Genomic DNA, 55,378 nt, shown 5'->3' with positions numbered 1-55,378 from the left:
ATAGTAAGCATTCCAATAAAACTATTATTCACACCTAGTGTTTGAGTCTTTCCTGTCACAAACGGGTCATTATCTCTAGCCTCAAGATAACTTATATACAGTATTCCTACAGCAATAACATATAATATATAAATAATATGTCCATTAAAAAAAGTAGTAAAGTAATTATAATTTGAAATTAGATAACCAAAAACTATCATAGGTATTATACCTGATAAAATAATGACTAAATCCCTTTTTAATTCTTTTTTAATATCTCTTTTCATCTCTAACACCTCATAAATTCATTCTTTGAATAAAACACATGTTACAAAATATATATTGCTTGATAAATCAATATTGAAACCATGATTTAACTTAATATTAACACAACTTTTTTTTATTGTCAATATTTTAAATTATTATATTCCATATTTTCTATAATTACCAAATATTTTTTTTGATAAATATGCAAAAAATAAAAAAGAGCCGCCCGATCCAATCGATACAGACAACCCCTTTGATAGCTTTTGAATTATAAATCTTTACAAATTTATTCTGATATTATTTAAGTTCTACTGATGCACCAGCAGCTTCTAATTTTTCTTTAATCTGTTCTGCTTCTTCCTTAGATGCACCTTCCTTGATAGTCTTAGGAGCGTTATCTACCATCTCCTTAGCTTCTTTTAATCCTAAACCAGTTATAGCTCTAACTTCTTTGATTACTCCAACCTTTGAAGAACCGGCTGAAGTTAATACAACGTCAAACTCACTCTTTTCTTCTGCAGCAGCGCCACCTGCAGCAGCACCACCTGCAACCATTACTGGAGCAGATGCAGATACACCGAATTTTTCTTCTGCAGCCTTAACTAATTCATTTAATTCTAAAACTTTCATATTTTCTATAGCTTCTAAAATCTGTTCTATTGTCATTTTATTGCACCTCCGTGTTTATATTTCATAAATTTTAATTAAATTACCTTTTTGTATACACAAAACCTATAAGACTTTGTTAAACTAAGCTTCTGTAGCTTCTTCTTGCTTCTTCGCAATAGCATCCAATAAGTAAACAAAGTTTGACATTGGAGCCTTTAAGCTGCCAAGAAGTTTTGCAATAAGTTCTTCTCTTGATGGAATTTCAGCAAGAGCAACTATTTTCTGTTCATCATAGAATTCACCTTCTACAACACCCATCTTAAGTGTTATTTTGTTAGGATTCTTATCCATGAATGCTTTAAGTATTCTAGCTGGAGCAACTGGATCTTCATATCCGAAAGCAATAGCATTTGGTCCAACCAATAATTCATCATTGAAGTTAGCATAAACATCACCTTCAATAGCACTAGCTGCTCTTCTTACAAGTGTATTTTTATATACCTTGTACTCAACGCCAGCTTCTCTCATCTTACTTCTTAAATCTGTTACTTGTTCAACTGTTAAGCCCTTGTAATCAACAACTATAACAGAAGAAGCTTTTTCAAGCTTTTCAGCTATTTCTGAAACAACAGCTGATTTCATTTCTATAGCATTACTCATCCCTTAGTGCACCTCCTTCACATAATAAAGTTTAGCACTTACCGTAAAAATATATTAACCCTTGCAATCATCATAGGCTGCAAGGGTACAAGTATCACGTATATCGCAACCTCGGTGGGAAATTAAGCAAAAACGCACCCACTGTCTACGGCAAATCTATTCTTTTTTAACATTGACAATATTATCATATTTGCCAACCTGTGTCAACAGTTATTTTAAAAGGTTAACCCTTTAAATTATTCAGCTACTCTTACAGGATTTACTTTTACACCAGGTCCCATTGAAGCGGCAACTGTAACGCTCTTCAAATACTGTCCCTTTGCAGCTGATGGCTTAGCCTTTATTATTGCTTCCATTAGTACTTTAAAGTTATCAAATAACTTTTCCTTACCAAATGAAGCCTTACCAACTGGAACGTGAATAATATTAGTCTTATCTAATCTATATTCAACCTTACCTGCCTTGATTTCATCTATAGCCTTAGCTATATCAAAAGTAACTGTACCAGATTTAGGGTTTGGCATTAATCCTTTAGGACCTAATACTCTACCTAATCTACCAACTACACCCATCATATCTGGAGTAGCAACCACTATATCAAAATCAAACCAGTTTTCTCCTTGAATTTTCTGTACTAATTCTTCAGCTCCTACAAAATCTGCTCCTGCAGCTTCTGCTTCTTTAGCTTTTTCACCCTTGGCGAAAACTAAAACTCTCTTAGTTTTACCTGTACCATGAGGCAAAACTACTGCTCCTCTGACTTGCTGATCAGCATGTCTAGAGTCAACGCCCAACTTAATATGAGCTTCTATTGTTTCATCAAACTTAGCACTTGCAGTTTCAACTGTTAATGCAAGAGCTTCTGAAGCATCATAATAAACACTTCTATCTACCTTTGCACTAGCCTGTGCATATCTCTTACCTTTTTTTGCCATTTTAAATTCCTCCTTGTGGTAAATACGGTATAAACCTCCCACTAATCAAGACATCTTGTCCTTTATAGCGAATAAATCTAAATATTATTTCATCTTAAATATTATCTAGTATTAATCTAGTAATTAATCAACTACTTCAACACCCATACTTCTTGCTGTACCTGCTATCATTTTCATAGCAGCTTCAACTGATGCAGCATTTAAATCATTCATTTTTAATTCAGCTATTTCTCTAACCTGAGCAGAAGTTATCTTACCAACTTTCTTTTTATTAGGTTCACCTGAACCTGACTGTAAGTTGATTGCTTTTTTAATTAAAATCGCTGCTGGTGGAGTCTTAGTTATAAAACTGAAAGATCTATCCTGATAAACACTGATTACTACTGGTATTAACATTCCAGCCTGGTCTGCAGTCTTAGCATTAAATTCTTTTGTGAACGCCATAATATTAACACCATGTTGTCCCAATGCCGGTCCAACTGGTGGAGCTGGAGTTGCCTTTCCTGCAGGTATCTGTAATTTAATCTGTCCTATAATTTTCTTAGCCATTTTATTGCACCTCCTTATACTTTTTCTATATTTTCAAGCCCCAATGTTACTAGAGCCTTTCTACCAAATGCATTAACATAGACTTTTACTTCTTTTTTCTCGATATTAACGTCTTCAACTTCTCCAACGTTATCGACAAATGCACCACTTATTACTTTAACTGTATCCCCTGGATTTAAGTCAATCTCACCACTAACAATCTTTGATGTCGGCAGTTCAATCCCCATCGCCTTTACTTCATCAAGAGTAAGAGCTACAGGTTTTGATCCAGGTCCAACAAATCCGGTTACACCCTTAGTATTTCTAACAATATACCAAGATTCATCAGTCATTTCCATTTTTATTATTACATAACTTGGAAATACTTTTCTCTGACTTATTTTCTCCTTACCTGTTTTTGTTGTTGTTACCACATCTTCAGTAGGAACTATTACCTGTTCAATAATATCTTCCATACCTCTGTTTTTTACAGTATTTTCAATTGTAGTCTTCACCTTATTTTCATGACCCGAATAAGTGTGTACTACATACCATTTTAAATCTCTTTCTTCTGACATCAAAATCTTCCTTTCAATGTGGCAAAAGTTTTATCTCTTGATCAATAGGTGGCAAAAGTTTTATCTCTTGATCAATAGACCAAGCAACTGTGATAAACCAGTATCCACAAGCCAAACAAATAATGTAGCCACTATTACTACAGCTAATACAACAGCCGTTTTACTTGCCAGTTCGCCTTTAGTAGGCCATGTAACTCGTTTAAGTTCACGTCCTGTTCCCTTTACGAAACCAACTTTTTCTTCTGATACTCTAACATTTTCCTTAGCCAATAATATCACTTCCTTTTGCCCTAACTACTTAGTTTCCTTATGAGTAGTATGTTTTTTACAGAATTTACAATACTTCTTTAGTTCAATTCTATCAGGATTGTTCTTTTTGTTCTTTGTAGTATTGTAGTTTCTCTGCTTACACTCTGTACATGCTAAAGTTACTTTTACTCTCATCATTACACCTCCAAAAAATATTAATATATGATGATATAGCTTCCTGAAATAATCAAGTAACTATTACCTTCCGTTATGAAAATTTTGTATATAATTCTTATTTTTAATAAAAGAAATAAAACATAATTTGCTTTTTTTCAACTCAAAGTAACGACTATAAATAAAGCCGTCCTAAATAAATTACCATATTTCAAGGTTTAAGTCAATATTTTTATGTATATTAATTATTATTTTTTATCTCCACTATAGAGAATTCCAAATATAAAATTCAGATTAATTAATTTGAGCAAACTTTCAAGTAATCTATTATTTAAAATACTTCCAGATAAGTTTCCATTCTGAAATGCATACAATATCATTACAACTGCATATAAAGCCGTAATTACAAGTGACACGTTTCTTATAGATATATTTACTTTTATATCTATGTTAAGAAGTCGCATTAATGCTATTCCTAATAAAAATAAATCAACAACCTTTAATGCCAACAATATAAAATACTGTGTAAACATAAAGTTATGAGTTAAATTTTTTATTTCCTCGATTTTCGGAAATGCATAAAAATCAATTAAACAATATATAGCTACTAGTATTATTGTTATTATTAGTATATTTTTTTTACTGGTTCTAAACATCTTTTTCCCCTCTCATATAGCTATTTATAAGTCAAAATATAAAAAATTCTGCAACCTTTTTATAAAATTTTATATAATTTAAATACTCTATTTTATTTTAAGCGATTTTAAGTATTGTTTTCTCTCATCGCTTATCCTGCGACTTTCAACCGCTTTTTGTATGGTTTTATTATGTACAAATTTATCTAGGACTTTTGATTCAATTAAGTTTATCGTGATTTCATATTGTTTTATGAGAGCAAAACTAAAATACCATGCAATAGCCATATTCACATAATATTCTTCACTTTTTATACCGGCTATAATGTTCAGCATATCCGGATTAAATTCATCATCCAAATAGTTTTCCATAAGAAGAACAATACCATACCTGACTGTATACGTCCTATCACTTTTAATCCACTCCATTATCTTCTCTAACACAATATCTGGATATTTTTTAAATATTTTGGGCGAAAAAGTATCACAAGTTGCCCAATTATCTATATAAGGTAAAATAATATCCGCCTTTTCAATAAGGATACTAATATCCTTAAAATCACATAAAATAAAACAATGCAGGTTATTTTCTTCGTAATACCTATGTGGCAAATCTTCAAGAAAAAGTTCAATATCTTTGTGCTTTGAAAATTTTTTAGCTATTTTTCTAAGTACCGGTGTTCTTACACCAATTATATTTTCCTTATCTAAATTTGGTACTAACTTAGAATGAAAATCCCTATATTTTAAATCTCGATTTAAATACAGCTCTTCTCTTATTTCTTCAATAATGTTTTTAGCTGAGAGATTACCTAATTCAGCGATTGGCTTAGTCATTATTCAGCACCTCTTTCATATCATAAAGACCATTTTCTTTTTCTTTAAGATAATACAATGCTTTTAATGCGCCACTCGCAAAAGATTTATCTGACTCGGCATGGTGACTTATAGTTATGACTTCATTATTCCCCGCAAAAATAACATCATGATCACTTATTATAGTTCCTCCTCTTACCGAATGGAATCCCACTTCATCCGTCTTTCTTTTAGAATCTATACCCGTTCTTCCAAAATTAGCATAAAGGTTTTTATTAGCTTCTTTCATACTATTAAAAATCATTTTTGATGTACCGCTTGGAGCATCCTCTTTTCTATTGTGATGTTTTTCAATTATTTCAATGTCGAAACCATTAAGCAATTTACACGCCTCTTTTACTAGATCCAATAATACATTTATTCCAAAACCTGTATTGTGCGAAAGTAAAATTGGAATAACCCTTGATGCGTCTTCAATTAGTTCTTCATCATCTCTAGTTAATCCAGTAGTTCCAATTACTAAAGGAATATTTTTATCAAGAGCAAATTTGACACTGGATTCTATGTTGCTCCTATTTGAAAAATCTATTATTCCGTCACATTCCTCTTTTACATTATAAATACTTTTGTACACTTTTATCTCGCCAAAATCGTCCCCCTTTTCAGAAGCCGATCTGGAAACACCGAATGCTACACTCGCCTTTTCATCTTCCTTAATAACTTCCAAATTTGCCTTTCCCAGTTTTCCATAAAATCCTACTATACCTATCTTCATAGTTATCCTCCATTATTCCCAATTATAAGCTAAGATATTGATAAAAATCATATCCTTCTTTTTTAAATTCGTAATTCAAAATAGTGTAATTTTTAGGAACTATTTTTATCAAATATAAATTTATCACTAGATTATTCAAATTTTCCTTACTAATTCCTTTTGTAGACATTATTTTATAATATTCTTCTGAATACATATCTATAACACTTGCAATTCCATCACACTGTACTCCCAACACTTTATTCATTGTCGTAAATTCATCATTTATCGAAAAAGACACCTTATCATTTATGTATATATTTGCAAACTTTAAACCTCCCTCTGTGATTACATAGTAATTTCCATCTATATACATGTACTCAATAGGAGTTGTTCTTGTAATATCATTAGTGGATGATGATAATGACATTACTTTGTGATTTATAGATATGTCTTCTATGATTTCTTTTAATTTATCTCTATCAAATTGTTTATAAGTGGTAAATAAACTGTCCCTTAATTCCAAACCTGATAACACTGCATCATTGGCAACATCCCTATTTATGAAAACATAATCATCAGCTATCAAAACACTTTCCTTTAGCATTTTTACAACTTGCTCTATTTTTGATATTTGATTAGACTCAAAAAGTATTCCCAACTTAAATGTTTTATCAAAACAGTTGACCTTTAAATTTATTAATAACTCAGAAAAAATGTTTCTATCTCCATTTGCTCTTATAAAGTCATTTAATATATTTTCCATAGACACAATCAGTACTATATTGTCATATTTCTTTATATCAAAAGTATCTCCTATTTCTTTGATTTTAGTATGAGATATTATTGTAGCAATTATGTTTGCTGATTTTTCGTTCCTATCCTCTGTCAATATCAAAGTTTTTTTCACTATACTACACCTCCTATTATAATAAGTTTACCAAAGTTATAAGATACATACAAGAATATACATCCTATTTTAAATGCTTTAGTTGACAACGATTTATCTACTTACTATAATAAAATAAATATGGTTCGAGGAGGTAAAATATGGAATTTATTAATATCGGATTATTTGGTCTAGGAACAGTTGGCTCCGGAATAGTAGAAATACTTTCTAAAAATGGCGAAATAATCTCTAGAGAAATTGGCAAAAAAATAAAACTAAAAAAAATCTGCGTTAAGGATATCAACAAAAAAAGAAATTTAAAATTAGATAAATCTATACTAACGTCAAATCCAGACGATATTATAAATGACAAAGAAATAGATATTGTTGTAGAAGTAATAGGCGGAATAGATGATGCAAAAAAAATAATAGAGAAATCCATTAATAATGGTAAACATATAATTTCTGCTAATAAAGATTTATTCGCTTTATATGGAGATGAAATAACTTCACTTGCAAAAACTAATGGCGTACATCTATTATTTGAGGCAGCTGTTGCAGGTGGAATTCCAATTTTAAAAGCATTGCAGAACGACTTATATGGAAATAATATTATGAAGATAAGTGGGATAGTAAACGGATCCACGAACTATATACTTACAAGAATGGATATTGAGAACTTAAATCTTCAGGATGTAGTTGAAGAAGCTAAAAAATTAGGTTTTCTGGAAGCTGATCCAAGTGCTGACCTGGAAGGACTTGATGCTGCTAGAAAATGTGCTATATTAGCCACAATAGGATTTAATAACTTGGTAACAACTAATGATGTGTATACTTGTGGAATAACAGATATTAGCCTTGAAGATATAAAAATAGCAAGAAATATGGGATATAAAATAAAACTTCTCGCAACTGCTGAAAATAGAAAAAATGGAATTGTAGTAATGGTTCATCCAACGCTATTAAAAAATAACCATGCACTTGCCTCTGTTGATTATGAATTGAATTCTGTATATCTAGAGGGAGATATGGTTGGAGAAACTATGTTTTATGGTAAAGGTGCCGGTTCTCTTCCTACAGGCTCAGCAGTAATAGGTGATTTAGTTTTAATATCAAAAAAAATTACAGAAAAGATTAGTCCCGATTATTCTTATAAAATATACAATAATAAACCTATCCTAGATATTGACCAATTATCCTTTTCATACTTTTTCAGATTGAATATTAAAGAAAATATACCGGAAGAGAATAAAATTAGAGATATTCTCGGCGATTTGGGCATAAAAATAGACATGATAAATAAAATAAATCAAAATCAATATGGCATAATTACAAAAGAAACGCCGGAAATAGATTTTAAAAATTTCAAAAATAGCATAAATAATAAACTTTCTCTTAGCTCTAAGATAAAAGAAATAAGAGTATTAGTATAAAATAAAAGGAGTTATACACAGATTACTTATACTAAATTTATAAAAGCATCTTTGTGTATCAACTCCTTTTTTTATTCAAGTATATTAAATTCAGTTATAAAATTAGATAGTATTATATCTTCAACAGATAATTTTGAATTTCTCTCAATTTCTTTTTTTACTTTGTTTGGATAATCAGTTATTACTCCGTCTATATTCTTTTTAGTAAATTTTTCAATTGAATCATCTGAATTAACTGTCCAAACTATTACATACTTACCAAGTGAATGTATTTTATCTATGTTACTATCAGTTGCCTCTCTTTCTTCCATTATAAGATAATCCGCTCTCACATTCTTTATATTTCCCAACGCTAAAAAGTAAATTATACCAGTTTTGAAACTGCCATTCTTTTCCTCAATATAATTTATATTATTAATGTCCAACGATGTCAAAATTACCTGCTCTCTCATGCCTTTTTGATCTATTATATTCATAATATCATCTATCATTTTTTTATCAACATCTTCTTTAAGTTCAATATTCACTTTAATTTTTCCTTTTGCAGTATCCAATATTGATTCTATTGTAGGAACTTTTTCCCCTGAATATTCTTTTCCAATTTTAGAACCTATATCTAGTTTTTCTATTTGATCAAAAGTGAGTTCTGTAACCAGCTTATCTATATAATAAGGCTTATTGGCAGATACCCTCCTAAAAGTTTTATCATGATTTAACACATATATTCTATCCTTTGTTCTCTGTACATCTATTTCGACAAAATCCAACTTTTCATCTATAGATTTCTGAGCAGACGATATACTATTTTCAGGCGTACCTCTTCCAAAACCTCTATGCCCCATTACCAGTATTTGATTATTATACCCTAATAATTCCTTGGTAAATACTGCCATAGGTAAAGAAATTATGACCATAGTTATTATAGTAACAGCAGTTAATGTTCTTTTTTTAATAAAAATTCTATCCAAAAGAGAAGGTTTTAACTTTAATTTTATATCTGGATACCTTTTTTCCTCTCCTAAATATAAAGCATAAAAAACCTTTGTGATATGTTGACATTCAAATGGTATTATAAGCATGGAAACCAGCAATAACCCTATATTCTGTAATTGCAATAAAAATATCATCAAAAACCTTCCAAATATACTTTCAAAATTTATTTTATTTGAAAGAAAGGCTATTAAACTAAACCATATAAAAAGCAGTATAAAAGACAATATAACACTTATAATTAATACGGATATTATCTCAATAAATAGCTTTTTCTTATTAGTATTCACAAGTTCTGAGCTGGCCTTTATAGCCTTTGTCGCATCTAAATCATCCACAATCATATAGTGAAATGTAAAAATTAATCTAATACTAAATATTAATAAAACAGTTATTCCTGCTAAATATATTCCTTTATAAACCATATTATCGTTTATAACACTCATAATAAAATTCGGTATATCCATACTTTTTAAAAAACTCAGTCTTATTCCTATACCGGTAAGTGGAACAATCAAAATGACATAAGCAAGAACTATTAAACCTCCTACAGAAAACATTCTCGGTAATAATTTAAAACTTTGCTTTAAAATTCCCAAATAACTTGACTCTCCATATCCACCTTCAATCTTGCAACTTATAATAATATATCCGCCTATTTCTATTATTATTTCTGCCACTATAATAAATAACATCAAAGCAAGATAGCTAATTCCTGATTGAGAAAACAAAAATTTCAATACCTCTCCATTTGTCAAAGTTTTAGTATTTCTATTCACTAAATAATGGCTTAAAAAACTATATATCGGAAGTATAAACAATACTAATATTCCTTTTGTTATCAATTGATATTTTATGAATTGAGATAAATTTTTAAAAAATTTTAGCAGCAGAATAAAATATCCTCTTATTACATTAAACATTCTTAAAAACCACCTTTTCAACTTTACTTATTCACTAATATTTTTTCATTTTAAGACAATTAAACCTTCTATACTAACACAAACATCTCTACTACACTATATATTACATTCAAAACCTAAATTTTTGGTTTACCCTAAATATTTTAATCATATAAAAAAGCGTGTCAAGCTATTTTATGACACACTTTTTTATATTTCTATATTTTCTTTATATAATTACAATTGACTTCTATATGATTTAAAAACAACAATAGCCTTTCAAACAAAGGGTTTGCTTTATCTTCGTATTTATCATATAGTATCTCTCCAATATTTTCAATGGTGTTTACTCCATTTATTTGTAAAAATACATAGCTGGAGTATTCATCAAATTCAAGTTTCTTATATCTGGGTATTTTGAAACCGATTTTTCTAAAAAAAATCTGAATTTTATGATTTTGAGGTTCTAGTATAGTTACTATACCCGACTCACTTACTCTATACTCTATATCTTCATTTATTTTGTAAACTATATTAAAGACATCCTTATTATCAACAATTTTATCATTCAAATTATCGACAATAGTTTTCTTTGAAAATTTTCCCATTTTATTATTCATCTTCTATGTCAAACTATTTTTATTTTTTGGCTTTAGATTTGACTATAGGAATAGTAGTTAATACTACTAAAAATACAAGAAGTAATAAGGCCATTCCATTTCCGGCTGCAAACCCACTTGGACCTGCTCCCTTTATAACTCCTGTTATTTGAAGTACTATACCAACTAGTCCAATAATAGAACCACCTGCTACCAAACCTGAAGACAAACTTACGCCATTTGATACTTGTGCTGTTCTATCTTCTTTATTTTTAGCCATTTTTTCAACATATACTCTTATTAATGCACCTATTAATATAATTGTAGTAGTTGATATAGGTAAATAGAAACCAATCGCTATTGTCATTATTGGCAGATTTAGGAAGAATAAAACTAAAGCCATAGCAACCCCAACAATTATCATTACCCAAGGAAGTTGTCCTGATGTAATACCAGAAGTCAATGTCGACATTAAATTTGCCTGTGGTAATGCAAATGGAGGGTTATCTCCTGTAATCGCCAACTGGCTTGATAATAATACTATTGTTCCTACAACTATTACAACACCAACTATACCGGCTAACGCAAAGCACTTTTGCATCTCTGTCTTATTGCCACCTATTATATAAGTAACTTTCTGAGACTGAGTATATCCACCTGCCATAGCTATAGCAACGACTATAAATGTAGCAAATAATAATAAAGATCTATTATCCGCTTGCGTAGTCCATCCCATGATTACAAACACCAAAGTAGCTATAACTAAAGAAGCTATTGTCATACCTGATACAGGTAAATTTGAAGTACCTATAGTTCCTGTTAAACGACCTGCAACTATTACAAACAATGCAGCTAATATAATAGATATAATTATACCTACAGCAGCCATAGTAATGCTATTTGAAATCTTAAACGCAGCTATTAACGCTATTATTATACCACCCAATAGTATTAATCCCTGTATTTTAGAGCTATCCCCATTTGATGAAGATTTTCTGGCATTCATAGTTTCTTTTACAGATGATATTATTGTCGGTATAAGTCTGATAGCACCAATTATTCCGCCACAAAGCATCATACCAGCACCAATATATTTAACATAACTACCACCAATCGCATTTACATCCATATTAGCCACAGCCAATGAAGTATTGTTCCATACCACGGCACTTGGACCAGCTAACTCTGCAAAATAACCTATTAATGGCATTACAGCAAAGTTTGCAAGTAGTGCTCCTGCAAACATTGTAAGAGCAACCTCAAGACCTACTATAAAACCAATACCCAATAACAGAGGATTTACTTCTATTTCAAATTTGTATTTATAGAACTTGTCTCCTATAACACTGTAAACATTATTGGCAATATTTAAGAAAGATCCTGTAAGCACTGTCAATATACCACCTATACCAAATCCTATTCCCATAAATTTAATTGAATCTCCTCCTGCATCAGATGCAACAAGAGTTTCAGAAATTGCCATTGATTCAGGATACATAAGTTTTCCATGCTCTTCAACTATCAAATAATTGTGAACAAGAGATGCAATACCTATACCAAATAAAACTCCACCAAAACCAACTAATATACCTTCAAGAAATGAAATTTTGCTTCCTATTAATATTACTGCAGGTAGTACAAATATCATACCGCTGGCAACTGATTCACCACCACTTGCCATACCTTGAACTAAATTCTTTCCTAATATTCCTTTTTTACTAGCAACTGCTGCAACCAATGCAGAACCAATTATTGATCCAGGAATACCAGCAGCAACTGTAAGACCAGCTTTCATACCCGAATAAGCTGTAGAAGCAGCAAATATAACTGCTAATAAAATACCGATAACTAAAACAGCCCCATTTATGCCTGTTCTAGTTTTGTCTGTTATGTATGGAACATAATCTTTTCCTTGTACTCCACCATAAGCTTCTTTTGGTAATTTTTTACCACTCATTTAAATAATACCTCCTATTTAATTTAGCACTATATTGTCATTTAAACCATAAAAATAAAGTACTATACTATATTATATTATATTTTTATGATATGTATCAACAAAAATATCAATTTATTAACATATTAATAATAAAACTAACTGTAATATATACCTATTAGAAGATTTCTATCTATTCAAAAATCACCCTTTTCACTAACTTATTTTATATTCATGGTTCTTTCTGAAAATATTCTTGCATCCATTTCTTTTAGCTCATCTGAAATTCTTGGAGTAAATTCCATCTGTGAAAATATATGTTTATCAACATCTATCCCTGGTGCTATTTCTATAAGAACCAATCCATCTTTTTCGAGTTTGAATACACATCTTTCTGTAACAAAAATAATATTTTGTTCATTTTCAAAACTCTGCTGCGCACTAAAAGTTATTTCTTCAATGTTTTTCAAAAACTTCTTCTTTTTTCCCTCGTTAACTATTTCTAGCTTGCCATTTATAACTCTAACTTTTAATCCATCTGCTGTCATTGTACCACAAAAAACTATATTTTTAGTAGACTGAGTAATATCGATGAATCCTCCACATCCGCCTATTCTATTTCCAAATCTACTTACGTTTATATTTCCTTCTTCATCTATTTCGGCAAAACCAAGAAAAGTCCTGTCTAATCCCCCGTGATTATAAAAATCAAACTGATGAACCATTGATAAACTTGCCCAGGAATTTACAGCAGAACCAAAATTAGATCCACCAAGTGGAATACCGCCAATTAATCCACTTTCAACTGTCAGTATTATATTTTCTAATCCCTCTTCAGCCGCAACTGACGCAACTCCTTCAGGTATTCCTATTCCAAGATTCACAACTGAGTTATCATTCAACTCTAAAACTCCTCTTCTGGCAATTATTTTTCTCTCATTTAATTCTAATTTTGGAAAAGAGTAATCCTCTGATTTATATTTTCCGGATATAATCGGATCATAATATGTACCAGGTGTCTGTCTATGAAATTCTTCAGGATTTTGAGAAATTACTACTGCATCTACAAATACTCCCGGAATTACCACATCTTTTCTATTGATAGATGCTGATGAAACAATATTCTTAACTTGAACAATTACCTTTCCACCAGATGCTTTCACAGCCATTGCAATATCAAGAGAATCAATAACAGACGATTCTTCTTCCATAGTTATATTTCCATTCTCATCTGCTGTCGTTCCTCTAATAATTCCTATATCATAATTGGGAACTTTATACTTCAAAAATTCTTTTCCATCTATTTCTATCAACTCCACAAGATCTTCTTTAGCTGTGGAATTTATCTTTCCACCTTTTATTCTGGGATCACAGTATGTTTTTAGACCTATCCTAGTAATTTCAAAACTTTTTCCACCTGCTGCTTGTCTATATAAATGAGAAATAACCCCTTGAGGAAAATTATAGGCTTCTACTTCATTATTCAAAGTCATATCTATCATAGGTCTATTATTCGCAAAATGAGCAGTTACGTATCTTTTTATCAATCCGGGATAACTCATTTCACAAACCCCCTGGTCAAAATTATTTCCTATACCCGCCCCTTGATAAACGGTAAGTCCCTTAGGGGTACCGTTTTCTTTAAATCTAGTTCCTATTGCTACTATTACTTCCCTGGCAGCTGTAGCTAACATAAACCCCGAAAGAGCGACTGTATCTCCATCTTTAATTAAATCAACTGCTTTGTCTATACTTACTATTTTGCTCATCTTTTCCTCCTTATAATAAAAACCATCTATTATATTCTATCATAATTTTATGATAAATATATAGATGGTTTCATTATGTCTATCTATCCATTTTTATTTTTCAAATAATTTATCTTTTATTTTTCAAAGTTGTAATTTAACGGATATTTACCGGTAAGTTCAATAACTATGTTCTGAGCATTTTTTATATCTCTGTGTGTAACCACCAAATCTATAGCTTCTGCGATCTTAATCATATCCTCTTCAACCATTCCTCTAGTAGTAACTGCCGGTGTTCCAATTCTTATACCACTAGTCTCTACAAAACTCGCTTTATCAAACGGTATTGAGTTTTTATTTACTGTAATATATGCTTCATCAAGTAAAGTTTCAGCCTCTCTACCAGACATATTCTTTGATACTAAATTTACAAGAATTAAATGGTTATCAGTTCCACCAGATACCAGATCAAAACCTCTTTTTTTCAATTCATCAGCTAATACAGCAGCATTTTTTACAACCTGTTTTTGGTACTCCTTAAAATCCTCTTCCAAAGCTTCTTTAAAGCAAACTGCTTTAGAAGCTATTATATGTTCTAAAGGTCCTCCCTGAATTCCAGGGAATATAGCCTTATCTATTTTTTTAGCATACTCTTCTTTGCAAAGTATAATTCCGCCTCTTGGTCCTCTCAATGTTTTATGAGTTGTACTTGTAACAAAATCCGCACATTCACATGGATTATTATGAAGTCCCGCAGCTACCAGTCCTGCAATATGAGCCATATCCACCATGAAATATGCACCTATTTCCTTTGCAATTTCAGATATTCTTTTAAAATCAATTTCTCTTGGATATGCACTTGCACCTGCAACTATTAACTTAGGTTTTTCACTGATAGCTATTTCTCTTAACTTGTCATAATCTATTGTTTCAGTTTCCGGATTCACCCCATAAGCTATAAAATTATAATTAATACCTGAAATATTTACCGGTGAGCCATGAGTAAGATGTCCGCCTTGAGATAAATCCATTCCTAATACTTTATCTCCATAATTTAACATTGCCAGATATACGGCCTGGTTAGCCTGAGAACCCGAATGTGGTTGAACATTAGCATGATCTGCTCCAAATATCTTTTTCAATCTTTTAATAGCAATACTTTCCATTTCATCTACAAATTGGCACCCACCATAGTATCTTTTATCAGGATAACCTTCCGCATACTTATTTGTAAAATAACTCCCCATAGTCTCCATTACGGCTTCTGACACGATATTTTCTGAAGCTATAAGTTCTATATTTCTTTCTTGTCTTTCATATTCTTTTACTAAAGTTTCATATACTTCATTATCTACCCTTTTAAGATTTTCAAATTTCATAAGCTAACTCCTTCCTAAATTTATACTAGCATTTTTTTTACTTTATTAGAGTAAATTATATCATATTTATATGAAAATACTTACATAAATTTGTTGAACGAAATAACTTTTTATATTTGAAGGTATTTATAACACTTATTGAGATAAAAATAAAACCCTGGAAAACATTTTAATTTCCAAGGGTTTATTGATTCCAAATATAATATTGTACTATCTTTTACTAAACTGTGGAGCCCTTCTGGCAGCTTTAAGACCATATTTCTTTCTTTCTTTCATTCTTGAATCTCTAGTCAAGAAACCTTCTGCCTTTAAAGTTCCTCTTAACTCTTCGTCTGCCTTTAATAAAGCTCTTGATATACCATGTCTAATTGCACCTGCCTGACCAGTAAATCCTCCGCCCTCTACAGTTACAATCACATCGTATTTGTTTTCATTTCCTGTCAATACAAGAGGCTGCTTTACGTCTCTAATAAGAGTGTCATAGTTGAAATACTCATCTAAATCTCTTCCATTAACCTTTATGTTACCTTCTCCAGCTACTAATCTAACTCTAGCTACAGAATGTTTTCTTCTTCCTGTTCCATAATATTGTACATTAGCCATTAATCAAATCCTCCTCTCGATATCCTACTTAAAGTTTAAAACCTGTGGGTTCTGTGCTGCATGTGGATGTTCATTTCCTCTAAATACTCTTAATCTAGTCATCATTCTAGCTCTAAGTTTATTTTTTGGAAGCATACCGCTAACTGCATGTGCCACAACTTCTTCCGGTTTCTTTTCCATCATTTCCTTATAAGAAATTTCTTTCAATCCACCTACATAACCTGTATGATATCTATAGAATTTCTGAGTAAGTTTCTTTCCTGTAAGAACAACTTTATCTGCATTTAATACTATTACAAAATCTCCACCATCAACATGTGGTGTGAATGTTGGTTTATTCTTTCCTCTTAATACAACTGCTATTTCACTTGCCAAACGACCTAATGTCTTTCCTTCAGCATCAACTACATACCAGTCTCTTTTTACATCAGCTGGCTTAGCTATAAAACTCTTCATAAAGACCCTCCTTAACTTTTCCATTTATAATTTTTCTCGTCTATGTAAAGTCCGGGGCAAAAGTGGACTTATTCACGCATTACTTTATATATTTTACTATCGTGTATAAAAAAAGTCAATGAAATTTACAAAAATAATATTGAAATTTAATATATTATTAACATTCGCTTATGCATTATTTTATAAAATCTATCAGCTAAAAAAAATATTTAAAATTTTTTTTAAAAATGTGTTTGAAAACTTTTTGATATGGTATAATATTGATATAATAATATTAGTAATGATTACTATTATTAGGTTAAAAATAAGAATAATAATATTAAAAAATTAGGAGGATAAATTATGAAAAATATAGAATTAAGAAAAGAGTATTTGGCAAATTTAATGGTATTAAACGTAAAATTACATAACTTACATTGGAATATAGTAGGAAAAGACTTTGTTGCTATACATGAGTTCACCGAAAAATTATACAATGCTTTCTTTGAAAAATTCGATGAAGTCGCTGAAATGTTTAAAATAGAAGGCATTTACCCGCCAGCATCATTAAAAGAATATTTAGAAATTTCGTCTATTGAAGAACTACCTTCAAATATAGATTTTTCTGGAGATGAGGTTCTTAATATCATAAAAAATGATCTTGAAAAAATGAATAAACTTGCATACTCCATACGCGAAATTGCTGATGAAGAAGATAACTTCTCATTAGTAGGAAGTATGGAAGGCGATATAGAATCTTATTCTAAAGAGCTTTGGTTTCTTCAATCAATGATAAAATAAATACATTTAAAAATATAAATATATCCTTAAGCTACTATACATTTAGGCATGAATTAAAGTAAACAATATTTTGTTTTTACAAAATATAAAATCAGAGTTAAAATAAGTCACCAACTTATCCAAACTCTGATTTTATTTTGCAAATTTTTACAGACTTTTTTACAAATCATAGTACACTTTTTTTAAAAATAAACCTTGTGGTGGTGCTGTATGACCTGCCTTGGATCTATCTCTTGAAGCTATAATATTTTTCAAAGAATCATTGATTTTTCCTCTTCCTATATCAACCATTGTACCTGCAATTATTCTTACCATATTATATAAAAAGCCATTTCCTTCTATTTCAAAAATTATTAAATCCCCTTCAACATGAATATCCACATTATATATCGTTCTAATGGTATCTTTAACTGAAGATCCTGAACTCATAAATCCTGCAAAATCATGCTTTCCGATTAAATGATTTACTTCTTTTTTCATCTTTTCAATATCTAAATCATACTTTACTTGATATGATATATTTCTCAAAAATGGATTTCTAACTTTTGAATTATAAATTTGATATCTGTATATCTTCCTTTTTGCACTATGCCTTGAATGAAAACTTTCATCCACCTCAACTGAAGAGGTCACTGAAATATCTTTTGGTAAGTTATTATTTAAAATCTCAGCTATTTTATCAACAGGTATCGTTGTATCTACCTTAAAATTAGCCACCTGTTCGATTGCATGAACGCCAGCATCAGTTCTTCCGGAACCTATTACCTTTATTTCCTTTAAGTTAAATATTTTTTTACAGGCGAATTCTATCTCCCCTTCTATCCCCGGTGAATTTGGCTGTTTTTGCCATCCACTATATTTTTCTCCATTATACGATACTGTTATTTTAATATTTTTCAAACTCATGATTACCTCTTTTGATACATTTATTTATCTATTTTTATATTTAATATACTTCAAATATAAAATATATCTGTTTTTAATACCTCCTTATGTTATAATTAATATTAATTATAACATAAGGAGGTATTGCTATGAAATTTAAAAAAATATTGACAATAACTCTTGCAAGTATGATATTACTTTCAGGATGTTCTCAGACAGGAAATGGAAAATCAAAGGTGGAAGAACCTAAGCTGACTAATCAAGAAATAGTACAAAAAATTGAAGAAAAAAATAAAGAATTTAAAAGTTGTAAAATGGATCTAAAAATGGACCAAGATGTCAAGGATCTAACTAATAATAAAACAATGAAATCTACATCAGATATTAATCTTGAAATAATTATAGATCCTCTAAAAATGCACATGAATATGAAAATGACTACAAAAGATGAAAATTCCGGACAAACAAATGCCACACCTTTTAATTTAGAAACATACGTCATTGATAATCAAATGTATGTAAAAAATGAAGCTGTTGGAGATAAATTTAATAAAATTGATTTAAATACTATGGGAATTAATATGGATATGTATAAAGATATAGCAAAAAATGATCAACAAATAAAATATATAAATGCTCTTAAAGATAAATTAGAAGTAAAAGAAACAGATGATTCTTATATTATATCATATTCCGGAAATGGTGATGAAATAACTGAAATAATGAAAAATAGTAAAGAATATGCTGATAATCCGATGTTCAAAGAAATTCAAATGAATATAAAATCTTTCAAATTTACATCGGTATATGATAAAAATTCATTCTTCCTAAAATCATCTGATACTGATATGACAATGGAAATGAAAAATGATAAAATAAACGTAGAAATGAATCAAAAAATGAAAATGAATGCTTCTGATATTAATAAAATTGAAGATATAAAACTTCCTGAAAATGTTCAATAATTTATATTAAGTAAACTATAAAAAATAACTGACATATAACTAGGAGGATAGAATTGAAAATATACGGCTTACTTGGAGAAAAGTTATCTCACTCTATTTCACCAGAGATACATTCATTTGTATACAAACTTTTAAATTTAGAAGCTAAATACAATATCTATGAAATACACAGAAATGACCTTTCAAATTTTATGAAAAATATCAACGACAAAAATGGTATTAATGTAACTATCCCTTACAAGGAAGATATAATTAACTATTTAGATAATTTGGATGATATGTCCACTAACATAAACTCTGTAAACACTATTTTTATAAATGGTGAAGAAAAAAATGGATTTAATACGGATTACTATGGTATAGAAAAAACTCTGAATCGCTCTAAAGTTAATGCAAATTCTCATCTTGTTTTGGGATTTGGAGGTTCTTCCAAAACATTAATAGAATACCTTATAAATAATGGTGCAGATAAAATTTATGTGGCCTCTAGAAATCCCAAAAAACACAATAAATATTATGAAAATAGAGAATACTTTTTTTCAAAAATAACATTTATCGACTATGATGAAATAAAGAAAATCAGGGGATATTACATAATAAACACAACCCCGATCGGAATGCATCCCAATGTTGATAATATTGCTGTTGATACGGATGTATTTGATAACTTTCAAGTAGCATTTGATTTAATTTATAATCCCTATACAACTAAATTCCTTGAAACCGCAAAATCTAAAGGATTAGAGGTTCAAAACGGACTTAAGATGCTCGTATATCAAGCACTTAGATCTATTGAAATCTGGAATAGGAATACAGTATATGATAATATCTATGATATTGATGAGGATATTAAAAAATGCATCTATGTATATTTTAAAAATAAGTATTCCGCTATAAATGATCTCACTGATAAAAATATCTATCTCGTTGGAATTACGGGATGCGGAAAAACAAGTATTGCAAAAATACTGGCAGAAATATTAAATTATGAATATATTGACACTGATGAATACATAGAAAAATTGACATCTAAAAGTATCTCTGAAGTATTTCTCAAAGGTGAGAAATACTTCAGAGATATTGAAAGTAAAATATTACAATTAGTATCTGAAAGCGATAAAAAACCTAAAATCATATCGACCGGTGGTGGTATAGTAACACAAAAAAAAAATTTAGAAATATTAAGAGGAAAAAATGTAATCTATATAGACAGGGATTGTAACAATATAATCGATACACTAAATACCCTAAATAGACCGCTCTTGAAATCTAATCCAAACAAACTGTTTGAATTATTTGAAAAGAGAAAGCACTTATACGAAAAAATTTCCTCGTATACGGTAGATAATAATAAAGATATAAAAGATGCTGTAAATAGTATACTAGAATATTTAAAAAATAGGAGAGACGAATCTTGAAAATAGGAATAATAAATGGCCCGAATTTAAATATGTTGAGTATTAGAGAGCCTGATATATACGGAACTCTTACATATGATGAATTATGTAAATATATTCAAATTTATGTTGATGAAAATTACAACAAATCGGATTCCCTTGAAGAATCTATAATGAACTATTCTGAAAAATCGAATATTGAGCTTATTTTCTTTCAGAGCAACGGAGAAAAAGAAATAATTGATTTTATACAAAGTTCATACCGGGAAGTAGATGGATATATAATAAATCCGGCTGCTTTCACGCACTATAGTATCGCAATACTAGATGCCATAAAATCGGTTCCAAATCCATTTATAGAAATTCATATATCAAACATATACTCTAGAGAAACTATCAGGAACACCTCTATTACTGCCGGTGCTTGCATCGGAACTATTTCAGGTTTCGGTAAAAAAAGCTATACTCTTGGAATAGACGCTCTAATTGAATTTCTAAATTTAGAAAAGCATAAAAAGCTAACGTAAAATTGTATTTATTAATTTGCAGAATGAAAACACAAAAAAGACTCCATAAACAAAAGACCTTTCATGATAATAACACTTTATCATAGAAAGGTTTTTTATTTAAAATAATACATGATTTATGAATTGTCTTTTTCAAACAAAAAATATTATATCCATTCTTTTTAGAATACTTTAATTCTACGCTTTTATATATCTTTTTGAACTAATTTTGATTGCTCTATAACAACTTTATAAATATCTATAATATATTTTTCCAAATTTTTGTTCGTAATGGTATTATTTACTTTTCCCAATACCTCAACTTCTCTTTTTTCATCAAAAATAGCCAAGGAATTTTCTTTTTTCAATATACCTATATCAATTGCTATATTTATTCTTTTTTCCAGAAGAGATATTATTTCTCTATCAACAAAATCTATCTTTTCTCTTAATTTTTCCAATTCTCTATTCTCTTTTTCCATTTTTATAATTCCTTTTTAATTAAATCCATTTCCAAATTATTATATATTTCGACACAATATATTAATCATATTGTATAACTTCTTTTAAATATTTTTTATTTACCTGCCCATTAACATATCTAAAACTGCTATTGCAGAAACAGCCTCTATAACGGGTATTATTCTTGGAACAATTATCGGATCATGCCTTCCTGCAACCTCTATCTTTTGATTTTTGTATGTTGATATATTAATCGTATCTTGAACTCTTGATATCGATGAAGGAGGTTTCACAGCCACTCTAAAGACTATGGGCATGCCATTTGTTATTCCACCATTTATCCCGCCATTATTGTTCGTTTTTGTCCTTACACTTCCGTCATCTGCATAAAAAAATTCATCATTCGCCTGAGAACCCTTCATCTTTGATATTTCAAATCCGCTTCCGAATTCCACCCCCTTAATTGAGGGAATTGAAAATAAAATACTCGACAAAACAGACTCGACAGATTCAAAAAATGGATCTCCTACCCCAGCATTTATACCAATAATCGCACATTCTACTACGCCACCTACTGAGTCTCCTTCTTTTTTTACTTTATCTATCAGGTCAATAATCCTATGTTCTAATTCACTTTTTATAAGCGGCAGTCTTTTATCTCTTAAATCCTTTAATAACTGAATCGATGGCAATACTTCAAACCTATTATCAACAATAGATTCTACACTTTCTATATGAGAGCCTATATGTACCCCTTTTTGCTCAAGAATTTGCCTTGCTATAGATCCTGCAAATACAAGTGGAGCAGTTATCCTTCCTGAAAAATGACCACTTCCTCTATAGTCATTAAATCCATTATACTTTTTATTTGAAGTATAATCCGCATGACCGGGCCTCATTAAATCTTTTATTTTAGAATAGTCCTTTGATATGTGATCTCTGTTTTTTATTATTATTGTAAAAGGAGCTCCTGTTGCTCTTCCTTCAAATATTCCACTGATTATTTCTACTACATCATCTTCTTTTCTCAATGTGGATATTTTATTTTGTCCGGGAGCCCTTCTTTTCATTTCCCGATTTATATATTCGATATCTATTATAGTACCACTTGGAATTCCGTCTATTACAACTCCTATACAATCACCATGCGACTCTCCAAATATTGTTACTCTAAAGTTTTTTCCCCATGTTGCAGACATCTATTACACCTCCCAACCTTTCATATTCTTTCCAAAAATCCGGATAAGATTTCGATACACACTCGGCATTATTTATTATTATTGGACTTTTGCACATTGTTGCAGATATTGCCAACATCATCGCTATTCTATGATCTAAATGACTTGAAAGTTCTAGACCTCCATCCAAAATAGAATTTTTACCATTTATCTTTAGATTATATTTACTGTTTTCTTCCTCAACCTTAATATCCACACCTAATGAGTTTAGCTCTATGACAATAGCCTTTAGTCTATTAGACTCTTTTATCATCAATCTTCCAACATCTTTTATAATTGTAATACCATCATAAAAAGACATCATCAAAGATATAATTGGTACAATATCCGGAATTTGGCTTCCATCTATTATAATATCCTCTCTACTTGACTTATTTTTCCTAAAATCATTCATTTTTTTTTCAAAGATATCCACAATTTCAACAATTTTTCCATCTCCCTGATTTGTATACCTATTTAAACTTTGAACCTCCAAATCATTTCCTAAAGCTCTGGCTACTATGAAAAATGCTGCTTGTGAGTAATCCGTTTCCACTTTAAATTCTGTAGGTGTATACCTTTGTCCACCCTTTATTTTAAAACTCTTATAATCTTTATTATCAACATATACACCAAAGTTTTCCATAACATTTATAGTCAGATCTACATATGATTTTGATTGAAGTTCTCCATAAATTTCAATTTCTGAATCACTATTCAAAAGAGGCAACACAAATAACAGTCCTGTAATAAATTGTGAACTTATATCGCCTTTTATTTTATATTTCCCGGAAGATATTTTTTTTTCACTTTGAATGAAAATTGATTTTCCGTCTTTTACATAATTTATCCCTTCTCTATCAAATATTTCATAATATATATTTAAAGGTCGATTTATTAAATTACCTTCTGTTTTAATTTCAAAATTTCCTTTAAACAAAGTAATTATCGGCAATAGAAACCTTATTGTAGAACCTGATTCATTACAGTTTATCACAATATTATCGCTATTGTTATTATTGTTATCTATATCTATGCCTTTTACAATAATCTGATCTTTTTGCCTAATAATACTTGCTCCCAATGTCTCCATTGCTTTTATAGTAGCAACTATATCATCTGAAAATGAAACATTTTTTATTATGCTTATTCCTTTGGATAGCGACGCGCATATTATACATCTATGTAATATGCTTTTAGACGGAGGAGGAACTATTTTTCCTTTTAACTTTCGCGGATAAATTTTAATATTCAACATATCACCCCAAATCACATTTTCATTTCATTTTAATTTTTAATTTAGAAATATCTCGCATCGTACATCGGCTTAGAACATCAATTTTTATTTAATTCGTCTTTCAAATTTTTTCATCAATATTTATTTGGTTTATTTTTTTAAACAATCGTAATTATACTTTTCTTTAAAAAAATCTATATTTCCGTTTATTATCTCTCCCTTACCGATATCTTTTACAATAGCAATCTTCAAACTTTTGCCAATATTTTTTTTATCTTTTTCTATATATTCTAACAAACTCTCGTTTAATATATTCTCATCGAAGACCGGCAATTTAAATTTTTTCATCATATTTTTCAAACTTCCTAACAAATTTTTTTCAATTAGTCCATTTTTATATAAAATCTCACATACTCTATACATACCTATTGAAATAGCCTCACCATGAGTATATTTTTTATACGAGTAATAGGCTTCTATAGCATGCCCCAAAGTATGACCAAAATTTAATATCATTCTCTTTCCTGTATCAAATTCATCCTCTTCAACGATCATTTTTTTTATATTACAACAAATATAAATAATTCTATCCATAGAGCCATCTATATTGTTATATAATTCTTCAAAATCTGATTTGTACAAAATATCATATAGTTGTCTATCTTTAATAAATGCGTATTTAATTACTTCTGCCATTCCATCGGAAAAATACTTTTCATCCAATGTTTTTAATACATCCGTATCTATAATCACTTTTACAGGATTATAAAAATTTCCAACCAAATTTTTTCCTTGCCTTATATCTATTCCCGTCTTGCCTCCTATACTGCTATCTACTTGTGAAATCAGTGTTGTTGGTATTTGTAAATATCTTATGCCCCTTAGATATGTTGATGCCACAAATCCTGATATATCTCCTACCACTCCTCCTCCAAAAGAAATAATTATATCCGTTCTATTCATATTAAAATCAGCCAAATCGCCATATATATCGGCTATTGTATTAATATTTTTAGATAATTCGCCTGAAGATATAACTTTTTTATATACCTTATATTTACTTGATAATAATTCATATATATTTTTTCCATATATATTATTTACATTGCTATCAGTAATTACAAATATTTTTTCAAAATCAAATTCATCTAGATAATTTAATAAATCTCCTAATATTCCTTTCGAAATAATAATATCGTAATTACCTTTCGATGTTTTTATATCTAAAATCAAATTCATCCCCCATTTTCAAATAAATATATTAAGCTATATTAACTAAAAGTACAACTATTGAATTGAAAATATATAACCTTTTTCCTAAACTTCCAACAATCTCATAATTTTCAAAAATAATATAAAAAGAACGCTGACACATTAATATAATTCAATTTTTCTTTTGTTAATTATATTTTCCATATCAGCGTCTATATGATTCTAATTTTATTAATTTTTACTCTATATTAAATTTATAAATCTACTTAATATTATCAATAACAAAAATAGAATTGTCATTAAGTAAGCTAAATAATCTTGTTTAGTATAAATACTCTGTTTCATTTTTGTTCTGTTGTCTCCACCCCTATAACATCTTGCTTCCATCGCTATAGATAGCTCTTCAGCTCTTCTAAAAGCACTCACAAACAAAGGTATAAGCAAAGGAACCATATTCTTAGCCCTATTTACTATGTTTTTGCTTTCAAAATCCGCTCCTCTAGACATTTGTGCTTTCATAATTTTATCTGTTTCATCAAGCAAAGTTGGTATAAACCTAAGCGCAATTGTCATCATCATAGCCAATTCATGGGCGGGAAATCCAAATTTCTTTAATGGTGCACAAGAATTCTCTATGCCATCCGTAAGTGCTATTGGAGATGTAGTCAACGTTAAAATAGATGTTCCCAATACTAAAAAAATCAATCTTAAAGCCATAAAAATAGCAGTTCTAAGGCCTAAATCAGATATATTTAGAAATCCAAAAGACCAAATTATATTATCGCCATGAATGAAAAACATATTTATTACAAATGTAAATGCAATAATCCATCTCAATGGTCTCACACCTTTTATAACGTAATTTATAGGTATCTTAGAAATTTTTGTAACTGATATTATCGATAATAGAATTATTAAATACGGCCAAAATTGATTTACCACAAATATAGATATCATAAAAATTATAGTGGCGAACAACTTTGTTCTGGCATCCAAAGAATGAATTGCCGATTTAGTAGGGTAATATTGTCCTAATGTAATATCTTTAAGCATTTATACACCCTCCCTTGTATGGAAAAATCCATTAGTTTCAATTTTATTATCGAGTTTTATTTCTATATAATCTTTTTCTCTAAGGCATCTTTCTATTTCTTTTTTTACCTCAGAAATATTTATTACATCGGTCCTTATATTGAAACCGGCTTTTTTTCTAAGTTTCAATGCCAATTCCAACACTTGAGGAATATCCAATCCCATATCTTTTAGTTTATCGGCATTATCTTTGAATATTTGTCTAGGTTCACCAAAAAATTCTAATTTACCTTTATTCATAACCATTAATGTATTTACAAGCTTTGCCATATCATCCATACTATGTGATGATAAAATAACGGTCATATTATTATTATCATGAAGTGATTTTATAAGTTCAAATATTTCATCTCTTCCACCCGGATCAAGCCCGGCAGTTGGCTCATCTAGAATTAATACTTCAGGATTCATAGCAATTACCCCTGCAATAGCAACCCTTCTCTTTTGACCGCCTGAGAGATCAAATGGAGATTTTTGAGCATATGTTTCATAATCAAGACCTACATCTTTCATTGATTTTTTTACCCTCTTAGAGATTTCTTCTTCATCCAGCCCCAGATTTGTTGGACCAAAGGCAATATCTCTTTCAACTGTTTCTTCAAAAAGTTGATATTCGGCATATTGAAATACAATTCCCACTCTTTTTCTTATTTCCGTAAGGTTTTGATTTTTTCCCGTTATATCGAAATCATTTATAAATATTTTTCCATAATTAGGCTTCATAATTCCATTTAAATGCTGTATCAATGTTGATTTTCCAGATCCCGTATGCCCAATCAGTCCTACAAAATCACCATCATTTATTTCAAAGCTCACATCGTCTAAAGCTTTATGTGCAAATGGCAAGCCTTCATCATATATATGTGTTAAATTCTCTACTTTAATTGACATAGCTCACCCACCATTTCATCAACCGTCAATATATCAGTCCTTATTTTTATCCCATCTTTATTTAAAAGTTGAGATAATTCTGTCATATAAGGAACATCAAGACCTATTTTTTTTAATTCATCTATATGAGAAAATACCTCTCTAGGCTTTCCCTCCAATATTTTTTTTCCTTTTTCCATTACAATTACCCTGTCGGCTTCCACAGCTTCTTCCATAAAATGTGTAATCATCAATACTGTAATATTATATTCTTTATTTAGTCTTTTTATAGTATTCATTACTTCTTGTCTCCCGGAAGGATCAAGCATAGCTGTAGCCTCATCAAATATTATGCATTTTGGCCTCATTGCAATAATACCAGCGATTGCAACTCTTTGTTTTTGTCCACCTGAAAGTAAATGTGGCGGCCTCTCTCTAAGTTCATACATTCCCACATTTTTTAAGGCAGAGTCTACTCTCTCCCTTATTTCCAGTGGTTCCACACCCAAATTCTCGCAGCCAAAAGCCACATCTTCCTCTACTATAGTGGCTACAATTTGATTATCCGGATTTTGAAATACCATCCCGGCAGTTTGTCTAATATCCCATAAATACTTTTCTTCCTTGGTATTCATTCCATCTATAACAATATCCCCTTGAGTAGGAATTAAAATTGCATTTAAATTTTTAGAAAGAGTTGATTTTCCGGAACCATTATGACCTATAATAGCTACAAATTCTCCTTCATTTATATTTAAATTAAAGTCATCAATTGCGCGGTGTGTGTGTTCATCACTAGTATATTCAAATGTCAAGTTTTTTACCTTGATTATGTTTTCCATTTGCTCCTCCGCTCTTATTTTAGCTACCGTATAGTTTGTTATCATTTAATATTCAAATAACACAATCAAACTTAGCTTTTTTTATTATTTTTAAAATCTATCTTTTAATTATAGCATAAAGCCCTATCTTCTTCCACACGTTTTGCATATCATCAATATCAATGAAATCAATTATTTAATTGCTCTATTAGAATATGCAAATTTAATACCCTCTTTTTATATCTCTCATATAATAATTTGGCCTACCCGTTTCAATAAATGATTTCAAATTTTCATATACTCTTATTCCAAGTCTATTTATATTATTTTCAGACACCCAAGAATTGTGTGGTGTTATTATTACATTTTCGCACTCCCATAATATACTATCCTTAGAAAGAGGTTCATTTTCTACTACATCTAAAACTACACCTCTAAATTTAGATACATATTTTTCTAAATCTCTTTCATTCACCAAATTTCCTCTTCCAATATTTATAAAAATTGAATCTTTCTTCATAATTTCAAACTTACTGGAATTTACTATACCGGTAGTTTTATCTGTGGCTGGCATTAAACCTATTACTACATCGCACTCTTTAAAAAATAAATCCATTTCTTTTACAGAAAAACATCTGTCAAAAAATTCAATATCTCTACCATCTGTATTAACGCCCCAAATATCTACTTCAAATGCCCTAAGTCTTTTTGCAGCCTCTTTTGCAATATTTCCGGTACCTAGAAATCCAACCTTCTTACCAGCTAACTCCATCCAACTCATATCTGTTTTCCAATTTTTTTCTTCTTGAGATTTAAACATTTTATAGCTATTTTTATATACCTCCAAAATATACATCACTATACTTTCTGCCATTGGAACAGCATATCCTGTGGTGTTATTAGAAAGATATATATTGTTTTCCTCTAAATAGTCCACAGGAACTTGATTTATTCCGGCACTTGTAAGATGAACGTATTTTAAATTTTTCATCTTAGTAATATCTAAGAAATCAAATCCCATATATGTAAACCATACATCAACCTCATACACTTTATTTAGATCATACTTTTTGCCTAACTCTTCTTTTGTTGTGTTATATAATTCTTTTTCAGGAATAAAGATTATCTCATACCCCAATTCTTCAATTTCTTTCATCTTTTCTTTTCCCAAATTTCTATTAATTAATATTTTCATAAATATACCTCTTATAAAATATTTTTCTATATACTTTGAATATGTTTATTTTATATTTTAGTTACATCATTATATTACCACATTTTTAATAATAACTAAAATAAAAGATTGCACCAATGTAGCACAATCTTTTATTTTAGTTATTAATTAGAATGATTTTTAATTTTAAATTTCTCTCCAATTTCTTTTCTTTCAGATAATTCACCATCTCTATATTCTTCAAAATACATTTTGAAAGTATAATCAGTTAAGTCTTCGATTTGTTTTTGTCTATCCTCTTTACTTTGCACAAAATAGCTGATCTCTTTATCTCTCTTATTTTCAAATAACTCTATTTTTTCGCCAGTTGAATTTTCACCAACAATTATAAGACTAGTATTTCTTTCTAGTAATTCTTTTCCTTTTTTAGAAGTCCTCAAAATTTCAGATTTCATTTCCAAATTGTTAGTAGGTCTTAATATTGCCTTATCAATTTTAACAGAAATATCTTCATTATTTAATTCTTTATTTACATATACTGTTTCAGATTTTTTAAGCATTTTAGAATTACATAAGAAATTGAACTTCCAATTTCCATTTATTACTTTGCCATCATTCAATGAGCATACACTATTTATAAAAAGATCTACCTTTGAATTTTTATTTACAAACTTGCTGACATCTTTATTAAAATGAAATGACAGATTTGTATATGTAATATTATTTTTTTCAAAAGAATTTCCTGTTTTCCCACTTATATCTACTTTTTTATCATCTATATATAAATTTAAGTCGTCTATATTATTATCCTTTTTATTATGATTATCTATTAAAAAAGTAATATCCATTCTATCTTCATAAAAAATCACTTCTTCAATTTGTATCTGTACGCCACCACTTTCTACAGAGCTATGAACTATTGACGAAAAATCATTATACTTTATATTGCCTGTTATTTCTGAAAACTTATATTCTATATTATTGATAAAATTAACTGTTGATGCTTTTATTGCATCCATATTTAATATTGAAAATAAAAGTAAGCTTGCTACTAAGATATAATTTACTTTTTTAATCTTATTTCTATACTTTAAATTCCCTATAAATTTATCCGAAATATATCTGTCTAAATCATCTAAATCATTTCTTACATAATCGTTCATATTAAACTCCATATCATTTAAAAAATCATATTTTCTTTTCATATTTTTTCCCCCTCTTTTCCTTTTTATTCTCAATAAATTCTTTTAACTTCTTTTTACTTCTAAACATACGACTATATATAGACTGGGTAGATATTTTATATTTTCTGCTAATTTCATCTGCTCTATATCCTTTAATATAATAATCCCAAAAAATATTTCTGTTTTCCTCATTTAAATTTGATATGATTTTATAAACTTCTTCTTCAATTTCTTTATTCAATATTTTCTCTAAAGTCATACTTTCTTCACCAATGTCAAATTTATCCGAAATTTTATTTTCCCTTAACTTTTCTTTTATGTACTTTCTTTTATAATCAATTGATCTATATTTTGCTATACTTCCTACCCAAGTCTCAAATTTACCTTTATTTTCATCGAAACTAGATATATTTTTCCAAATAAAAAACAAGCAATCATTAAAACATTCATCATACATTTCTGGTATATAAGTTAACTCTTTTTTTAATACTGTTTTTATTATCCAACCGTAATAATCTCTTACATAAATTAATGCATCTTCGTCTTTTTTCTTTAGCCTTTCTATAAAATTTTCCTCTTTAATAAACATAATACATCTTCCTTCTTTTTACTTTTTTATATTATATGCAATTATTAATTTAATTCTCTTTTGTATTATTATACGAAAAGCTTTAAAAAAATCTTTCTTTTTTTACAATATTTATGATAAAAAAATACTGATACTGTAAAAAATCCAGCATCAGCAAATTTTTATCATAATATAATTGTGGTTCTATGTCAAATAACGTTGATGATAATTTAAATCAATAAAATTATGCGGCAGCACGACTTATTTTTTCCTAATAAAGTTGAAATTTCTGTCTGATTTTTGCCTATATCAAGAAAATGTTTAAGCATTTCACGTTCTCTTAGTATAAAATGATTATAATGATTTATAGTTCCTCCTGATTTTTAGACGTATTTGCAAATTCTATTTTATCAAGATAGCTATGAATCATTTTTAGTTGCACTTAGATTATAAATTCAAGGAAAAAAATACGCATTGAGAGAGAAAAATTTCTCTCATCAACGCTAAATATTATACAACCAATATAAAAGTAAAAAATCTAAGGTCCAGTTCCAATTGATGCGATTTTGTAAACATCACCATCTTTTACTAATGTATAAAACATTGAATTTATACCATCACTATCTGGTTGATTATCTTTTTTATAATCTATATAGTAATCAACTTCCAAGATTATTCCTTCTTTAAATGTTTTTTTTAAAGCCATTGACTGTACATTCTAGAGGTTCGTATTTTGACTTGGCTGGGGTGCTGGATTTGTATTCAATGCTATTAATCTCATTTATCATTTTGGGGATACTAGATCCTATAGTATATTGGGTTTCTTCAGATTTCAAAATTAATTCATCAATAGTCTTCATATCTTTTTTATTTTCTGCAACAATAAATTTCCTTACGGTTTTATTCGCTTCTTCATAATGATTTTTTTCTCTATTTAAAAAAAGTGCATAATAAACAGATATTACTATTAATATTATAATTGTGGATGCTATTACAATCTTTTTTTTCATTGATAAATGCCCTCCATTATCTCGTTATGTTTAAAACTCTAAAATCCTTAAAGCTTCTATTTGGATAATATATGCATAGGTAAATATATACAGCAATTTAGGACTTTTGGATCAACTCCTTTTTATATCTGATTTCTAGAATTAAATTTTTATTATATTTTCATTTTTGTCAAAAATGTAAATTCTTCATTTTTTTCTCTAATTTTTGTTAGAAATTTTCTAGTAAAATCTATATTATATTTATCTTTATTTAGATAGGATATTCCTTCTAAAAAAGAGTCATTAATTGAAATTATTTTTATTAGTTTTTCATGAATATCTTCTATACTAGGTATTATACCTTTTGATATAAATTCTTTTTGATATTCTCCTAATAGTTCAACGAAAATTTTTTTATGTGTTTTAATATCCAATGCTTTGTCCAAGAAAATAAAATTTATATCGTAAATCATATCTTCATGATTATTTTTAATTATTTCTAACAATAGATTTGTTATACAACTTAATTCTAGTTCATTATTAAGTTTTTCTATATCTTCATCATTCAAATACACTATGTTCTCTCCTTTATTTTTCTATCTTTAGATTGGAGCAATTAATTATATTGCCACCATTATCCAATATGTAAAAGTTCTTTGATCTTGTGGCTCTTAATATCGCATCATTTAATCTACTATTTTGATAAATATAATACATCTTACTTCTATTATTGATTTTTATATTATATGCAATTATTAATTGCATTCTCTTTTTTATTATTATACGAAAAGTTTTCTTTTTTTACAATATTTATGAAAAAAAATACTGATACCGGAAAAAATCCAGCATCAGCAAATTTTCAAAGACCAAATTATACTAATTCGATAATTGCCATTTCAGCATTATCTCCTCTTCTTGGTCCCTTCTTTAATATTCTAGTGTATCCACCATTTCTTTCAGCATACTTTGGTGCTATATCATCAAATAAGTTCTTTACTACTGTTTCATCTAATATATAAGCAAGAACCTGTCTTCTAGCATGAAGATCACCTCTTTTTGCAAGAGTTATCATCTTTTCAGCCATTCTTCTAGTTTCTTTTGCTCTAGTAACTGTAGTTTCGATTCTGCCTTCTCTTAATAAGCTAGTAACAAGGTTTCTTAGCATTAAGTTTCTGTGAGCAGTTTCACGTCCTAATTTACGGTAATTAGCCATCTATTTCCCTCCTTTACAGATTTTATCTAGATATTTATTCTTCATTTGGTTTCAACTTCAGATCAAGTTCATTAAGCTTTTGAATCACTTCTTCAAGTGATTTCTTACCTAAGTTTCTAACCTTCATCATATCATCTTCAGACTTATTGGATAATTCTTCAACTGTATTGATTCCAGCTCTTTTTAAACAATTATAAGATCTAACTGATAAGTCTAGTTCTTCTATAGTCATTTCAAGGACTTTTTCTTTCTTGTCCTCTTCTTTTTCTACCATTATTTCAACATTGCCTATATGCTCTGTTAAGTCAATAAATAACTTCAAATGTTCATCAAGAACCTTTGCAGCCAGAGATATTCCTTCTTGAGGATTAATACTTCCATTTGTCAGAACTTCAAGCGTAAGTTTGTCAAAATCTGTTCTCTGACCAACTCTAGTATTTTCAACATGATAGCTTACCTTTTCAATCGGTGTATAGATTGAGTCCACAGGTAAAACTCCTATTGCCATACTTTCTTTCTTGTTTTCTTCAGCAGAAACATATCCTCTTCCCTTATTGATATATATTTCCATATTTAACCTAGCATGCTCGTCCAAAGTCGCAATATGTAAATCCTTGCTGATTATCTCTACTCCAGTAGGACATATAATATCAGAACCTTTTACTTCACATGGTCCTACAGCCTGAATTCTTAAAACCTTTGATTCTTCATCGTCTATTGTCGCTGATAACTCTTTTAAAGAAAGTATTATTTCAGTTACATCTTCCTTAACACCGGGTACAGTTGAAAATTCATGAAGAACTCCATCAATTCTAATTGCATATACCGCTACTCCCGGCAAAGATGAAAGAAGAATTCTCCTTAATGCATTACCAACCGTAATACCAAATCCTCTCTCTAATGGTTCAACAACAAATTTGCCATATCTATAATCTTCGCTTAACTCGATAATATCAACTTTTGGCTTTTCTATTTCTATCATGGATAAACCCTCCTATAAAAATATTGATCCACTGAGGGTGAAATACCTCAACACTACACTCTTCTTCTCTTTGGCGGTCTACAACCGTTGTGTGGTATTGGAGTGACATCCTTAATCATTGTAACTTCAAGACCAGTTGCCTGAAGAGCTCTAATAGCTGCTTCTCTACCTGAACCAGGTCCTTTAACAAATACTTCTACAGTCTTTAAACCGTGTTCCATCGCTGCTTTAGCTGCTGTTTCAGCTGCCATCTGAGAAGCAAATGGAGTAGCTTTTCTTGAACCTTTAAATCCTAATTGACCTGAAGATGCCCATGAAATTGCATTACCATGTACGTCTGTTAATGTTACTATTGTATTATTAAAAGTAGACTGTATATGTGCATGTCCACGTTCTATGTTCTTACGTTCTCTTCTTCTAACACGTTGAACTACTTTTTTCTTGCCTTTTGCCATTATTATTTCCCTCCTTTAACTACTGTATTCTTTATTTCTTCTTCTTACGAGATACAGTTTTTCTAGGACCTTTTCTTGTTCTAGCATTAGTCTTAGTTCTCTGACCTCTTAGAGGTAATCCCTTAGCATGTCTCATACCTCTATAGCACTTTATGTCTCTTAATCTCTTTATATTTAGAGCAATTTCTCTTCTTAAATCACCTTCAACAAGATAATCTTCATCTATTATCTTTCTAAGTTCATTAACTTCATCTTCAGAAAGATCTTTTATTCTAGCATCTGGATTGATACCAGCTTTAGCTAATATTTCATTTGAAGTAGCTCTTCCTATACCATAAATATATGTTAAGCCTATTTCAGCTCTTTTTTCTCTAGGTAAGTCTACACCAGCTATTCTTGCCATATTCGCACCTCCTACGTTTATTACTGAGTTTCACAATCTATCAAGCTTTTGTTATTAACCCTGCTTTTGTTTATGCTTCGGATTTTCACAAATAACCATTACTTTACCTTTTCTCTTGATAACCTTACACTTTTCGCATATTGGTTTAACAGATGGTCTAACCTTCATTATTTATACCTCCTCAGACTATAAATAGTCTACTTCTTACGCCAAGTAATTCTTCCTCTCGTAAGATCATAAGGGGAAAGCTCTATATTCACCTTATCTCCTTCGAGAATCCTTATGAAGTTCATTCTTAGCTTTCCTGATATGTGACATAATACTTCATGCCCATTATCTAATCTAACTTTAAACATTGCATTTGGTAGAGTTTCAGAAACTGTACCTTCTAATTCAATTACATCTTTTTTGGCCATTAACTAACCAAACCTCCATTTCACAAGTTAACACTTACTTTAACTTATTTAGCTCAGCTCTTAAAAAAGAATCTGTTATATTATTTCCGTTATTTAATAATTCATTTACTTCCTTATGTACAAAGTTTCGTATATTTAAATGTTTTATTTTCTTCTTCTTCGGATTGTCAAGCTTCCTGCTTTTCCCATCAGCAATAAGTACATAATTTTTATCAACTATATAAACTATGAAAAAAAGTCTTCCCTGATCTCTTCCACAGGAAGCTTCGACCAATTGTCCAACATTTAAATTTTTTGATAGCATACAATCCCCTCCTTATATGTGGTTAGTGAAGCTATCTATAAATACTCTCGGAATTTTGTTACAAAAGCTTACAAAGTTACTTTCATAACAGCCCTTTCGTCTTCAAACAGGGGCCTACCTTAGTTTCCTCTGTCCTTTTGCGATGGGTGGTTAAATGCCTTATCTAAGAGCTTTTTGGTTTTAACTAAGCTAATGCAGCTTTAATATCTTCAAAAACCTTTTTTATATCCTGATCGCCATTTATATTTGCTATTATACCTTTTTCGGTATAGTATTCAACAAGTGGTTTTGTTTCAGATAAATAAACTTGTATTCTCTGAGAAACTGTTTCTTCATTGTCATCCGGTCTTTGAGTAAGATTTGAATCACAAACGTCACAAATTCCTTCTTTCTTACTTGGATTGAATTCTATGTGGAACGTTGCACCACAAGTTTTGCAAATTCTTCTACCACAAGCCCTATCAACTAATAATTTAGAGTCCACTTCTATATTTACCACTGTATCTAGAGCAATTCCGTTCTCGCTTAAAAACTTATCTAAATATTCTGCCTGGAATATATTTCTTGGGAAACCATCCAACATAAAACCATCTTTACAATCTTCCTCAGACAATCTTGAAGCTACTAGACCGCAAGTAAGTTCGTCTGGAACAAGTTTACCTTGATTCATATATTCTTGAGCTTTCTTACCTAGCTCTGTTCCTTCTTTGATGTTTTTTCTAAATATATCTCCTGTTGAGATGTGTGGTATCTTATAGCTTTCAACTATATTAGCAGCCTGAGTACCCTTCCCTGCACCAGGAGGTCCAAGTAATATTATTTTCATATTTATCATCTCCAAAATTATTTTAAGAAACCTTGATAATTCTTCATTACAAGATTCGATTCCAACTGTCTCTTAAGTTCTAATGCAACACCTACAACGATTAGCAGTGATGTACCACCAAAGTTAACTGGTACTTTCATATAGTGAGTAATAAGTGCCGGAATCAATGCCATTATTCCTAGGAATGCAGCTCCAACTATTGTTAACTTAGATAGTATACCATTTAAGTAGTTTTCAGTCGGAGTACCTGGTCTTATTCCCGGTATAAAACCACCACTGTTTTTCATATTTTTAGAAATATCTTCAGTGTTAAAAGATATTGTATTATAAAAATACGAAAAAGCAATAATAAGCACTATTTCCAATAATCTATATGTCCAGAAACCTTTATTTGTCGCTAAGTCAAAAAACGAATTAACTGCTTGCTGAATCTTTGGTCCGCCAAGTAGAGCTATCGTCTGTGGAAGAGCTAATATTGAACTAGCAAAGATAATTGGCATAACCCCTGACTGATTAACCTTCATTGGTATATGAGAACTTTCTCCACCATACATTTTTCTTCCTACTACTCTTTTTGCATACTGAACAGGTATTTTTCTAGTAGATTCGTTTATAAATGTTACCCCTATTATAGTTATAAGCATTACTATAACAACAGAAACTATTGCAGGCCATTTTAAAAGACCTATTGAAGCTCTTTGATGTATAGCTATTATATCTACAGGTAATCTTGAAATTATACCTATGAATATAATTACTGAACTACCATTTCCAAGCCCCTTTTCAGTAATTCTATCTCCTAGCCACATTACAATCATACTTCCCGCAACCAAAGTTATGATTACAGTTAAAATAAAGAATGAGCTATTTACCCTCAATGCACTTCTTACTATTCCAAGAGTTATACCAACAGCCTGAATAATAGCAAGTGCTAATGCAGTAAATCTAGTATATTGACTTATCTTCTTTTTACCTTCTTCACCTGACTTTTGCAGTTCTTTTAAACTTTCAAAACCAGCTGTTAGAAGCTGAATTATAATCGATGCTGTAATATAAGGTCCTATACCCAATGCAAATACGGTGAAATTACTAAATGCACCCCCAGAAAACATATTATATAATCCAAGTAATGAATTTTTTTCAACCATATTTTTGATTATTGATGTATCAATTCCAGGAACTGGAATTGTTGTACCTAATCTAAATATTACAACTATCATAAAAGTATATATTAACTTTTTTCTTATTTCTTTTACTTTAAATGCTTGTTTTATTTTTTCTATCAAAATTAATCACCTCTTTCAATCAATAGTGATTAAACCTCTTCTACATTTCCGCCAGCGTTTGTTATCTTTTCTCTAGCAGATGCAGTAAATTTAGCAGCTTTAACCGTTAAAGCCTTCTCTAAGTTACCATTCCCTAAAATCTTAAGTCCGTCCTTTTCAATTTTAGATATAGTCTTAGTGTCCTTTAAAAGCTGAGCATCTATTACTGTTCCAGCTTCAAATTTATTAAGAGTTTCAACATTAACTTCTGAATAAACTTTCTTGAATATATTGTTAAATCCTCTCTTAGGTAGTCTTCTTGCAAGTGGCATCTGTCCACCTTCAAAACCTATTCTTACTCCACCACCAGATCTTGACCACTGACCTTTCTGTCCACGACCAGATGTCTTACCCTGACCAGTAGCAGTACCTCTACCTAATCTTCTTTTTCCTTTTACAGCACCTTTGGCAGGTTTTAACTCATGTAACTTCATTTTGTTGCACCTCCTTCTCTATTATGATTTTATTATTCTGCTATCTCAGTTACTTCAACAAGATGACTTACCTTGTTAATCATTCCTCTAATCTGAGCGTTATCTTCTTTAATTACAACAGCTTCTCTCTTCTTAAGACCTAAAGCTTCTATGTTTTTTCTCTGATTAGGATTAGTTCCTATAACGCTTCTAACTAGCTTTATCTGTATTTTAGACATTTTGAAACCTCCTATTTATTATCCAAGTAGTTCCTCTACTTTTTTACCTCTTAATCTAGCAATTGATTCTGCAGTTTTAAGATCTCTTAGTCCTTCCATAGTTGCATTAACCATGTTTCTTGGATTATTTGAACCAGTAGATTTAGCTCTAACGTCCATTACCCCGGCTAATTCAAGTACGGCTCTGACAGGACCACCAGCAAGAACTCCAGTACCTTCCTTAGCAGGCATTATAAGAATCTTACCAGCTCCAAAGTGTCCTACAACCTGATGAGGTATAGTAGTTCCAACTCTTGGCACAACTATTAAATTCTTCTTAGCATCTTCCACTGCTTTTCTTATAGCATCCGGAACTTCCATTGCTTTTCCTGATCCTATACCAACGTGTCCATTACCGTCACCAACTACTACTAAAGCTGCAAATCTAAAGTTTCTACCACCCTTTACAACCTTAGTTACACGTCTAACTTCTATAACTCTTTCTTCTAAATCGAATTGAGTCGCATCTATAGGTTTACTATGTAGCATATTATTCCTCCTTCAATAAATTAGAATTTAAGTCCAGCTTCTCTCGCGCCTTCAGCCAGCTCTAAAACTCTACCATGATAAATATATCCGCCTCTATCAAATACAACTTCTGTTATACCCTTTTCAGCGGCTCTTTTAGCTACTAATTCTCCAACTTTTCTAGCAGCCTCTTTGTTTCCTGTATATGATACAGCACCTTTTACAGCCTCATCCAATGAAGAAGCAGCAGCAAGTGTTACTCTGTTTGTATCGTCTATTAACTGAGCGTATATATTCTTAGAACTTCTAAATACACAAAGTCTTGGTCTTTCAGCAGTTCCTACAACTTTTTTTCTTACTCTCTTATGTCTAGCAACTCTGTTTGCGTTCTTATCTATTTTCTTGAACAAAGTTCTCACTCCTTTCGTTAATTATTATTTCTTACCAGTCTTACCTTCCTTACGAACAATACGTTCATCAGAATACTTAATTCCCTTACCTTTGTATGGTTCAGGTTTTCTCCAAGCTCTAATCTTAGATGCATAGTTACCTACCACCTGCTTGTCTATTCCCTTTACTATAATTTCTGACTGATTTGGAACTTCAGTAGTGATACCTTCCGGATCTTCCATTTCAACCGGATGAGAAAAACCTAAGTTCATTACTAATGATTTACCTTGTTTAGCACATCTATAACCAACGCCCTTCACTTCTAGTTTCTTTTCAAAACCTTCAGATACACCTACAACCATGTTATTTATAAGTGTTCTAGTCAAACCATGAAGACTCTTATGTTTCTTATTTTCAGTAGGTCTCTTAACTACTACAGTGTTTTCTTCCTTTTCTATTATCATTTCCGGGTTAAAACTATTTGATAATGTTCCTTTTGGTCCTTTTACAGTTACTACATTACCCTCAGCAATTGTAACTTCAACACCTGCTGGAATTTCTATTGGCTTTACACCTATTCTTGACATTCATTACACCTCCTTACATCAAAGAAATCTTACCAAACGTAGCAGATTACTTCTCCACCAACGTTATTTTGTCTTGCCTGCTTATCTGTTAATATACCATTTGATGTAGATATCATTGCAATACCTAATCCATTTAATACTTTTGGTACATCAACTGCAGCTGCATATACTCTCATTCCCGGCTTAGATATTCTCTTTAATCCAGAGATTACTCTTTCACCTGTTTGTCCATATTTAAGCTGTATTCTTATTATTCCTTGCTTTCCATCTTCTATTACATCGTAACCTCTTATAAATCCTTCTTCAAGAAGTATTCTAGCGATTTCTTTCTTTATATTAGAAGCCGGAACATCAACAGTTTCATGCTTTACTGAGTTAGCATTTCTTATTCTCGTAAGCATATCTGCGATTGGATCTGTCATTGTCATATTTAAATCCTCCTTCCGATTGTATCTATCTTACCAACTTGATTTTCTGACACCAGGTATTACACCCTTATATGCCAATTCTCTAAAACATATACGGCAAACACCGAAATCTTTTAGAACTGAATGCGGTCTACCACATATTGAACATCTTGTATATTCTCTAGTTTTATATTTCTGTTTTCTCTGTTGTTTAACAACCATTGCTTTTCTCGCCACGTGAATCCCTCCTTTACCTACTTAGAAAATGGCATTCCTAATAATTTAATTAGTTCACGAGCTTCTTCGTCAGTCTTAGCACTTGTCACGAAGATAATATCCATACCTCTTACCTTGTCAACCTTATCGTATTCGATTTCCGGGAAGATAAGTTGTTCCTTAACTCCTAGAGTATAGTTACCTCTTCCATCAAATGAATTAGGGTTAACACCTCTAAAGTCTCTAACTCTTGGTAGAGATACTGAAACTAATTTATCCATAAAATAGTACATCTTGTCACCTCTTAAAGTAACTTTAGTACCTATTGGCATTCCTTCTCTTAACTTGAAATTGGCAACTGATTTTTTAGCTCTAGTTATTATCGGTTTCTGTCCTGAAATTATTTCTAATTCTTCAACAGCTTTTTCTAAAGCCTTAGCGTTGTCCTTTGAATCACCAGCACCCATGTTGATTACTATCTTTTCAAGCTTTGGTAATTCCATAATATTTTTATATCCAAACTTCTCCATTAATGCTGGAGCTACTTCCTTGTTATACTTTTCTTGTAATCTTGAAGCCATTCTATTCCCTCCTTTCGATTATTTTCTATAATTCTTTACCGCTCTTAGCTGATACTCTTACTTTCTTTCCATCTTTAACTTCATATCTAACTCTAACACCTTTTCCAGTTTCCGGATCAAATGGCATTACATTTGATATATGAATAGGAGCTTCTTTTGTTGTTATACCACCTTGTGGGTTAGTAGCAGATGGTTTATTGTGTTTAGTTACTATGTTGATACCTTCAACTAAAACTCTTTCTTTTTTACTATCTACATTAAGAACTAAACCTTTTTTACCTTTATCTTTACCAGATATAACTACTACAGTATCGCCTTTCTTTACACGCATCATTGATCTATTGCACCTCCTCTAATTATAGTACTTCTGGAGCAAGAGAAACTATCTTCATGTAATCATGGTCTCTTAACTCTCTCGCAACAGGTCCAAATATACGAGTACCTACCGGTGTCTTATCGTCCTTTATAATAACCGCAGCATTTTCATCAAATGAAATATAGCTACCATCGTTACGTCTCATTCCCTGCTTGCTTCTAACTACAACAGCTTTTACTACTTTACCTTTTTTTACAACTCCACCTGGTGTTGCGCTTTTAACTGTTGCAACTATTACGTCACCTACATTGGCGTACTTTCTTCTAGTTCCGCCAAGAACACGTATGCATAAAAGTTCTTTAGCACCTGAATTATCAGCTACTTTTAAACGTGTTTCCTGCTGTATCATCGCAATTCCTCCTTCTTGTAAACTATTTAACCTTTTCTACTATCTCAACTAGTCTGAATCTCTTATCCTTAGATAAAGGTCTAGTTTCCATTATTCTTACTCTATCTCCAATGTTACAAATGTTGTTTTCATCATGAGCTTTGTATTTCTTAGTTCTTTTAACACGCTTGTTGTATAATGGATGTTTTACGAAATCTTCGCAAGCAACAACTATAGTTTTATCCATCTTATCACTTACAACACGGCCAACTCTAACTTTTCTTCTGTTTCTTTCCATGTCTATAAAGCCTCCTTCTTCCAATATTAAGCTCTAGCTTCGTTTAACTTTCTCTCTGCAAGAACAGTTTTAACCTTTGCTATGTCTCTTTTTACAGTCTTAATTCTAGCTGTATTCTGTAACTGACCAGTAGCTAATTGGAATCTTAAGCTAAATAATTCACTTTTGAATTCGTCTAATTTTGAAACTAGTTCTTCTGATGTTAAATTTCTTAATTCTTTAGCTTTCATCCTATTCACCTACCTTTTCTAAATCTTCTTTCTTAACAAATTTACACTTAACAGGTAATTTGTGTGCAGCAAGTCTCATAGCTTCTCTAGCCTTGCTTTCTGATACACCAGCTAGTTCAAACATTACTCTACCTGGCTTAACTATTGCTACCCAATATTCCGGAGAACCCTTACCGGCACCCATACGAGTTTCCGCAGGCTTTCTTGTTATTGGTTTATGTGGGAAGATTTTAATCCAAACCTGTCCACCTCTTTTTATATATCTTGTCATCGCGATTCTGGCCGCTTCTATCTGGTTAGAAGTTATCCAAGATGGTTCTAATGCTACTAAGCCGAATTCTCCGTAAGTAACTTTATTACCTTTGTTTGCCTTACCAGCTAAGCTTCCTCTATGAACTCTACGACGCTTTACTCTCTTTGGCATTAACATGAGTTTCTTCCTCCTTCCGAACTAATTAGTCCTGTTTTGCTTCTTTTTTTGAAGCTCTAGGACCTCTATTATTGTTTCTTCTATCGTTATTTCTTGATCTTCTATCGTTTCCTCTGCCGTTTCTCTTGTCTCTTCCGCTCTTTCTTTCTGCTTTCTTTTCTTCTCTTTCAGTAGAAATATTTCTTCCCGGAAGTATTTCACCATTACAGATCCAAACTTTAATACCTATTTTACCATAAGTCGTATTTGCTTCTGCAAAACCGTATTCTATATCGGATCTCAATGTATGTAGTGGCACATTACCTTCACTATAACCTTCAGTTCTAGCCATTTCTGCTCCACCTAATCTACCAGAAGCACTAACCTTGATACCTTTAGCCCCAGACTTCATAGTTCTACCTACTGCCTGTTTCATAGCTCTTCTAAATGCAATTCTTCTTTCTATTGCCTGTGCTATGTTTTCTGCTACTAACTGAGCATCTCTATCTATGTTTCTTACTTCAATTATATTAAGGATAACTGTTTTTTTAGTCATCTTTTCTAACTTAGCTTTAAGAGCTTCTATTCCAGCTCCTCCCTTACCTATTACAACACCTGGTTTTGCAACATGTAAGTCCATTTTTATCTTATTAGCCGATCTTTCTATTTCTATCTTAGCTAATCCAGCTGAGTATAATTCTTTCTTTAGATATGTTCTTAAAACGTGATCTTCTTTTAGGAACTCACCGAACTCTTTTCTATCATTAGCGAACCATCTTGAGTCCCAATCTTTAATTACACCAACTCTTAAGCCGTGTGGATTTACCTTCTGACCCATTTGTGTCCCTCCTTCTTATTAGTTTTCTCTCTCTTTAAGAACTACCTCGATATGAGATGTTCTCTTTCTAATTGCTGTTGCTCTACCCTGTGCTCTAGGCATGAATCTCTTCATTGTAGGTCCCTGGTTAGCAACTATCTTTGCTATATATAATTTATCTGCGTCCATTTCATGGTTATTTTCAGCATTTGCAGCAGCTGACTTAATTACCTTAGCAACTATTTCAGATGCATATCTAGGCGTAAATTTAAGTATAGCTAATGCTTCTTTTACGTCTTTTCCTCTAACTAAATCGCATATCTGACCAGCTTTTCTAGATGATACACGAACAGTTTTTGCTATAGCTCTTGCTTCCATTTAAAAAGTCCTCCTTTCAGTTGTCATTATTTTCTCTTTGAAGATTTTTCATCGTCCTTATGACCTTTAAAAGTTCTTGTAGGTACGAATTCTCCTAATTTATGTCCAACCATATCTTCTGTGATATATACTGGTATATGTCTTCTTCCATCATGAACTGCTATAGTGTGCTCAACGAACTGAGGGAATATTGTAGAAGTTCTAGACCAAGTCTTTATTACTTCCTTATTTCCACTAGCGTTCATAGCTTCAACCTTTTTGAATAATCCTGCATGGACAAAAGGTCCTTTTTTAGTTGATCTTGACATTAATGTTCCTCCTTCCCGAGTGAATTAAAACAATTACTTAGTTCTTCTAGATACTATTAGCTTATTTGAAGCTTTCTTTTTCTTTCTAGTCTTGTATCCTAGAGCTGGTTTACCCCATGGAGTTACTGGTGATGGTCTACCAATTGGAGATCTACCTTCACCACCACCGTGTGGATGGTCATTAGGGTTCATTACAGATCCTCTTACTGTAGGTCTGATTCCCATGTGTCTCTTTCTACCGGCTTTACCGATTACTACATTTCCGTATTCGATATTACCAACCTGTCCGACTGTTGCTCTACAGTTGTTATTTACATATCTCATTTCACCTGATGGTAATCTAAGAAGTGCTTTTGTTCCTTCCTTAGCCATTAACTGAGCTGAAACTCCGGCAGATCTAACTAACTGTCCACCCTTTCCGGCTTTAAGTTCAATATTGTGTACTAATGTACCAACTGGCATATTCTTTAATTCCAAACAGTTACCCGGCTTAATATCTGCCCCTAATCCTGAAATAACTGTGTCTCCAACTGATAGTCCTAATGGAGCAAGTATATATCTCTTTTCACCGTCTACATAGTGAAGAAGTGCTATATTTGCAGATCTGTTTGGATCGTATTCTATTGTAGCAACCTTGGCAGGTATACCATCTTTATTTCTCTTGAAATCTATTAATCTATATTTTCTCTTGTTTCCGCCACCTTTATGACGAACAGTTATTTTACCATGAACATTTCTACCAGCATTCTTTTTTAGATTCACTAAAAGAGACTTTTCTGGCTGGTTGCAAGTTATTTCATCTGACTTTAAAACTGTCATCTGTCTTAAGGCAGGAGAAGTTGGTTTAAACTTTTTAATAGCCATTATTTATATCCTCCTTAATTCGAATTACATTCCTGTGAAGAATTCTATATCCTTACTTCCTTCAGTAAGCTTAACTACCGCTTTCTTAAAACTAGAAGTCTTTCCTACGTTTCTTCCCATTCTCTTTGTCTTTCCATCGTAGTTCATTACATTTACCTTTTCAACTTCGACTTCAAAGATCTTTTCAACTGCTTTCTTTATTTCAGTCTTGTTTGCATCCTTAGCAACAATAAAAGTATATTTCTTATTTCCCATTTCAGCCATTGACTGTTCAGTAACGACCGGTTTTATAATTATATCATGTGGATTTGTCATTACGCGTACACCTCCTCCACTTTCTTAACTGCGTCTGTAGTTATGATGAATGAATCACAGTTTAAAATGTCATAAACATTTAGCGTGCTTACATGACAAACATTAGCTCCTTCTATGTTTCTTACTGATTTTACAACATTAACATCATTATCAGCAGTAACAACTAATGTCTTCTTAGCTGCGTTCACATTCTTAAATATATTTACCATTTCCTTTGTCTTTGGAGCGTCTAAAGAAAGAGCATCTAAAACTATTATTTCATTGCCCTGTACCTTTGAAGATAGCGCAGACTTCATTGCAAGTCTTCTAACTTTCTTTGGTAATGAGTAGCTATAATCTCTTGGCTTTGGTGCAAATGCAACTCCACCGCCTACCCACTGTACTGATCTTATAGAACCTTGTCTAGCTCTACCAGTACCTTTTTGTCTCCATGGCTTTCTTCCGCCACCTCTAACTTCCGCTCTAGTCTTAGCAGACTGAGTACCTTGTCTTCTATTAGCTAACTGACACTTTACAGCTTCATAAAGTACATGTTCGTTAACTTCTATATTAAAAATTGAATCATTTAATTCTATTTCACCAACATTCTGGCCTGTTACGTTTAATACATTAATCTTTGGCATTGTTAATCCTCCTTTCCTCTATGATTAGTTAGCGCAAAGTGCTTCTTTAACAGTAACAACTGAACCCTTAGCACCCGGTATAGCACCCTTTATTAATAAAAGATTCTTTTCAGCGTCTACTTTTACCACTTCAAGATTCTTAACAGTTACTTTCACACTTCCCATGTGTCCAGCAAGTTTCTTGTTCTTGAAAACTCTACCCGGATAAGAACAAGCACCCATTGAACCTGGTCTTCTGTGATATCTGGAACCATGAGATTCCGGACCTCTACTCTGTCCATGTCTCTTTATTGGACCCTGGAATCCCTTACCTTTTGAGATACCAGTTACATCTATCTTTTCTCCTTCGGCAAATAAATCAGCTTTTATTTCCTGACCTACTTCAAAACCTTCTAATGAATCCATTCTGAATTCCTTAAGATGTTTCTTTAGTGCACCTGCTTTTGCAAGATGTCCTTTTTCTGGCTTATTAAGAGCTTTTTCTTTAGCATCTTGGTAACCTATCTGTATTGCCTGGTAACCATCATTTTCCATTGTCTTAATCTGAGTGATTACAACAGGACCTGCTTCTACAACTGTTACTGGTACTACTGAACCTTCTGCAGTAAATACCTGAGTCATACCTATTTTCTTTCCTAATATTCCTTTCATTTTTACCTCCTATTTTCTTACAGCGGATTATCGGTTTTCCAATAATCATTCTAAGATATCACTATCTTAGGCGGTCTATAACTTGATTTCTATATCAACACCAGCCGGTAAGTCAAGCTTCATTAATGAGTCAACTGTCTTTGGTGTTGGATTAGCTATATCAATTAGTCTTTTGTGAGTTCTTATTTCGAACTGCTCTCTAGAGTCTTTGTACTTATGTACAGCTCTTAAGATTGTCACAACCTTCTTCTCTGTTGGAAGAGGTATTGGACCTGCTACCTGTGAACCAGCTTTTTTAGCTGTTTCAACCAATTTGCTAGCTGAATAATCTAACAACTTATGATCATATGATTTTAATCTTATTCTTATCTTTTCATTCTTAGCCATTTTAGTCCCTCCTTCTGATTTTATTTACCTGGCCAGATAAATCAAATACCGATACACTGTTCCGGGTGTGTCGTAATTTCCTAATCGATTTTTGAATTTATCCACCCAAAACTTGCTCATTTACATGAGCGTACTAGATTATTTTAACAAAAAAAGCCTGCATATGCAAGCTTTTTTTGAAGTTTTTTCAATACTTTTATTTAGCGTTCTAATATAGTTCCATCTTTTATATTTATGACCCTATCCGCATATCTTGCCACATTGTTATCATGAGTAATTAATATAATAGTTTGCTTACTCTCCTTTGATATTTCCTTTATTAGATTCATTATTTCTATCCCCGTTGAGGAGTCTAAATTCCCGGTAGGTTCATCTGCCAGAAGTAACATCGGCTTTGTAAGCAAAGCTCTTCCAATAGCTACCCTTTGCTTTTGGCCACCGGAAATCTGATCCGGATATTTGTCTTGAACGTCTTTCAATCCTAATTTATTCAAAATATATTCCACAAAAGATGCATCCGGTATTTTGTGATCCAATCTCATTTGTAACTCAATATTTTCTCGTACTGTTAAAACTCTTATCAGATTATATTGTTGAAATATTATTCCCACATCTCTTCTCTTTCTTCTACATAATAGATTGCCGAATTATTTTTTTAAATCGTCTTCAAAATACATTGTAAATTTAAATAAAATATATAGAGTAAGTCCATCAGGCAAAAATTCTTTAGATATATTTTTATTAAACAGCAATAAAAAAGCCAGCCTTTCGAAGAATCTCGAGTCTGACTTCTTATATAGATATCACAAAACAAAATTTTAATATTTTTAGTTTTTATTGAAATATAAATATTTTAAGCGATTTTAGGCTTTTTTAGACAAATATCTGAACATTGAAAAAAATATCAAAATGTATATAATTATGGTTATAAAGTGTAATAAGGAGGTCTTATGAAAAAGACAATATTTCTAATTTTCGGGATAGTAACTCTATTAGCAGTTTTTGTTATATTTATATTTTCAGGAAATAAAAAAAGCGGGCTATTTACAAAAGATTACTATATTGGTATAGTAACGGTTCAAGGTGATAATAAACCAGAAATTAATTTTATGGATAAATCTTTGGAAAATATTGGAAAAATATATTTAGATGCAAAAGATTTTTTGAGAGTATTCAATTATAATAAGGTTGAACAAGATAAGGATTCATTTTATTTCGTTCAGGATTCAAGTATATTTTCTAATAACAATGATTTGTTAAAAGTTGATAAAAAAAATTTCAAACAAACTAAACTAAAAGTTAATAATTATCCTAGCTATTTTCATGTTGGTGAAAAAAATATTTATACTGTAGAAATACTACTGGGAGCTTCTAATATTGGTGTTTTTGATAAAGAAAAAAATACTCCGGCTAAGAATGAAAAAATAAGTAAGACTTTATCCCCATCAATTTTCGAATATAAATCAGATTTGTATTATTATATAAATGATAAGAATAAAGTTACTCTATATAATCATATGAAAAAGAAATCTGAACTATCTATAGAAGGAATCAATGAAGTTCTATACACATATTTAAATGATGACACTGCCTATATACTTGGTAAATACATTGAAGACAATGAAAAAGGTCAAATTAGTGAATACATTTTGACTAAATACAACTTTAAAACGAAAAAAAAATCAAATATTATAATACCAAATAAAGATTATAAATATGTGTTTGCAGATTTAATATTAGTAAATGATAAGATTATTTTACAGGAGGATGTCAATCTTGTTGCTTTTAGAAATAAAAAAGATTTGCTCTATATAGACATGAATAGAAAACAAGTCAAGAGTATTTCATTAGATGAATACCCTCAATCCATCAGTTTGGATAGAAAGAGTAATGTAATCTTTGTTTCTAAAAATAGTATTTCAATTTATAACAAGGACTTTAAATTAATAAAACATAAAAAAATCAATATTATCAAAGAAAAAGACTATGAAAGAAAGTTTAATTCACATGTATTAATAGGATGAAGCTATGAAAAAAGTAAATTATTAAATATTTATAATTTTATTAATTTATAAGAAAAGTATTTTTTAAAGTATAAAGGAAAGAGAACACAACTATTTGAAATTCTCTTTCCTTTTTAAATTATGTGTCATTGTTGTATTCATAAAGTGTTTTCATAGTTTATTAACTACCCAATCACAGAAAGTTAATTTACAGAAAAAAATTCTATACACTCAAAATTAACGTGTTAATATATTCATAATTATCAAAATAAATGCTCCTATTACCGTTCCTGTTAATACTTTAATTGCAAACGAAGGATTACTCTTCTTTTTAATTAAAAATATGAAGAAACCTATCGCCGGAAACGTAAGCCCTAATAGTATCCAACCAATAATAGTTTTATCAAACCTAATATCCATATGTTTATTACTTATTTCTCTATTGTCTATTTTTTTAGATGTATTGACCTTGGTTTTTCTCGTATTATTTCTAATATCTGCACCATTATTTATATCTTTGCTGTCAGAAAATGTTGCGTTCTTTTTTTTAGCCGTCTTTTCACTGCGAATAGGAGTTCCACATTCTTTGCAAACACTGGCAAACCTACTTATTTTTATACCACAATTCTTACAATACATTTCACCATACCTCTTTAGATTTAAAATTTTTTTTGATTTATATTTATGTAACAACTATAATACATATGTCAACAATCAAATTCTTTACATGAACGTATTATTTATAAATTTTTATTTCATTTCATATTTTTTTAAAGGATCTCCTCCTGATTTCTTATATACAGCTCCATCAATTGCCTGTATATTATTTCTAAGTATTCCAAATGCAGCTCTATAATTGTTTTTAAATGTGTTTATGGAATTTGGAGATTGGTCAGAAAAAGATGGCTCTACAGATAAAAATACCAACACTTTTTTCTCAACTCCATTTTTATAAACTCTTCCGATTTCAACATATGTAGACGGATAAGAAAAATCCGAATCTACTACTGCGATATCACATATATATCCTTCCGGTTCGTTTTTATTAGAAGATCTATCAAAATGATATTTTGAATATAAAGTAATTGCCGTTTCGTCTTCTGCAACACTGTTTATCGGTTTATACGCAATATTTCCGGCTAAAGTAGAAGGAATTACTATTCTAATAAAACCATCCGCATAATTGACAATTGTGGTATTAGATACTAAAGTTCCATCAATTGCTTGCTTTAAATATGCGTCTTCAACAGATTTAGAACCACCGACTACAAAAAGTTCATTAGCCTCCTGTGCAAGGGATATAGTTTCCTGATTTTTGACTCTTGGAACTAAAAGTATATCAGAATTTTTGGAGTTAGTAATATTGATAGCACTCATAGAATCAGCATAATTTCTTCCATCTACAAATACTATATTTTTATATGCCGTTTTTCTAGCTATTTTATTTGAAGTATCATATCTATCTCTCCCGGATATCCTGTATCCACCATCCTGTCTGACTGTGCTTTTTCCTCCAAAAGTATATTTTACAGTATATCCGGAAGCATTATATGCCTTTTCTCCATCAACGAGCATTATCCCAATTCCTTCTTCTCTTATAATTGAATATGCGCTTAAAGCATCCGCGTATACTCTCCCAGTAGCAACTCCGACTGTTTTATATCCGGATAATTCCAGTGTTTTTCTGTTTGTTTCATATATATTTTTACCTATTATCCTTTTTATTTTGGCTCTTGATCTAAATCTATCATCTATTTTATTCGATATTTGTCTATCTCCAGAATCTCCCCCTACAATAAATACATTCTTTATCGTCTTGTCGGAATCAAAAATCCCTAAACTAGAATCCTTATTTGCCAGCACTAATCTGCCATTATATCTATTAGCTATATTCATAGCACTTATGGCATCTTGATAACTATATGCCGGGGCTATTACCAAAGTATCGCTATTATATGTTTTTGCTGATTCTACTGATGTATTAACTCTATTATAGCCACTATATCTTGTATATTTACCGTTATTTTCGGATTTTACTATTCCACCAAAGAAAATAACCGAAGACATTATTGTTATTGATATGGTTTTTATTATTTTTTTACCGTAGTTAACTCTATTTTTATAATTTTTATTATAATTTATGACTTTATATCTATCCATTAAAATCCCCTCCTTATAAATTTAAATCCTATTTATAATTTTATAAGTTATATATTACTTCTCCTTACCATTATACCTTCATATAAAAAAATAGGCAAAGCATACTTTCTTATATACCTCACCTAAATATCGTTCTATTTGGACTCTTTTTAGTATTTTTCTAAGAATTTGCTTCTTTTCTATATATTCCTAATCTATTATTGAACAGATAAAAAAATGGAAGAAATATCTTTTTTGATAGCGGCAATATACGTTTCATTTCCTTTGTAAAATTAATTAAATCCACTTGATTTAATTCTGGACAAATATCTACAACTTCGGAACCGTCCTTTACTCCCCATTTAAACTCTGCATTCATATTTCGGACAGTATCATGCTTTTGAGATCTATTTACTATAAATTTTGAAATAAGATCTAAATGAAGTTCAAAACTTTCAAAATTATCTACCAATATATTCAGTATTTCTTTTATTTCTGTTTCATCAAAGTACATAAACACCCCTTCTGAAAAAATTATAAGATCCCTGTTGTCTTTTTCAATAAAGTCAGTCCAACTTCTATCAAATACGGATACAGGTATATTTACTACTCTTTTATTCTCTTTAAAGAAATTTTTTCTAAATTCTATTACCTCGGGTAAATCTAAATTATACCACTTTATTTTTCCATTATCTATCCTATTGAACCTGGTATCTAATCCACATCCTATTGATATTACAGAACAATTAGGATGATTATATATGTACTCACTAATTTCATCATCCATAATTTTAGCCCTTGCTAATGTTCCATAATAACTCCCCCATGCTTTATCGAATTTTGAAAAATCATACTCTATTTCTTTAGATATATCATATGAAAGTTTATCTTTTAAAACAGATTTGTCACTACTATAATCCTTTGCTCTTATATAAAGAGTTATTAATAAAGTCTCTGCTATGCCATCTAGTTTTACTTTCATCTTTAGCTCCCTCCATTGTATAATAAACTGCTTAATTTTAAACCCTTTTATTAAATAGTAACACAATATTAAAACCTCTTCAATGATATTGATTTTCTTTAGCATTATATTTTTCAAAAAATTTCTATAAAAAATGGTATCAAGTCATCTACTAACCTGATACCATAAATAACATCATATTTAGTTTTTTACATAATATTATAGTTCTATTCCTTCTAAATTCTCACCCATTAATGAAGTATAACTCATCTTTATATCTTCCAGACTATATACTTGGAATGCTTCAAGACCTACTTTATATCCCATTTTCGCTAACATAGGAAATACTTCCAAAGCTTTTGCCTGTGCATCTTCACTATTTAAAAATACAGCCTTACCTGTTAATCTCAAAGTATTCATTTTTTCATCGATAGCACTTATTTCCATCTTTGGGTTAATCTGCATTTGCTTATACATATTTGCTCTAGAATCTACATAGAAACAAAGCTTTCCATTATAATCCATAACAAAACCTAATGGTCTGACCCTTGGCTGATCACCGTCTACAGTTGCCGCATAAAATACTTTCGCCTGCTTCAAAAAATCTAATACTTTCATAATTTACCCCCTTAAATTAATAATATATAAATAATTGAGTAATGTTTTACTCTTTTATTTAATTATAATATATTATTAATTTTAAGTCACTTATTTTAAATAACTTAAAGATTAATTACATCATTTTCTATCCCACTCCATAATTTTTCTGCAGTAGGTTTCCATGAATTCGCATAAGGAACACATTTAGCAGTAAGTGCATCAATATCTTCAGGAGATATTAAATCTGTTGAATGAGCCTTTGATCTTTTTACCATCTCATTTAGCAATTCCGGATTTTCCAACATCGGACAAGGTCTTAAATGATTTTCATTAAAAGGCTGACCTTTTCTATACTCCATAAAAATTGGCTGTTTTAAACACTCTAATAATGTATTTTCCCTTATATTTGCATTAGAATAATGTATAAATACACAAGGCTCTGCATCACCGGCTGAATTTATATGGAAATAATTTCTACCTCCTGCAATACAACCTCCTACATATTCTCCATCATTTTGAAAATCTATTAGCATTATAGGTTTACCACCTTCAAATGCTCTTAATTCTCTAATTCTATGATATATATATTCTCTCTGTTTCGGAGTAGGTATAAGCTCTAAAACAGCATCATTTCCAACCGGCATATAATTGAAAAACCAACTGTACATTACGCCTTTGCTTATTAATAAATCAATAAATTCATCGGAAAGTACTGTTTCAATATTTTTACTTGTATAACAAATTGATGTTCCATATATTAATCCTTTTTCATTCAATATATCCATAGCATGAAGAACTTTTTTGTATATACCTTTGCCTCTCCTACTATCATTTTCTTCTTCAAATCCCTCTATACTGAGTGCGACTGAAAAGTTACCGACTCTTACCATTTCATCTGCAAATTCCTCATCAATTAATGTTCCATTCGTGAATGCTACGAAATAACAATCTCTATGTTTCTCACATAATCTTATTAAATCCTTTTTTCTCATCAATGGCTCACCACCGGTAAACATATAAAAATACATTCCCAATTTTTTACCTTGAATTATTACATCATCCATTTCTTCAAAAGATAAGCTTTGATTGTGTCCATATTCAGCTGCCCAACAACCCTTGCATTTCAAGTTGCAGGCACTTGTAGGATCCATTAATATTAACCATGGAATATTACAATTATGTTCTTTTCGTTTCTCATTAATTACTTTTTTACCGTAATAAGCAGCCGTAAAACCAAGATTCAATGCTGTCATTTTCATTACATTGACATCAAGTTTATCCATCATATTATAAACATAATTAATCCACTTGCCGTCTCTATCTTTTATCATCTCTCTAACTTTATCATATGTTTTTTGTTCAAAAAGATTTTTAGCAAATTTTTGATATATGTCCACAAGATTTAACATGGCATTTTCTCTTCCATCAATATCATTTGCCTTTAAATTTTTTATCACACTTTCTATCCCTTTACTTGCAACTTTTCGTTCAACATTATGTACAAGACCCATAATACTACCCCCTTACAAAACAAGTATAAGTTATAATCACCATGATTAACAAAAAATAATGAAATTACGACTATTTTATAAAAACCCTCTAATAAGATTCAAAAATTTATAATTAAATTTTAAACCTTTTTAAGATTATAGTCAAATTCCTTATTATTTATTTTTTATATATAATTAGCCGTTTATATTAAATTAATACTCTTTTTCACCTTTAAAATCATCTTTTATTTTATAAAATTCTTGAATTTCTAATTATTCTTTAATAAGTAATAATCTTTTCATTTTTTGAAAATAAATATCGTATAAATATATTTTTTATTTTACAAAAAAAGAGAACCTAAAAAATTAAGTTCTCTAAATCTTGATATTTATTCAATCAAATAATTATTCAATTATTGACGCAACAACTCCAGAAGCTACTGTTCTACCACCTTCTCT

The 55,378-nt window shown here is 30.6% G+C and carries 75 protein-coding genes, 1 pseudogene and 1 other annotated feature (1 of these 77 cut by a window edge); of the genes and pseudogenes, 7 read left to right on the top strand and 69 right to left on the bottom strand.

Annotation, left to right across the window (positions count from 1 at the left end):
- The 12 genes from HLB29_RS07060 to HLB29_RS07005 all read right to left on the bottom strand — a co-directional run.
- Positions 1-266: the beginning of an NfeD family protein gene (locus tag HLB29_RS07060; RefSeq protein WP_185624464.1), read on the bottom strand. The gene continues 277 nt to the left of window position 1, outside the view; the window shows 266 of its 543 coding nt (coding positions 1-266); its start codon is at positions 264-266; the stop codon falls past the left edge of the window.
- 277 nt (positions 267-543) lie between these two features.
- Positions 544-912, bottom strand: a complete 369-nt coding sequence (gene rplL / locus HLB29_RS07055; protein ID WP_185624463.1) for a 50S ribosomal protein L7/L12 — start codon at positions 910-912, stop codon at positions 544-546.
- An 84-nt stretch (positions 913-996) separates the two neighbouring features.
- Positions 997-1,515 (bottom strand): 50S ribosomal protein L10, encoded by a 519-nt coding sequence (gene rplJ, locus HLB29_RS07050; protein WP_185624462.1) that lies wholly within the window; start codon positions 1,513-1,515, stop codon positions 997-999.
- 43 nt (positions 1,516-1,558) lie between these two features.
- Positions 1,559-1,684: a sequence feature (ribosomal protein L10 leader region), on the bottom strand.
- Between the two features lie 67 nt (positions 1,685-1,751).
- Positions 1,752-2,450, bottom strand: a complete 699-nt coding sequence (gene rplA / locus HLB29_RS07045) for a 50S ribosomal protein L1 (RefSeq protein WP_185624461.1) — start codon at positions 2,448-2,450, stop codon at positions 1,752-1,754.
- Between the two features lie 123 nt (positions 2,451-2,573).
- A complete protein-coding gene (rplK, locus tag HLB29_RS07040) occupies positions 2,574-2,999 on the bottom strand; it encodes a 50S ribosomal protein L11 (RefSeq protein ID WP_185624460.1) in 426 nt (141 codons plus the stop codon).
- A gap of 14 nt (positions 3,000-3,013) precedes the next feature.
- Positions 3,014-3,556 (bottom strand): transcription termination/antitermination protein NusG, encoded by a 543-nt coding sequence (gene nusG / locus HLB29_RS07035; protein WP_185624459.1) that lies wholly within the window; start codon positions 3,554-3,556, stop codon positions 3,014-3,016.
- A 60-nt stretch (positions 3,557-3,616) separates the two neighbouring features.
- The gene (gene secE / locus HLB29_RS07030) at positions 3,617-3,826 is read right to left on the bottom strand and encodes a preprotein translocase subunit SecE (RefSeq protein WP_185624458.1); all 210 of its coding nucleotides are present in this window, start codon (positions 3,824-3,826) and stop codon (positions 3,617-3,619) included.
- A gap of 24 nt (positions 3,827-3,850) precedes the next feature.
- A complete protein-coding gene (gene rpmG, locus HLB29_RS07025; protein ID WP_185624478.1) occupies positions 3,851-4,000 on the bottom strand; it encodes a 50S ribosomal protein L33 in 150 nt (49 codons plus the stop codon).
- Between the two features lie 227 nt (positions 4,001-4,227).
- Complete coding sequence (locus HLB29_RS07020) at positions 4,228-4,635, bottom strand: hypothetical protein (RefSeq protein ID WP_185624457.1); 408 nt, start codon at positions 4,633-4,635, stop codon at positions 4,228-4,230.
- Positions 4,636-4,722: 87 nt separating this feature from the next.
- Positions 4,723-5,451, bottom strand: a complete 729-nt coding sequence (locus tag HLB29_RS07015; RefSeq protein ID WP_185624456.1) for a DNA alkylation repair protein — start codon at positions 5,449-5,451, stop codon at positions 4,723-4,725.
- The gene (gene dapB, locus HLB29_RS07010) at positions 5,444-6,205 is read right to left on the bottom strand and encodes a 4-hydroxy-tetrahydrodipicolinate reductase (protein WP_185624455.1); all 762 of its coding nucleotides are present in this window, start codon (positions 6,203-6,205) and stop codon (positions 5,444-5,446) included. Before dapB ends, HLB29_RS07015 begins: the two co-directional genes overlap by 8 nt.
- Before the next feature lie 22 nt (positions 6,206-6,227).
- Positions 6,228-7,094 (bottom strand): hypothetical protein, encoded by an 867-nt coding sequence (locus HLB29_RS07005; RefSeq protein WP_185624454.1) that lies wholly within the window; start codon positions 7,092-7,094, stop codon positions 6,228-6,230.
- 140 nt (positions 7,095-7,234) lie between these two features.
- On the opposite strand from HLB29_RS07005, the gene HLB29_RS07000 reads away from it, so the two are divergent.
- Entirely contained in the window at positions 7,235-8,506 is a 1,272-nt protein-coding gene (locus tag HLB29_RS07000) for a homoserine dehydrogenase (RefSeq protein WP_185624453.1), read from the top strand.
- A 71-nt stretch (positions 8,507-8,577) separates the two neighbouring features.
- On the opposite strand, the gene HLB29_RS06995 is transcribed toward HLB29_RS07000, so the two are convergent.
- The 7 genes from HLB29_RS06995 to rplM form a co-directional block, all read right to left on the bottom strand.
- Entirely contained in the window at positions 8,578-10,419 is a 1,842-nt protein-coding gene (locus tag HLB29_RS06995) for a glycerophosphoryl diester phosphodiesterase membrane domain-containing protein (RefSeq protein ID WP_185624452.1), read from the bottom strand.
- 197 nt (positions 10,420-10,616) lie between these two features.
- On the bottom strand, positions 10,617-11,018 hold the full coding sequence (locus HLB29_RS06990) for a hypothetical protein (protein ID WP_330604437.1): 402 nt from the start codon (positions 11,016-11,018) through the stop codon (positions 10,617-10,619).
- 19 nt (positions 11,019-11,037) lie between these two features.
- A complete protein-coding gene (locus HLB29_RS06985) occupies positions 11,038-12,954 on the bottom strand; it encodes an OPT family oligopeptide transporter (protein ID WP_185624451.1) in 1,917 nt (638 codons plus the stop codon).
- Positions 12,955-13,154: 200 nt separating this feature from the next.
- Positions 13,155-14,702, bottom strand: coding sequence for an acyl CoA:acetate/3-ketoacid CoA transferase (locus tag HLB29_RS06980; RefSeq protein WP_185624450.1), 1,548 nt, complete (start codon positions 14,700-14,702; stop codon positions 13,155-13,157).
- Between the two features lie 116 nt (positions 14,703-14,818).
- Complete coding sequence (locus HLB29_RS06975) at positions 14,819-16,060, bottom strand: serine hydroxymethyltransferase (RefSeq protein ID WP_185624449.1); 1,242 nt, start codon at positions 16,058-16,060, stop codon at positions 14,819-14,821.
- A gap of 210 nt (positions 16,061-16,270) precedes the next feature.
- A complete protein-coding gene (gene rpsI / locus HLB29_RS06970) occupies positions 16,271-16,663 on the bottom strand; it encodes a 30S ribosomal protein S9 (RefSeq protein ID WP_185624448.1) in 393 nt (130 codons plus the stop codon).
- 24 nt (positions 16,664-16,687) lie between these two features.
- Positions 16,688-17,119, bottom strand: coding sequence for a 50S ribosomal protein L13 (gene rplM, locus HLB29_RS06965; RefSeq protein ID WP_185624447.1), 432 nt, complete (start codon positions 17,117-17,119; stop codon positions 16,688-16,690).
- Between the two features lie 342 nt (positions 17,120-17,461).
- On the opposite strand from rplM, the gene HLB29_RS06960 reads away from it, so the two are divergent.
- Positions 17,462-17,899 (top strand): Dps family protein, encoded by a 438-nt coding sequence (locus HLB29_RS06960; protein ID WP_185624446.1) that lies wholly within the window; start codon positions 17,462-17,464, stop codon positions 17,897-17,899.
- A 159-nt stretch (positions 17,900-18,058) separates the two neighbouring features.
- On the opposite strand, the gene truA is transcribed toward HLB29_RS06960, so the two are convergent.
- Positions 18,059-18,799, bottom strand: coding sequence for a tRNA pseudouridine(38-40) synthase TruA (gene truA / locus HLB29_RS06955; RefSeq protein WP_185624476.1), 741 nt, complete (start codon positions 18,797-18,799; stop codon positions 18,059-18,061).
- Between the two features lie 134 nt (positions 18,800-18,933).
- On the opposite strand from truA, the gene HLB29_RS06950 reads away from it, so the two are divergent.
- From HLB29_RS06950 to HLB29_RS06940, 3 genes are read left to right on the top strand one after another with little or no spacing between them, the layout of a single operon-like run.
- The gene (locus HLB29_RS06950) at positions 18,934-19,749 is read left to right on the top strand and encodes a DUF6612 family protein (RefSeq protein WP_185624445.1); all 816 of its coding nucleotides are present in this window, start codon (positions 18,934-18,936) and stop codon (positions 19,747-19,749) included.
- 53 nt (positions 19,750-19,802) lie between these two features.
- On the top strand, positions 19,803-21,167 hold the full coding sequence (locus HLB29_RS06945) for a shikimate kinase (RefSeq protein WP_185624444.1): 1,365 nt from the start codon (positions 19,803-19,805) through the stop codon (positions 21,165-21,167).
- A complete protein-coding gene (locus tag HLB29_RS06940; RefSeq protein WP_185624443.1) occupies positions 21,164-21,673 on the top strand; it encodes a type II 3-dehydroquinate dehydratase in 510 nt (169 codons plus the stop codon). The genes HLB29_RS06945 and HLB29_RS06940 overlap by 4 nt, the downstream gene beginning before the upstream one ends.
- Positions 21,674-21,858: 185 nt before the next feature.
- Here the strand turns inward: HLB29_RS06940 and HLB29_RS06935 are convergent, their stop codons facing one another.
- The 44 genes and pseudogenes from HLB29_RS06935 to HLB29_RS06725 form a co-directional block, all read right to left on the bottom strand.
- On the bottom strand, positions 21,859-22,134 hold the full coding sequence (locus HLB29_RS06935; protein ID WP_185624442.1) for a chorismate mutase: 276 nt from the start codon (positions 22,132-22,134) through the stop codon (positions 21,859-21,861).
- A 99-nt stretch (positions 22,135-22,233) separates the two neighbouring features.
- Positions 22,234-23,313 carry a chorismate synthase gene (aroC, locus tag HLB29_RS06930; protein ID WP_185624441.1) on the bottom strand — a complete coding sequence of 360 codons (1,080 nt, stop codon included), beginning with the start codon at positions 23,311-23,313 and terminating at the stop codon, positions 22,234-22,236.
- Positions 23,285-24,589: a 3-phosphoshikimate 1-carboxyvinyltransferase gene (gene aroA / locus HLB29_RS06925; protein ID WP_185624440.1), complete on the bottom strand. Its 1,305-nt coding sequence runs from the start codon at positions 24,587-24,589 to the stop codon at positions 23,285-23,287. The genes aroC and aroA overlap by 29 nt, the downstream gene beginning before the upstream one ends.
- A gap of 129 nt (positions 24,590-24,718) precedes the next feature.
- Complete coding sequence (gene aroB, locus HLB29_RS06920; RefSeq protein WP_185624439.1) at positions 24,719-25,807, bottom strand: 3-dehydroquinate synthase; 1,089 nt, start codon at positions 25,805-25,807, stop codon at positions 24,719-24,721.
- A 216-nt stretch (positions 25,808-26,023) separates the two neighbouring features.
- Positions 26,024-26,833 carry an energy-coupling factor transporter transmembrane component T family protein gene (locus HLB29_RS06915; protein WP_185624438.1) on the bottom strand — a complete coding sequence of 270 codons (810 nt, stop codon included), beginning with the start codon at positions 26,831-26,833 and terminating at the stop codon, positions 26,024-26,026.
- The gene (locus HLB29_RS06910; RefSeq protein WP_185624437.1) at positions 26,834-27,763 is read right to left on the bottom strand and encodes an energy-coupling factor transporter ATPase; all 930 of its coding nucleotides are present in this window, start codon (positions 27,761-27,763) and stop codon (positions 26,834-26,836) included. It abuts the gene before it with no gap.
- The gene (locus tag HLB29_RS06905; RefSeq protein ID WP_185624436.1) at positions 27,748-28,584 is read right to left on the bottom strand and encodes an energy-coupling factor transporter ATPase; all 837 of its coding nucleotides are present in this window, start codon (positions 28,582-28,584) and stop codon (positions 27,748-27,750) included. The genes HLB29_RS06910 and HLB29_RS06905 overlap by 16 nt, the downstream gene beginning before the upstream one ends.
- A 202-nt stretch (positions 28,585-28,786) precedes the next feature.
- Positions 28,787-29,758, bottom strand: a complete 972-nt coding sequence (locus HLB29_RS06900) for a phosphoglycerate dehydrogenase (protein WP_185624435.1) — start codon at positions 29,756-29,758, stop codon at positions 28,787-28,789.
- A gap of 143 nt (positions 29,759-29,901) precedes the next feature.
- Entirely contained in the window at positions 29,902-30,942 is a 1,041-nt protein-coding gene (locus HLB29_RS06895) for a DUF4179 domain-containing protein (protein WP_185624434.1), read from the bottom strand.
- Positions 30,926-31,510 (bottom strand): sigma-70 family RNA polymerase sigma factor, encoded by a 585-nt coding sequence (locus HLB29_RS06890; RefSeq protein WP_185624433.1) that lies wholly within the window; start codon positions 31,508-31,510, stop codon positions 30,926-30,928. Before HLB29_RS06890 ends, HLB29_RS06895 begins: the two co-directional genes overlap by 17 nt.
- A gap of 517 nt (positions 31,511-32,027) precedes the next feature.
- Positions 32,028-32,159, bottom strand: a complete 132-nt coding sequence (locus tag HLB29_RS09720) for a hypothetical protein (protein WP_279287998.1) — start codon at positions 32,157-32,159, stop codon at positions 32,028-32,030.
- A 13-nt stretch (positions 32,160-32,172) separates the two neighbouring features.
- Entirely contained in the window at positions 32,173-32,499 is a 327-nt protein-coding gene (locus HLB29_RS06885; RefSeq protein ID WP_185624432.1) for a hypothetical protein, read from the bottom strand.
- A gap of 152 nt (positions 32,500-32,651) precedes the next feature.
- A complete protein-coding gene (locus tag HLB29_RS06880; RefSeq protein WP_185624431.1) occupies positions 32,652-33,053 on the bottom strand; it encodes a hypothetical protein in 402 nt (133 codons plus the stop codon).
- Between the two features lie 296 nt (positions 33,054-33,349).
- Positions 33,350-33,691, bottom strand: a complete 342-nt coding sequence (gene rplQ, locus HLB29_RS06875) for a 50S ribosomal protein L17 (RefSeq protein WP_185624430.1) — start codon at positions 33,689-33,691, stop codon at positions 33,350-33,352.
- 34 nt (positions 33,692-33,725) lie between these two features.
- Complete coding sequence (locus tag HLB29_RS06870; RefSeq protein ID WP_185624429.1) at positions 33,726-34,673, bottom strand: DNA-directed RNA polymerase subunit alpha; 948 nt, start codon at positions 34,671-34,673, stop codon at positions 33,726-33,728.
- A gap of 53 nt (positions 34,674-34,726) precedes the next feature.
- Complete coding sequence (rpsK, locus tag HLB29_RS06865) at positions 34,727-35,128, bottom strand: 30S ribosomal protein S11 (protein ID WP_091994086.1); 402 nt, start codon at positions 35,126-35,128, stop codon at positions 34,727-34,729.
- A gap of 31 nt (positions 35,129-35,159) precedes the next feature.
- Positions 35,160-35,531: a 30S ribosomal protein S13 gene (gene rpsM / locus HLB29_RS06860; protein ID WP_185624428.1), complete on the bottom strand. Its 372-nt coding sequence runs from the start codon at positions 35,529-35,531 to the stop codon at positions 35,160-35,162.
- A gap of 54 nt (positions 35,532-35,585) precedes the next feature.
- Entirely contained in the window at positions 35,586-35,699 is a 114-nt protein-coding gene (gene rpmJ / locus HLB29_RS06855; protein ID WP_002509257.1) for a 50S ribosomal protein L36, read from the bottom strand.
- A 29-nt stretch (positions 35,700-35,728) separates the two neighbouring features.
- Positions 35,729-35,947, bottom strand: coding sequence for a translation initiation factor IF-1 (infA, locus tag HLB29_RS06850; protein ID WP_185624427.1), 219 nt, complete (start codon positions 35,945-35,947; stop codon positions 35,729-35,731).
- 34 nt (positions 35,948-35,981) lie between these two features.
- Positions 35,982-36,251: a KOW domain-containing RNA-binding protein gene (locus HLB29_RS06845; RefSeq protein WP_185624426.1), complete on the bottom strand. Its 270-nt coding sequence runs from the start codon at positions 36,249-36,251 to the stop codon at positions 35,982-35,984.
- A 184-nt stretch (positions 36,252-36,435) separates the two neighbouring features.
- Positions 36,436-37,077, bottom strand: coding sequence for an adenylate kinase (locus tag HLB29_RS06840; RefSeq protein ID WP_185624425.1), 642 nt, complete (start codon positions 37,075-37,077; stop codon positions 36,436-36,438).
- Between the two features lie 17 nt (positions 37,078-37,094).
- Positions 37,095-38,363 (bottom strand): preprotein translocase subunit SecY, encoded by a 1,269-nt coding sequence (gene secY, locus HLB29_RS06835; RefSeq protein WP_185624424.1) that lies wholly within the window; start codon positions 38,361-38,363, stop codon positions 37,095-37,097.
- A 29-nt stretch (positions 38,364-38,392) separates the two neighbouring features.
- Positions 38,393-38,836 (bottom strand): 50S ribosomal protein L15, encoded by a 444-nt coding sequence (gene rplO / locus HLB29_RS06830; RefSeq protein WP_185624423.1) that lies wholly within the window; start codon positions 38,834-38,836, stop codon positions 38,393-38,395.
- A 32-nt stretch (positions 38,837-38,868) separates the two neighbouring features.
- Positions 38,869-39,054 (bottom strand): 50S ribosomal protein L30, encoded by a 186-nt coding sequence (rpmD, locus tag HLB29_RS06825; protein WP_185624422.1) that lies wholly within the window; start codon positions 39,052-39,054, stop codon positions 38,869-38,871.
- Between the two features lie 18 nt (positions 39,055-39,072).
- The gene (gene rpsE, locus HLB29_RS06820) at positions 39,073-39,582 is read right to left on the bottom strand and encodes a 30S ribosomal protein S5 (protein WP_185624421.1); all 510 of its coding nucleotides are present in this window, start codon (positions 39,580-39,582) and stop codon (positions 39,073-39,075) included.
- A gap of 20 nt (positions 39,583-39,602) precedes the next feature.
- Positions 39,603-39,971, bottom strand: coding sequence for a 50S ribosomal protein L18 (gene rplR, locus HLB29_RS06815; protein ID WP_185624420.1), 369 nt, complete (start codon positions 39,969-39,971; stop codon positions 39,603-39,605).
- A gap of 24 nt (positions 39,972-39,995) precedes the next feature.
- On the bottom strand, positions 39,996-40,538 hold the full coding sequence (rplF, locus tag HLB29_RS06810; protein ID WP_185624419.1) for a 50S ribosomal protein L6: 543 nt from the start codon (positions 40,536-40,538) through the stop codon (positions 39,996-39,998).
- A gap of 29 nt (positions 40,539-40,567) precedes the next feature.
- Positions 40,568-40,966 (bottom strand): 30S ribosomal protein S8, encoded by a 399-nt coding sequence (gene rpsH / locus HLB29_RS06805; protein WP_185624418.1) that lies wholly within the window; start codon positions 40,964-40,966, stop codon positions 40,568-40,570.
- Between the two features lie 30 nt (positions 40,967-40,996).
- Positions 40,997-41,182 carry a type Z 30S ribosomal protein S14 gene (locus HLB29_RS06800; protein ID WP_185624417.1) on the bottom strand — a complete coding sequence of 62 codons (186 nt, stop codon included), beginning with the start codon at positions 41,180-41,182 and terminating at the stop codon, positions 40,997-40,999.
- A gap of 17 nt (positions 41,183-41,199) precedes the next feature.
- Positions 41,200-41,742, bottom strand: coding sequence for a 50S ribosomal protein L5 (rplE, locus tag HLB29_RS06795; RefSeq protein WP_185624416.1), 543 nt, complete (start codon positions 41,740-41,742; stop codon positions 41,200-41,202).
- Between the two features lie 25 nt (positions 41,743-41,767).
- A complete protein-coding gene (rplX, locus tag HLB29_RS06790; protein ID WP_185624475.1) occupies positions 41,768-42,073 on the bottom strand; it encodes a 50S ribosomal protein L24 in 306 nt (101 codons plus the stop codon).
- A gap of 25 nt (positions 42,074-42,098) precedes the next feature.
- The gene (gene rplN, locus HLB29_RS06785; RefSeq protein WP_091994106.1) at positions 42,099-42,467 is read right to left on the bottom strand and encodes a 50S ribosomal protein L14; all 369 of its coding nucleotides are present in this window, start codon (positions 42,465-42,467) and stop codon (positions 42,099-42,101) included.
- Positions 42,468-42,489: 22 nt separating this feature from the next.
- Positions 42,490-42,744: a 30S ribosomal protein S17 gene (gene rpsQ / locus HLB29_RS06780; RefSeq protein WP_185624474.1), complete on the bottom strand. Its 255-nt coding sequence runs from the start codon at positions 42,742-42,744 to the stop codon at positions 42,490-42,492.
- Between the two features lie 26 nt (positions 42,745-42,770).
- Positions 42,771-42,974, bottom strand: coding sequence for a 50S ribosomal protein L29 (gene rpmC, locus HLB29_RS06775; RefSeq protein WP_185624415.1), 204 nt, complete (start codon positions 42,972-42,974; stop codon positions 42,771-42,773).
- A gap of 1 nt (position 42,975) precedes the next feature.
- Entirely contained in the window at positions 42,976-43,404 is a 429-nt protein-coding gene (gene rplP / locus HLB29_RS06770) for a 50S ribosomal protein L16 (protein ID WP_185624414.1), read from the bottom strand.
- Positions 43,405-43,429: 25 nt separating this feature from the next.
- Complete coding sequence (gene rpsC, locus HLB29_RS06765) at positions 43,430-44,221, bottom strand: 30S ribosomal protein S3 (RefSeq protein ID WP_185624413.1); 792 nt, start codon at positions 44,219-44,221, stop codon at positions 43,430-43,432.
- 18 nt (positions 44,222-44,239) lie between these two features.
- Positions 44,240-44,578 carry a 50S ribosomal protein L22 gene (gene rplV / locus HLB29_RS06760; RefSeq protein WP_185624412.1) on the bottom strand — a complete coding sequence of 113 codons (339 nt, stop codon included), beginning with the start codon at positions 44,576-44,578 and terminating at the stop codon, positions 44,240-44,242.
- Positions 44,579-44,604: 26 nt separating this feature from the next.
- Complete coding sequence (gene rpsS, locus HLB29_RS06755) at positions 44,605-44,886, bottom strand: 30S ribosomal protein S19 (RefSeq protein ID WP_091994118.1); 282 nt, start codon at positions 44,884-44,886, stop codon at positions 44,605-44,607.
- A gap of 33 nt (positions 44,887-44,919) precedes the next feature.
- Positions 44,920-45,750 carry a 50S ribosomal protein L2 gene (gene rplB, locus HLB29_RS06750; protein ID WP_185624411.1) on the bottom strand — a complete coding sequence of 277 codons (831 nt, stop codon included), beginning with the start codon at positions 45,748-45,750 and terminating at the stop codon, positions 44,920-44,922.
- 24 nt (positions 45,751-45,774) lie between these two features.
- Entirely contained in the window at positions 45,775-46,065 is a 291-nt protein-coding gene (gene rplW, locus HLB29_RS06745) for a 50S ribosomal protein L23 (RefSeq protein ID WP_185624410.1), read from the bottom strand.
- The gene (rplD, locus tag HLB29_RS06740) at positions 46,065-46,688 is read right to left on the bottom strand and encodes a 50S ribosomal protein L4 (protein ID WP_185624409.1); all 624 of its coding nucleotides are present in this window, start codon (positions 46,686-46,688) and stop codon (positions 46,065-46,067) included. The genes rplW and rplD overlap by 1 nt, the downstream gene beginning before the upstream one ends.
- Positions 46,689-46,712: 24 nt before the next feature.
- Complete coding sequence (rplC, locus tag HLB29_RS06735; protein ID WP_185624408.1) at positions 46,713-47,339, bottom strand: 50S ribosomal protein L3; 627 nt, start codon at positions 47,337-47,339, stop codon at positions 46,713-46,715.
- A gap of 75 nt (positions 47,340-47,414) precedes the next feature.
- The gene (rpsJ, locus tag HLB29_RS06730; protein WP_091994127.1) at positions 47,415-47,726 is read right to left on the bottom strand and encodes a 30S ribosomal protein S10; all 312 of its coding nucleotides are present in this window, start codon (positions 47,724-47,726) and stop codon (positions 47,415-47,417) included.
- Positions 47,727-47,926: 200 nt separating this feature from the next.
- A pseudogene (locus tag HLB29_RS06725) lies at positions 47,927-48,343 on the bottom strand (ABC transporter ATP-binding protein); the annotation flags it as partial.
- Between the two features lie 22 nt (positions 48,344-48,365).
- Between HLB29_RS06725 and HLB29_RS09840 the strand changes: the two are divergent.
- Together HLB29_RS09840 and HLB29_RS06715 are read left to right on the top strand one after the other, a co-directional pair.
- A complete protein-coding gene (locus HLB29_RS09840; protein ID WP_185624406.1) occupies positions 48,366-48,548 on the top strand; it encodes a LytTR family transcriptional regulator DNA-binding domain-containing protein in 183 nt (60 codons plus the stop codon).
- 128 nt (positions 48,549-48,676) lie between these two features.
- Entirely contained in the window at positions 48,677-49,750 is a 1,074-nt protein-coding gene (locus HLB29_RS06715; RefSeq protein WP_185624405.1) for an ABC transporter permease, read from the top strand.
- 216 nt (positions 49,751-49,966) lie between these two features.
- Here the strand turns inward: HLB29_RS06715 and HLB29_RS06710 are convergent, their stop codons facing one another.
- The 5 genes from HLB29_RS06710 to HLB29_RS06690 all read right to left on the bottom strand — a co-directional run bounded on the left by HLB29_RS06710 (position 49,967) and on the right by HLB29_RS06690 (position 54,940).
- Positions 49,967-50,368: a hypothetical protein gene (locus HLB29_RS06710; RefSeq protein WP_185624404.1), complete on the bottom strand. Its 402-nt coding sequence runs from the start codon at positions 50,366-50,368 to the stop codon at positions 49,967-49,969.
- 111 nt (positions 50,369-50,479) lie between these two features.
- Positions 50,480-51,889, bottom strand: a complete 1,410-nt coding sequence (locus HLB29_RS06705) for a cell wall-binding repeat-containing protein (RefSeq protein ID WP_185624403.1) — start codon at positions 51,887-51,889, stop codon at positions 50,480-50,482.
- Positions 51,890-52,049: 160 nt separating this feature from the next.
- Complete coding sequence (locus HLB29_RS06700; RefSeq protein ID WP_185624402.1) at positions 52,050-52,850, bottom strand: class I SAM-dependent methyltransferase; 801 nt, start codon at positions 52,848-52,850, stop codon at positions 52,050-52,052.
- 198 nt (positions 52,851-53,048) lie between these two features.
- Positions 53,049-53,447, bottom strand: a complete 399-nt coding sequence (locus tag HLB29_RS06695) for a pyridoxamine 5'-phosphate oxidase family protein (protein WP_207719539.1) — start codon at positions 53,445-53,447, stop codon at positions 53,049-53,051.
- A gap of 104 nt (positions 53,448-53,551) precedes the next feature.
- The gene (locus HLB29_RS06690; protein WP_185624401.1) at positions 53,552-54,940 is read right to left on the bottom strand and encodes a radical SAM/SPASM domain-containing protein; all 1,389 of its coding nucleotides are present in this window, start codon (positions 54,938-54,940) and stop codon (positions 53,552-53,554) included.
- Positions 54,941-55,378 lie beyond the last annotated feature (438 nt).

The sequence above is a fragment of the Peptostreptococcus canis genome (assembly GCF_014229965.1).
Taxonomy (GTDB): domain Bacteria; phylum Bacillota; class Clostridia; order Peptostreptococcales; family Peptostreptococcaceae; genus Peptostreptococcus; species Peptostreptococcus canis.
This window is presented reverse-complemented; position numbering and strand designations above follow the sequence as displayed.

What these genes read in the sequence shown, in the direction of transcription:
- rplL (WP_185624463.1), bottom strand. Translation starts at nt 912, where the DNA reads ATGACAATAGAACAGATTTTAGAAGCTATAGAAAATATGAAAGTTTTA.
- rplJ (WP_185624462.1), bottom strand. Translation starts at nt 1,515, where the DNA reads ATGAGTAATGCTATAGAAATGAAATCAGCTGTTGTTTCAGAAATAGCT.
- rplA (WP_185624461.1), bottom strand. Translation starts at nt 2,450, where the DNA reads ATGGCAAAAAAAGGTAAGAGATATGCACAGGCTAGTGCAAAGGTAGAT.
- rplK (WP_185624460.1), bottom strand. Translation starts at nt 2,999, where the DNA reads ATGGCTAAGAAAATTATAGGACAGATTAAATTACAGATACCTGCAGGA.
- nusG (WP_185624459.1), bottom strand. Translation starts at nt 3,556, where the DNA reads ATGTCAGAAGAAAGAGATTTAAAATGGTATGTAGTACACACTTATTCG.
- rpmG (WP_185624478.1), bottom strand. Translation starts at nt 4,000, where the DNA reads ATGAGAGTAAAAGTAACTTTAGCATGTACAGAGTGTAAGCAGAGAAAC.
- HLB29_RS07020 (WP_185624457.1), bottom strand. Translation starts at nt 4,635, where the DNA reads ATGTTTAGAACCAGTAAAAAAAATATACTAATAATAACAATAATACTA.
- HLB29_RS07015 (WP_185624456.1), bottom strand. Translation starts at nt 5,451, where the DNA reads ATGACTAAGCCAATCGCTGAATTAGGTAATCTCTCAGCTAAAAACATT.
- dapB (WP_185624455.1), bottom strand. Translation starts at nt 6,205, where the DNA reads ATGAAGATAGGTATAGTAGGATTTTATGGAAAACTGGGAAAGGCAAAT.
- HLB29_RS07000 (WP_185624453.1), top strand. Translation starts at nt 7,235, where the DNA reads ATGGAATTTATTAATATCGGATTATTTGGTCTAGGAACAGTTGGCTCC.
- HLB29_RS06995 (WP_185624452.1), bottom strand. Translation starts at nt 10,419, where the DNA reads ATGTTTAATGTAATAAGAGGATATTTTATTCTGCTGCTAAAATTTTTT.
- HLB29_RS06990 (WP_330604437.1), bottom strand. Translation starts at nt 11,018, where the DNA reads ATGAATAATAAAATGGGAAAATTTTCAAAGAAAACTATTGTCGATAAT.
- HLB29_RS06985 (WP_185624451.1), bottom strand. Translation starts at nt 12,954, where the DNA reads ATGAGTGGTAAAAAATTACCAAAAGAAGCTTATGGTGGAGTACAAGGA.
- HLB29_RS06980 (WP_185624450.1), bottom strand. Translation starts at nt 14,702, where the DNA reads ATGAGCAAAATAGTAAGTATAGACAAAGCAGTTGATTTAATTAAAGAT.
- HLB29_RS06975 (WP_185624449.1), bottom strand. Translation starts at nt 16,060, where the DNA reads ATGAAATTTGAAAATCTTAAAAGGGTAGATAATGAAGTATATGAAACT.
- rpsI (WP_185624448.1), bottom strand. Translation starts at nt 16,663, where the DNA reads ATGGCTAATGTACAATATTATGGAACAGGAAGAAGAAAACATTCTGTA.
- rplM (WP_185624447.1), bottom strand. Translation starts at nt 17,119, where the DNA reads ATGAAGAGTTTTATAGCTAAGCCAGCTGATGTAAAAAGAGACTGGTAT.
- HLB29_RS06960 (WP_185624446.1), top strand. Translation starts at nt 17,462, where the DNA reads ATGAAAAATATAGAATTAAGAAAAGAGTATTTGGCAAATTTAATGGTA.
- HLB29_RS06950 (WP_185624445.1), top strand. Translation starts at nt 18,934, where the DNA reads ATGAAATTTAAAAAAATATTGACAATAACTCTTGCAAGTATGATATTA.
- HLB29_RS06935 (WP_185624442.1), bottom strand. Translation starts at nt 22,134, where the DNA reads ATGGAAAAAGAGAATAGAGAATTGGAAAAATTAAGAGAAAAGATAGAT.
- aroC (WP_185624441.1), bottom strand. Translation starts at nt 23,313, where the DNA reads ATGTCTGCAACATGGGGAAAAAACTTTAGAGTAACAATATTTGGAGAG.
- aroA (WP_185624440.1), bottom strand. Translation starts at nt 24,589, where the DNA reads ATGTTGAATATTAAAATTTATCCGCGAAAGTTAAAAGGAAAAATAGTT.
- aroB (WP_185624439.1), bottom strand. Translation starts at nt 25,807, where the DNA reads ATGAATTTGATTTTAGATATAAAAACATCGAAAGGTAATTACGATATT.
- HLB29_RS06915 (WP_185624438.1), bottom strand. Translation starts at nt 26,833, where the DNA reads ATGCTTAAAGATATTACATTAGGACAATATTACCCTACTAAATCGGCA.
- HLB29_RS06910 (WP_185624437.1), bottom strand. Translation starts at nt 27,763, where the DNA reads ATGTCAATTAAAGTAGAGAATTTAACACATATATATGATGAAGGCTTG.
- HLB29_RS06905 (WP_185624436.1), bottom strand. Translation starts at nt 28,584, where the DNA reads ATGGAAAACATAATCAAGGTAAAAAACTTGACATTTGAATATACTAGT.
- HLB29_RS06900 (WP_185624435.1), bottom strand. Translation starts at nt 29,758, where the DNA reads ATGAAAATATTAATTAATAGAAATTTGGGAAAAGAAAAGATGAAAGAA.
- HLB29_RS06895 (WP_185624434.1), bottom strand. Translation starts at nt 30,942, where the DNA reads ATGAAAAGAAAATATGATTTTTTAAATGATATGGAGTTTAATATGAAC.
- HLB29_RS06890 (WP_185624433.1), bottom strand. Translation starts at nt 31,510, where the DNA reads ATGTTTATTAAAGAGGAAAATTTTATAGAAAGGCTAAAGAAAAAAGAC.
- HLB29_RS06885 (WP_185624432.1), bottom strand. Translation starts at nt 32,499, where the DNA reads ATGAAAAAAAAGATTGTAATAGCATCCACAATTATAATATTAATAGTA.
- rplQ (WP_185624430.1), bottom strand. Translation starts at nt 33,691, where the DNA reads ATGGCTAATTACCGTAAATTAGGACGTGAAACTGCTCACAGAAACTTA.
- HLB29_RS06870 (WP_185624429.1), bottom strand. Translation starts at nt 34,673, where the DNA reads ATGATAGAAATAGAAAAGCCAAAAGTTGATATTATCGAGTTAAGCGAA.
- rpsK (WP_091994086.1), bottom strand. Translation starts at nt 35,128, where the DNA reads ATGGCAAAAGGCAAGAAAAAAGTAGTTCAACGTGTTAGAAGAAGAGAA.
- rpsM (WP_185624428.1), bottom strand. Translation starts at nt 35,531, where the DNA reads ATGGCAAGAATAGCTGGTGTAGACTTACCTAGAGAAAAAAGAGCTGAA.
- rpmJ (WP_002509257.1), bottom strand. Translation starts at nt 35,699, where the DNA reads ATGAAGGTTAGACCATCTGTTAAACCAATATGCGAAAAGTGTAAGGTT.
- infA (WP_185624427.1), bottom strand. Translation starts at nt 35,947, where the DNA reads ATGGCCAAAAAAGATGTAATTGAATTAGAAGGTACAGTTTCTGAAACT.
- HLB29_RS06845 (WP_185624426.1), bottom strand. Translation starts at nt 36,251, where the DNA reads ATGCTATCAAAAAATTTAAATGTTGGACAATTGGTCGAAGCTTCCTGT.
- HLB29_RS06840 (WP_185624425.1), bottom strand. Translation starts at nt 37,077, where the DNA reads ATGAAAATAATATTACTTGGACCTCCTGGTGCAGGGAAGGGTACTCAG.
- rplO (WP_185624423.1), bottom strand. Translation starts at nt 38,836, where the DNA reads ATGAAGTTACATGAGTTAAAACCTGCCAAAGGTGCTGTAAAAGGAAAA.
- rpmD (WP_185624422.1), bottom strand. Translation starts at nt 39,054, where the DNA reads ATGTCTAAAATACAGATAAAGCTAGTTAGAAGCGTTATAGGAACTAAT.
- rpsE (WP_185624421.1), bottom strand. Translation starts at nt 39,582, where the DNA reads ATGCTACATAGTAAACCTATAGATGCGACTCAATTCGATTTAGAAGAA.
- rplF (WP_185624419.1), bottom strand. Translation starts at nt 40,538, where the DNA reads ATGTCAAGAATAGGTGTAAAGCCAATAGAAATTCCAGCAGGTGTTGAA.
- rpsH (WP_185624418.1), bottom strand. Translation starts at nt 40,966, where the DNA reads ATGACAATGACAGATCCAATCGCAGATATGCTTACGAGAATAAGAAAT.
- rplE (WP_185624416.1), bottom strand. Translation starts at nt 41,742, where the DNA reads ATGGCTTCAAGATTACAAGAAAAGTATAACAAGGAAGTAGCTCCAGCA.
- rplX (WP_185624475.1), bottom strand. Translation starts at nt 42,073, where the DNA reads ATGCGTGTAAAGAAAGGCGATACTGTAGTAGTTATATCTGGTAAAGAT.
- rplN (WP_091994106.1), bottom strand. Translation starts at nt 42,467, where the DNA reads ATGATACAGCAGGAAACACGTTTAAAAGTAGCTGATAATTCAGGTGCT.
- rpsQ (WP_185624474.1), bottom strand. Translation starts at nt 42,744, where the DNA reads ATGGAAAGAAACAGAAGAAAAGTTAGAGTTGGCCGTGTTGTAAGTGAT.
- rpmC (WP_185624415.1), bottom strand. Translation starts at nt 42,974, where the DNA reads ATGAAAGCTAAAGAATTAAGAAATTTAACATCAGAAGAACTAGTTTCA.
- rplP (WP_185624414.1), bottom strand. Translation starts at nt 43,404, where the DNA reads ATGTTAATGCCAAAGAGAGTAAAGCGTCGTAGAGTTCATAGAGGAAGC.
- rpsC (WP_185624413.1), bottom strand. Translation starts at nt 44,221, where the DNA reads ATGGGTCAGAAGGTAAATCCACACGGCTTAAGAGTTGGTGTAATTAAA.
- rplV (WP_185624412.1), bottom strand. Translation starts at nt 44,578, where the DNA reads ATGGAAGCAAGAGCTATAGCAAAAACTGTTCGTGTATCATCTAGAAAA.
- rpsS (WP_091994118.1), bottom strand. Translation starts at nt 44,886, where the DNA reads ATGTCAAGATCAACTAAAAAAGGACCTTTTGTCCATGCAGGATTATTC.
- rplB (WP_185624411.1), bottom strand. Translation starts at nt 45,750, where the DNA reads ATGGCTATTAAAAAGTTTAAACCAACTTCTCCTGCCTTAAGACAGATG.
- rplW (WP_185624410.1), bottom strand. Translation starts at nt 46,065, where the DNA reads ATGACAAATCCACATGATATAATTATAAAACCGGTCGTTACTGAACAG.
- rplD (WP_185624409.1), bottom strand. Translation starts at nt 46,688, where the DNA reads ATGCCAAAGATTAATGTATTAAACGTAACAGGCCAGAATGTTGGTGAA.
- rplC (WP_185624408.1), bottom strand. Translation starts at nt 47,339, where the DNA reads ATGAAAGGAATATTAGGAAAGAAAATAGGTATGACTCAGGTATTTACT.
- rpsJ (WP_091994127.1), bottom strand. Translation starts at nt 47,726, where the DNA reads ATGGCTAAGAATGAAAAGATAAGAATAAGATTAAAATCATATGATCAT.
- HLB29_RS06715 (WP_185624405.1), top strand. Translation starts at nt 48,677, where the DNA reads ATGAAAAAGACAATATTTCTAATTTTCGGGATAGTAACTCTATTAGCA.
- HLB29_RS06710 (WP_185624404.1), bottom strand. Translation starts at nt 50,368, where the DNA reads ATGTATTGTAAGAATTGTGGTATAAAAATAAGTAGGTTTGCCAGTGTT.
- HLB29_RS06705 (WP_185624403.1), bottom strand. Translation starts at nt 51,889, where the DNA reads ATGGATAGATATAAAGTCATAAATTATAATAAAAATTATAAAAATAGA.
- HLB29_RS06700 (WP_185624402.1), bottom strand. Translation starts at nt 52,850, where the DNA reads ATGAAAGTAAAACTAGATGGCATAGCAGAGACTTTATTAATAACTCTT.
- HLB29_RS06695 (WP_207719539.1), bottom strand. Translation starts at nt 53,447, where the DNA reads ATGAAAGTATTAGATTTTTTGAAGCAGGCGAAAGTATTTTATGCGGCA.
- HLB29_RS06690 (WP_185624401.1), bottom strand. Translation starts at nt 54,940, where the DNA reads ATGGGTCTTGTACATAATGTTGAACGAAAAGTTGCAAGTAAAGGGATA.